At 62.3% G+C, this 54,060-nt stretch carries 62 protein-coding genes and 3 pseudogenes (2 of these 65 only partly in view); 41 read left to right on the top strand and 24 right to left on the bottom strand.

Annotated features, from left to right (window positions below; translation table 11 throughout):
* Positions 1 to 999: the 3' portion of a primase-helicase zinc-binding domain-containing protein gene (locus AC3WQZ_RS05530; protein WP_454749570.1), read on the top strand. Its footprint begins 78 nt before the window's first position; the window shows 999 of its 1,077 coding nt (coding positions 79-1,077); its start codon lies off the left edge, out of view; its stop codon occupies positions 997 to 999.
* Positions 1,000 to 1,102: 103 nt separating this feature from the next.
* Positions 1,103 to 1,312, top strand: a complete 210-nt coding sequence (locus tag AC3WQZ_RS05525; protein WP_454749569.1) for a hypothetical protein — start codon at positions 1,103 to 1,105, stop codon at positions 1,310 to 1,312.
* 369 nt (positions 1,313 to 1,681) lie between these two features.
* Here AC3WQZ_RS05525 and AC3WQZ_RS05520 read toward each other — a convergent pair whose 3' ends face one another.
* From AC3WQZ_RS05520 to AC3WQZ_RS05505, 4 genes and pseudogenes are all read right to left on the bottom strand, one after another.
* Positions 1,682 to 2,704 carry an IS110 family RNA-guided transposase gene (locus AC3WQZ_RS05520; RefSeq protein ID WP_454749568.1) on the bottom strand — a complete coding sequence of 341 codons (1,023 nt, stop codon included), beginning with the start codon at positions 2,702 to 2,704 and terminating at the stop codon, positions 1,682 to 1,684.
* A 143-nt stretch (positions 2,705 to 2,847) separates the two neighbouring features.
* Positions 2,848 to 4,051 (bottom strand): annotated as a pseudogene (locus AC3WQZ_RS05515) (ISL3 family transposase).
* A gap of 1,026 nt (positions 4,052 to 5,077) precedes the next feature.
* Positions 5,078 to 5,560: a hypothetical protein gene (locus AC3WQZ_RS05510; protein WP_454749166.1), complete on the bottom strand. Its 483-nt coding sequence runs from the start codon at positions 5,558 to 5,560 to the stop codon at positions 5,078 to 5,080.
* A gap of 10 nt (positions 5,561 to 5,570) precedes the next feature.
* On the bottom strand, positions 5,571 to 6,572 hold the full coding sequence (locus AC3WQZ_RS05505) for a PRTRC system protein D (protein WP_454749165.1): 1,002 nt from the start codon (positions 6,570 to 6,572) through the stop codon (positions 5,571 to 5,573).
* A gap of 887 nt (positions 6,573 to 7,459) precedes the next feature.
* Here AC3WQZ_RS05505 and AC3WQZ_RS05500 point away from each other — a divergent pair.
* The 3 genes from AC3WQZ_RS05500 (at position 7,460) to AC3WQZ_RS05490 (ending at position 9,811) form a co-directional block, all read left to right on the top strand.
* Complete coding sequence (locus AC3WQZ_RS05500; RefSeq protein ID WP_454749164.1) at positions 7,460 to 8,737, top strand: integrase domain-containing protein; 1,278 nt, start codon at positions 7,460 to 7,462, stop codon at positions 8,735 to 8,737.
* Positions 8,738 to 8,754: 17 nt separating this feature from the next.
* Positions 8,755 to 9,390 (top strand): hypothetical protein, encoded by a 636-nt coding sequence (locus AC3WQZ_RS05495; RefSeq protein WP_454749163.1) that lies wholly within the window; start codon positions 8,755 to 8,757, stop codon positions 9,388 to 9,390.
* 142 nt (positions 9,391 to 9,532) lie between these two features.
* Positions 9,533 to 9,811: an HU family DNA-binding protein gene (locus AC3WQZ_RS05490; protein ID WP_454749162.1), complete on the top strand. Its 279-nt coding sequence runs from the start codon at positions 9,533 to 9,535 to the stop codon at positions 9,809 to 9,811.
* Positions 9,812 to 9,915: 104 nt separating this feature from the next.
* Here the strand turns inward: AC3WQZ_RS05490 and AC3WQZ_RS05485 are convergent, their stop codons facing one another.
* The 9 genes and pseudogenes from AC3WQZ_RS05485 to AC3WQZ_RS05445 all read right to left on the bottom strand — a co-directional run bounded on the left by AC3WQZ_RS05485 (position 9,916) and on the right by AC3WQZ_RS05445 (position 16,548).
* Entirely contained in the window at positions 9,916 to 10,176 is a 261-nt protein-coding gene (locus tag AC3WQZ_RS05485) for a hypothetical protein (protein WP_454749161.1), read from the bottom strand.
* A 4-nt stretch (positions 10,177 to 10,180) separates the two neighbouring features.
* On the bottom strand, positions 10,181 to 10,816 hold the full coding sequence (locus tag AC3WQZ_RS05480) for a DNA/RNA non-specific endonuclease (RefSeq protein ID WP_454749160.1): 636 nt from the start codon (positions 10,814 to 10,816) through the stop codon (positions 10,181 to 10,183).
* A gap of 51 nt (positions 10,817 to 10,867) precedes the next feature.
* On the bottom strand, positions 10,868 to 11,458 hold the full coding sequence (locus AC3WQZ_RS05475) for a hypothetical protein (protein WP_454749159.1): 591 nt from the start codon (positions 11,456 to 11,458) through the stop codon (positions 10,868 to 10,870).
* Positions 11,459 to 11,512: 54 nt separating this feature from the next.
* Positions 11,513 to 11,785, bottom strand: a complete 273-nt coding sequence (locus AC3WQZ_RS05470; protein WP_454749158.1) for a hypothetical protein — start codon at positions 11,783 to 11,785, stop codon at positions 11,513 to 11,515.
* Between the two features lie 182 nt (positions 11,786 to 11,967).
* A pseudogene (locus AC3WQZ_RS05465) lies at positions 11,968 to 12,806 on the bottom strand (DUF5131 family protein).
* Complete coding sequence (locus tag AC3WQZ_RS05460; RefSeq protein ID WP_454749157.1) at positions 12,784 to 13,095, bottom strand: hypothetical protein; 312 nt, start codon at positions 13,093 to 13,095, stop codon at positions 12,784 to 12,786. The pseudogene AC3WQZ_RS05465 and the gene AC3WQZ_RS05460 overlap by 23 nt, the downstream one beginning before the upstream one ends.
* Positions 13,096 to 13,375: 280 nt before the next feature.
* Entirely contained in the window at positions 13,376 to 13,852 is a 477-nt protein-coding gene (locus tag AC3WQZ_RS05455) for a DNA translocase FtsK (protein WP_454749156.1), read from the bottom strand.
* A 74-nt stretch (positions 13,853 to 13,926) separates the two neighbouring features.
* Positions 13,927 to 15,078 (bottom strand): DUF1173 family protein, encoded by a 1,152-nt coding sequence (locus tag AC3WQZ_RS05450; RefSeq protein ID WP_454749155.1) that lies wholly within the window; start codon positions 15,076 to 15,078, stop codon positions 13,927 to 13,929.
* 10 nt (positions 15,079 to 15,088) lie between these two features.
* A pseudogene (locus tag AC3WQZ_RS05445) lies at positions 15,089 to 16,548 on the bottom strand (3'-5' exonuclease).
* Positions 16,549 to 17,014: 466 nt separating this feature from the next.
* Between AC3WQZ_RS05445 and AC3WQZ_RS05440 the strand changes: the two are divergent.
* From AC3WQZ_RS05440 to AC3WQZ_RS05305, 28 genes are all read left to right on the top strand, one after another.
* On the top strand, positions 17,015 to 17,716 hold the full coding sequence (locus tag AC3WQZ_RS05440; protein WP_454749154.1) for a hypothetical protein: 702 nt from the start codon (positions 17,015 to 17,017) through the stop codon (positions 17,714 to 17,716).
* A 118-nt stretch (positions 17,717 to 17,834) separates the two neighbouring features.
* Positions 17,835 to 18,044 carry a hypothetical protein gene (locus AC3WQZ_RS05435; protein ID WP_454749153.1) on the top strand — a complete coding sequence of 70 codons (210 nt, stop codon included), beginning with the start codon at positions 17,835 to 17,837 and terminating at the stop codon, positions 18,042 to 18,044.
* 81 nt (positions 18,045 to 18,125) lie between these two features.
* The gene (locus AC3WQZ_RS05430) at positions 18,126 to 18,485 is read left to right on the top strand and encodes an AbrB/MazE/SpoVT family DNA-binding domain-containing protein (RefSeq protein WP_454749152.1); all 360 of its coding nucleotides are present in this window, start codon (positions 18,126 to 18,128) and stop codon (positions 18,483 to 18,485) included.
* Positions 18,485 to 18,847, top strand: a complete 363-nt coding sequence (locus AC3WQZ_RS05425; RefSeq protein ID WP_454749151.1) for a type II toxin-antitoxin system PemK/MazF family toxin — start codon at positions 18,485 to 18,487, stop codon at positions 18,845 to 18,847. Before AC3WQZ_RS05430 ends, AC3WQZ_RS05425 begins: the two co-directional genes overlap by 1 nt.
* A gap of 86 nt (positions 18,848 to 18,933) precedes the next feature.
* Entirely contained in the window at positions 18,934 to 19,419 is a 486-nt protein-coding gene (locus AC3WQZ_RS05420) for a hypothetical protein (RefSeq protein WP_454749150.1), read from the top strand.
* A 28-nt stretch (positions 19,420 to 19,447) separates the two neighbouring features.
* Complete coding sequence (locus AC3WQZ_RS05415) at positions 19,448 to 20,215, top strand: hypothetical protein (RefSeq protein WP_454749149.1); 768 nt, start codon at positions 19,448 to 19,450, stop codon at positions 20,213 to 20,215.
* A 124-nt stretch (positions 20,216 to 20,339) separates the two neighbouring features.
* Complete coding sequence (locus AC3WQZ_RS05410) at positions 20,340 to 21,152, top strand: DNA methyltransferase family protein (protein ID WP_454749148.1); 813 nt, start codon at positions 20,340 to 20,342, stop codon at positions 21,150 to 21,152.
* 59 nt (positions 21,153 to 21,211) lie between these two features.
* Entirely contained in the window at positions 21,212 to 21,496 is a 285-nt protein-coding gene (locus AC3WQZ_RS05405) for a hypothetical protein (protein WP_454749147.1), read from the top strand.
* 384 nt (positions 21,497 to 21,880) lie between these two features.
* A complete protein-coding gene (locus tag AC3WQZ_RS05400) occupies positions 21,881 to 22,111 on the top strand; it encodes a ParB N-terminal domain-containing protein (protein WP_492300143.1) in 231 nt (76 codons plus the stop codon).
* Entirely contained in the window at positions 22,092 to 22,409 is a 318-nt protein-coding gene (locus tag AC3WQZ_RS05395) for a DUF5983 family protein (RefSeq protein WP_454749257.1), read from the top strand. The genes AC3WQZ_RS05400 and AC3WQZ_RS05395 overlap by 20 nt, the downstream gene beginning before the upstream one ends.
* 386 nt (positions 22,410 to 22,795) lie before the next feature.
* A complete protein-coding gene (locus AC3WQZ_RS05390) occupies positions 22,796 to 24,463 on the top strand; it encodes a PRTRC system ParB family protein (protein ID WP_454751125.1) in 1,668 nt (555 codons plus the stop codon).
* A 62-nt stretch (positions 24,464 to 24,525) separates the two neighbouring features.
* The gene (locus AC3WQZ_RS05385) at positions 24,526 to 24,972 is read left to right on the top strand and encodes a PRTRC system protein E (protein WP_454751124.1); all 447 of its coding nucleotides are present in this window, start codon (positions 24,526 to 24,528) and stop codon (positions 24,970 to 24,972) included.
* Positions 24,973 to 24,983: 11 nt separating this feature from the next.
* The gene (locus tag AC3WQZ_RS05380; RefSeq protein ID WP_316157447.1) at positions 24,984 to 25,208 is read left to right on the top strand and encodes a PRTRC system protein C; all 225 of its coding nucleotides are present in this window, start codon (positions 24,984 to 24,986) and stop codon (positions 25,206 to 25,208) included.
* A 93-nt stretch (positions 25,209 to 25,301) separates the two neighbouring features.
* Positions 25,302 to 26,444, top strand: coding sequence for a PRTRC system protein F (locus tag AC3WQZ_RS05375; RefSeq protein WP_454751123.1), 1,143 nt, complete (start codon positions 25,302 to 25,304; stop codon positions 26,442 to 26,444).
* A gap of 9 nt (positions 26,445 to 26,453) precedes the next feature.
* Positions 26,454 to 27,176 (top strand): PRTRC system protein B, encoded by a 723-nt coding sequence (locus tag AC3WQZ_RS05370; protein ID WP_454751122.1) that lies wholly within the window; start codon positions 26,454 to 26,456, stop codon positions 27,174 to 27,176.
* 2 nt (positions 27,177 to 27,178) lie between these two features.
* Entirely contained in the window at positions 27,179 to 27,820 is a 642-nt protein-coding gene (locus AC3WQZ_RS05365) for a PRTRC system protein A (RefSeq protein ID WP_454751121.1), read from the top strand.
* A complete protein-coding gene (locus AC3WQZ_RS05360) occupies positions 27,817 to 28,617 on the top strand; it encodes a PRTRC system ThiF family protein (protein WP_454751120.1) in 801 nt (266 codons plus the stop codon). The genes AC3WQZ_RS05365 and AC3WQZ_RS05360 overlap by 4 nt, the downstream gene beginning before the upstream one ends.
* Before the next feature lie 166 nt (positions 28,618 to 28,783).
* Positions 28,784 to 29,509, top strand: coding sequence for a hypothetical protein (locus AC3WQZ_RS05355; RefSeq protein WP_454751119.1), 726 nt, complete (start codon positions 28,784 to 28,786; stop codon positions 29,507 to 29,509).
* A 159-nt stretch (positions 29,510 to 29,668) separates the two neighbouring features.
* Entirely contained in the window at positions 29,669 to 30,142 is a 474-nt protein-coding gene (locus tag AC3WQZ_RS05350) for an outer membrane lipoprotein (protein WP_454751118.1), read from the top strand.
* Positions 30,143 to 30,227: 85 nt separating this feature from the next.
* Positions 30,228 to 30,632, top strand: coding sequence for a hypothetical protein (locus AC3WQZ_RS05345; protein WP_454751117.1), 405 nt, complete (start codon positions 30,228 to 30,230; stop codon positions 30,630 to 30,632).
* Between the two features lie 180 nt (positions 30,633 to 30,812).
* The gene (locus tag AC3WQZ_RS05340) at positions 30,813 to 31,193 is read left to right on the top strand and encodes a hypothetical protein (RefSeq protein WP_454751116.1); all 381 of its coding nucleotides are present in this window, start codon (positions 30,813 to 30,815) and stop codon (positions 31,191 to 31,193) included.
* 9 nt (positions 31,194 to 31,202) lie between these two features.
* Positions 31,203 to 31,673, top strand: coding sequence for a hypothetical protein (locus AC3WQZ_RS05335; protein ID WP_454751115.1), 471 nt, complete (start codon positions 31,203 to 31,205; stop codon positions 31,671 to 31,673).
* Between the two features lie 263 nt (positions 31,674 to 31,936).
* Complete coding sequence (locus AC3WQZ_RS05330) at positions 31,937 to 32,329, top strand: hypothetical protein (RefSeq protein ID WP_454751114.1); 393 nt, start codon at positions 31,937 to 31,939, stop codon at positions 32,327 to 32,329.
* A 69-nt stretch (positions 32,330 to 32,398) separates the two neighbouring features.
* On the top strand, positions 32,399 to 33,958 hold the full coding sequence (locus AC3WQZ_RS05325; protein ID WP_454751113.1) for a hypothetical protein: 1,560 nt from the start codon (positions 32,399 to 32,401) through the stop codon (positions 33,956 to 33,958).
* Between the two features lie 268 nt (positions 33,959 to 34,226).
* A complete protein-coding gene (locus AC3WQZ_RS05320) occupies positions 34,227 to 35,252 on the top strand; it encodes an ATP-binding protein (protein WP_454751112.1) in 1,026 nt (341 codons plus the stop codon).
* A gap of 109 nt (positions 35,253 to 35,361) precedes the next feature.
* Positions 35,362 to 36,279, top strand: a complete 918-nt coding sequence (locus tag AC3WQZ_RS05315; protein ID WP_454751111.1) for a hypothetical protein — start codon at positions 35,362 to 35,364, stop codon at positions 36,277 to 36,279.
* Positions 36,280 to 36,286: 7 nt separating this feature from the next.
* The gene (locus AC3WQZ_RS05310) at positions 36,287 to 37,453 is read left to right on the top strand and encodes a vWA domain-containing protein (RefSeq protein ID WP_454751110.1); all 1,167 of its coding nucleotides are present in this window, start codon (positions 36,287 to 36,289) and stop codon (positions 37,451 to 37,453) included.
* A 316-nt stretch (positions 37,454 to 37,769) separates the two neighbouring features.
* The gene (locus AC3WQZ_RS05305) at positions 37,770 to 38,153 is read left to right on the top strand and encodes a hypothetical protein (protein WP_454751109.1); all 384 of its coding nucleotides are present in this window, start codon (positions 37,770 to 37,772) and stop codon (positions 38,151 to 38,153) included.
* Positions 38,154 to 38,262: 109 nt separating this feature from the next.
* Here AC3WQZ_RS05305 and AC3WQZ_RS05300 read toward each other — a convergent pair whose 3' ends face one another.
* From AC3WQZ_RS05300 to AC3WQZ_RS05275, 6 genes are all read right to left on the bottom strand, one after another.
* Positions 38,263 to 38,646: a bactofilin family protein gene (locus AC3WQZ_RS05300; protein WP_492300137.1), complete on the bottom strand. Its 384-nt coding sequence runs from the start codon at positions 38,644 to 38,646 to the stop codon at positions 38,263 to 38,265.
* Between the two features lie 107 nt (positions 38,647 to 38,753).
* Complete coding sequence (locus AC3WQZ_RS05295) at positions 38,754 to 39,053, bottom strand: addiction module antidote protein (RefSeq protein WP_454750063.1); 300 nt, start codon at positions 39,051 to 39,053, stop codon at positions 38,754 to 38,756.
* 3 nt (positions 39,054 to 39,056) lie between these two features.
* Positions 39,057 to 39,356 carry a type II toxin-antitoxin system RelE/ParE family toxin gene (locus AC3WQZ_RS05290; RefSeq protein ID WP_454750064.1) on the bottom strand — a complete coding sequence of 100 codons (300 nt, stop codon included), beginning with the start codon at positions 39,354 to 39,356 and terminating at the stop codon, positions 39,057 to 39,059.
* 188 nt (positions 39,357 to 39,544) lie between these two features.
* On the bottom strand, positions 39,545 to 39,952 hold the full coding sequence (locus tag AC3WQZ_RS05285; protein ID WP_492300135.1) for a bactofilin family protein: 408 nt from the start codon (positions 39,950 to 39,952) through the stop codon (positions 39,545 to 39,547).
* 8 nt (positions 39,953 to 39,960) lie between these two features.
* A complete protein-coding gene (locus tag AC3WQZ_RS05280; RefSeq protein ID WP_454749777.1) occupies positions 39,961 to 40,560 on the bottom strand; it encodes a hypothetical protein in 600 nt (199 codons plus the stop codon).
* A 15-nt stretch (positions 40,561 to 40,575) separates the two neighbouring features.
* Positions 40,576 to 41,181 (bottom strand): hypothetical protein, encoded by a 606-nt coding sequence (locus AC3WQZ_RS05275; protein ID WP_454749778.1) that lies wholly within the window; start codon positions 41,179 to 41,181, stop codon positions 40,576 to 40,578.
* A 492-nt stretch (positions 41,182 to 41,673) separates the two neighbouring features.
* Between AC3WQZ_RS05275 and AC3WQZ_RS05270 the strand changes: the two genes are divergently transcribed.
* From AC3WQZ_RS05270 to AC3WQZ_RS05250, 5 genes are all read left to right on the top strand, one after another.
* Complete coding sequence (locus tag AC3WQZ_RS05270; protein WP_492300133.1) at positions 41,674 to 42,135, top strand: DUF7696 family protein; 462 nt, start codon at positions 41,674 to 41,676, stop codon at positions 42,133 to 42,135.
* Positions 42,084 to 43,376: a recombination directionality factor gene (locus AC3WQZ_RS05265; RefSeq protein ID WP_454749779.1), complete on the top strand. Its 1,293-nt coding sequence runs from the start codon at positions 42,084 to 42,086 to the stop codon at positions 43,374 to 43,376. Before AC3WQZ_RS05270 ends, AC3WQZ_RS05265 begins: the two co-directional genes overlap by 52 nt.
* A 106-nt stretch (positions 43,377 to 43,482) precedes the next feature.
* The gene (locus tag AC3WQZ_RS05260; RefSeq protein WP_454749780.1) at positions 43,483 to 44,895 is read left to right on the top strand and encodes a metallophosphoesterase family protein; all 1,413 of its coding nucleotides are present in this window, start codon (positions 43,483 to 43,485) and stop codon (positions 44,893 to 44,895) included.
* 166 nt (positions 44,896 to 45,061) lie between these two features.
* On the top strand, positions 45,062 to 45,574 hold the full coding sequence (locus AC3WQZ_RS05255; protein WP_454749781.1) for a hypothetical protein: 513 nt from the start codon (positions 45,062 to 45,064) through the stop codon (positions 45,572 to 45,574).
* Positions 45,562 to 47,889, top strand: coding sequence for an SMC family ATPase (locus AC3WQZ_RS05250; protein WP_454749782.1), 2,328 nt, complete (start codon positions 45,562 to 45,564; stop codon positions 47,887 to 47,889). Before AC3WQZ_RS05255 ends, AC3WQZ_RS05250 begins: the two co-directional genes overlap by 13 nt.
* A gap of 380 nt (positions 47,890 to 48,269) precedes the next feature.
* Here AC3WQZ_RS05250 and AC3WQZ_RS05245 read toward each other — a convergent pair whose 3' ends face one another.
* From AC3WQZ_RS05245 to AC3WQZ_RS05230, 4 genes are all read right to left on the bottom strand, one after another.
* The gene (locus AC3WQZ_RS05245; protein WP_454749783.1) at positions 48,270 to 48,719 is read right to left on the bottom strand and encodes an HU family DNA-binding protein; all 450 of its coding nucleotides are present in this window, start codon (positions 48,717 to 48,719) and stop codon (positions 48,270 to 48,272) included.
* 273 nt (positions 48,720 to 48,992) lie between these two features.
* Entirely contained in the window at positions 48,993 to 49,976 is a 984-nt protein-coding gene (locus AC3WQZ_RS05240; protein WP_454749784.1) for a tyrosine-type recombinase/integrase, read from the bottom strand.
* Between the two features lie 51 nt (positions 49,977 to 50,027).
* Complete coding sequence (locus AC3WQZ_RS05235) at positions 50,028 to 50,360, bottom strand: hypothetical protein (protein ID WP_454749785.1); 333 nt, start codon at positions 50,358 to 50,360, stop codon at positions 50,028 to 50,030.
* Positions 50,357 to 51,142, bottom strand: a complete 786-nt coding sequence (locus tag AC3WQZ_RS05230; RefSeq protein ID WP_454749786.1) for a DUF6884 domain-containing protein — start codon at positions 51,140 to 51,142, stop codon at positions 50,357 to 50,359. Before AC3WQZ_RS05230 ends, AC3WQZ_RS05235 begins: the two co-directional genes overlap by 4 nt.
* A gap of 253 nt (positions 51,143 to 51,395) precedes the next feature.
* Here AC3WQZ_RS05230 and AC3WQZ_RS05225 point away from each other — a divergent pair, with 253 nt between their 5' ends.
* The 3 genes from AC3WQZ_RS05225 (at position 51,396) to AC3WQZ_RS05215 (ending at position 53,513) form a co-directional block, all read left to right on the top strand.
* Entirely contained in the window at positions 51,396 to 51,734 is a 339-nt protein-coding gene (locus AC3WQZ_RS05225) for a hypothetical protein (protein ID WP_454749787.1), read from the top strand.
* 203 nt (positions 51,735 to 51,937) lie between these two features.
* Positions 51,938 to 52,882 carry a DUF808 domain-containing protein gene (locus tag AC3WQZ_RS05220; RefSeq protein WP_454749788.1) on the top strand — a complete coding sequence of 315 codons (945 nt, stop codon included), beginning with the start codon at positions 51,938 to 51,940 and terminating at the stop codon, positions 52,880 to 52,882.
* Positions 52,883 to 53,180: 298 nt separating this feature from the next.
* A complete protein-coding gene (locus AC3WQZ_RS05215; RefSeq protein ID WP_454749789.1) occupies positions 53,181 to 53,513 on the top strand; it encodes a helix-turn-helix domain-containing protein in 333 nt (110 codons plus the stop codon).
* On the opposite strand, the gene AC3WQZ_RS05210 is transcribed toward AC3WQZ_RS05215, so the two are convergent.
* On the bottom strand, positions 53,485 to 54,060 hold the end of the coding sequence (locus tag AC3WQZ_RS05210; RefSeq protein WP_492300130.1) for an ATP-binding protein. 1,113 nt of this gene lie beyond the right edge of the window; only the last 576 of its 1,689 coding nucleotides appear in the window; its start codon lies off the right edge, out of view; the stop codon is at positions 53,485 to 53,487. The genes AC3WQZ_RS05215 and AC3WQZ_RS05210 overlap by 29 nt on opposite strands.

Raw genomic sequence — 54,060 nt, 5'->3', positions numbered from 1 at the left:
GAAGTCCTGACGGACAACTTCTGGCGTGGTCGCCCTGGTCCGTGCCCCCTCTGTGGTGGCCATGACCGCTTTACCTATGACAACAAGCGCGGCCGCGGCGATTGGGTCTGCCGTAAGTGCAATGCGGGGAATCCGAAGGCCGGAGACGGCCTCGAGCTCGTGCGTTGCTACACCGGCATGACCTACGCGCAACTGTGGCGCGAGTTGAATGGCGAGCGGGCTGCGCCGATCGAACACCCCTGTACGAGGCCAACTCCAGCTCGACGGGGGAAGGCAGAAAATCCCGCCATCAAGATGCGGCGTATTGCGAAGCAGTGGGAAGCTGCTGCCACGCTGGTGCCTGGCGATCACGCCATGCGCTATCTAGCGGCCCGGGTTCCTGGCCTGCGTGCGCCGCGGCCAACGGCCTTGCGCCTGGCCGTGCAGGACTATTGGTATGACGGCCAGCTTGTCGGCCGCTATCCGACCATCGTTGCGCAGTTCACACTGCCAGATGGGCGCATGGCCACTGTGCATCGCACGTCGCTCGACCCAGTACTGCCCGCCAAGGCGACGGTGGTCACTGCGGACGGGGAGATTCTCCCGGCCAAGCGCAATGATGTGTCTGCGTTGCCGTTGGCCGGTGGTGCAGTGCGCCTGATGCAACCACGCGATGGCGAAGTTGGCGTCGCGGAAGGGCTGGAGAACGCCTATGCGGCGTACATGCTCTTTGGTGTGCCGGCATGGAATTGCCTCAACCGGGTATTGCTGAGTCAGTTTGTGGTGCGGCCCGACCTGGGCATCCACACGGTGCATATCTTCGCGGATTTTGACCGGATCGACCCGAGGACCCGAAAGTCGCCCGGCATGGCCGACGCGCTCGCGTTGGAAAAGCGGTTGCGCGCCGAAGGGCTACGCACCGTCATGCATCGACCGAAGGTCCGCGGCACTGACTTCTGCGATCAATGGCGCACCGAGTACCAGTTGCGCCTGATGTCTCAACAGGCTGTTACCGCCTGATCAGTTCGCCACCAGCCGGTGGCGCCTTACCTAACCTCTGCCCTGTGGGTCCTTCCCACAGGGGAGGATTCCCCCCTTGGCAGGCTCTCCGAGGAGAAAAGCAATGCCGCAAAAGGGTTTCACCGCGATCGTCAACAAGCTGCACATCCATGCCATGCGCACCATGGCAACTACCGAAGTCCATGCCGGGCAATCGGAAGCCCAGTTCTTCGATGTGTACCGCCGCGAGCCTTCTGGAAGCTTAACCTTCTTGGACCGGAGGTTCTCGTTCGATTCCGCTCTTGATTACTGTTTGACGCCGACGCTTCACTGAGAAGCCATCCCAATGCAAAAAGCCCAGCAAATTCTTGCTGGGCTTTTTTTTGGTTCTTATATGAACGCGCCTCGTCTTGCTAGGTGAACGCAAGGGTCAGGCTCGACAGAGGGTTGGTTGCAGACTTATATCCGGCCTCATCGCGCAGGCCATGCCTTCATGCCTGCAGGCCCTGATGGAATTCGCCAAGAGCGCTCTCATCTTCGCCACGTGCTTCGCCACGTGCTCGAAGCACCAGAACCAAAGCAGGCTTGCGCTCTTGCGGTCCAACCTGTCACGCCATCATCTATACGCTTACCATCGCAACTTGCTGACGAGGATTCGTCACGTTAAACCAATAGCCACGTGTCAGAGGAGCCGGCGTACGAGCTACGCCGGCCTCACTGACACGTGGTTCTTTTCGAATGCAGTTCCGTGCACCAGCAGCGCCCAAGCAGTGCGAACCATTTTGTTGGCTATGGCCACGGCGGCGACGTTAGTCGGTCGTCTCTGGCGCAGACGGTCGCACCAGATTCCCTTCTCTTTCGATCGGAATAGCACCGTGCGCGCTCCGTGGATCAATAGGGTGCGCAGGTAGACATCGCCGCGCTTGCTAATGCCTCCGAGCCGAACCTTACCCCCTGTGCCGGTTTGGCGAGGTACCAGGCCGAGGAAGGCGGCCAGCTCTCGTCCTGACTTGAAGGCTTTGGCGTCTCCGACAGTTGCAACCAGCGCAGTGGCCGTGAGCATGCCAATGCCCGGGATGGCGGCGACCGTTTGACAGTCCACCTGGCGCTTCTGGCAATCAGTCAATTGCCGTTCTAGGCCGGCAATCTGCTTGTCCAGGTCATCGATGCGACTGAGTTGGTCGCGCATGGGGTCAAACAGACAGCCGGGCACCACTTGTTCGATCTGATCAAAGTGCTGCCGGATCTCCGCCAAGCCAGCTCTGCGCCCGGTCTTGAAATGTGTGCCGTACTCGTACAGTAAGCCACGCAGTTGATTGATCTGCATGGTTCGCATTTTGACCAATAGTGCGCGCATGCGATGCAGAGACAGGACGGCTTGCTGATCCTCGGTCTTGGGCTCCACCGTTCGCATCGCTGGTTGCTGTGCCGCGGTCCAGATCGCATGCGCGTCAGCAGCGTCCGTCTTGTTGGTCTGGACGAACGGGCGAACGAATTTGGCATGCAGTAACTTGACCTCGTGACCCAGCGACGCGATTCGGCGAGCCCACCAGTGAGCGCTGCCGCAGGCCTCCAGCGCCACCTGACCTGGCTTGCGCTGGCCGAGGAACTCGATGAGTGCCTGTTTCCCAAAGCGCCGGCTCCCGATCTCACCGGTCCCGGCTTCAACCCAGTACAGGTGGAATACCCGCTTTGCGATATCAAGGCCGTATGTCGTAGTATTCATTTTGGGTCCCTCCGTTCCTCTAGTGGTGGCGACACCTACCACTCTGGCACATCGATGCCGTTCGGTCCTGGAGGGGTCCCATCAGATTCATGAGGCCTCAGCCTACTCGCTACGGCTCGGGACGGGGCGCGTTCATACCATCTTCACCGATTTCCGGGGAAGGCCGCCCGGATCTTCAGGAAGAAGTAATGGTCATCGCGGAAGCCATAGGCCATCCGTTTGATGACCTTGATCCGGTTATTGATGCCTTCCACCAGATTGGTCCCCAACGGCCAGCGGCTGTGAGCCAGGATGCCGGGTAAGTATGGCTTGAGGCGTTTGGCGAACTGGCACAGAGGTGCGATGCCGCTGGCCATGGCGCGCTCGTACCACTCTTGCCAGAAGCGCCGGGCGTAGCCGGAATGCCGATATGCCCAGAGCGTCTTGAGGTCGTCCTTGAGCACGTAGACGGTCATCAGCGCTTGGTTGGCAGCCAGTATTTCATCCAGCCGGATCTGATCCGCCTCACGGCTGACGTTCTCCCGATTGCGCAGCAGTAGCCAGCGAGAAGACTTCACCACCTTGCGGGCGGCCTTATCGCCGCGCAGCCGATTAGCCTCATCTACCCTGACCCGGTCGATGACTTCCCGGCCATACTTGGCCACCACATGAAACAGGTCATAGACCACCTCCGCTTGTGGACAATGCATCCGCACTTCCAGGTCGTAGGCGGTATTCATGTCCATCACCGCGGCGCGCAGCCGGGCACAGCCTTCAGGGCCCAGCAGCTTGAAGAAGGGCCGAATTTCCTCTCGCGAGCGCCCGCGTCCGACCCAGAGTACCCGCTTGCTCGACGGCTCGATAATGACCGTGGCATAGCGATGACCCTTCTGGATCGCAAACTCGTCCATCGCGATCACCGTGACCCCACTCAGGTCAACCGGCCCCAGTTCCCGCTCCAGATGGCGCAGATCGATGCGCTTGACCGTGGTCCAGGCCAATCGATAGAAGGCCGCGACATGGCGCAACGACATGACTTTGCACAGTTGCGCAACGCTGGCGGCCAGCCTCGTCGTAACCCACGCATAGGGCGCGAGCCAGTCCAGCCGCTCCAGCTTCGGGCCACATCGCCGGCAAGCCAGACGAAGTCTGGGCACGACCAGCTCCACCGGAATCTCAAACATCGGCAGATCCCGCACGCGCCGCTCTACCCGATCGTGGATACTGCTAACGCCCCGGCCACAACCATCGCAGCAGCGCCTGCGGCGCGCCTTAGGTTCCAGCCGGATAATGCAAAACCGCTGCCCATTACGGGTCTCTTCCCAGCTCGCGCAGGCGATAGCCTTCCCAGCAACCGAGCTGGGCCATACAATCGCGCAGGGCCAACCTCCACCTTCCTGATTCTTGTTGTGTCGCAACTCCAAGATACCAGCGGTGGGCGTGTTGGCCCTTTTTGTTTCTAAACGGTCACGCAGATCGGCGAAGAACCTTTTTTTTTGGTGCGCCAGGCATGGCGCGTTGCGCGAAAGCGCAACTGGTTTGGCTGTGGTGGCCAAGCTGGTGACTTGGAGGTGCAAGTCCTCTACACACCCGGCAAGGGGAAGTGTTAGCTGAAGGCAAGGGTGTCGCGGGTGATCGCGAATCTGAAGGAAGCCGAAGGCAAAATGCTGGCCTGACGAACAGGAAGCGGATCAGGCGGCGTAGCGGGGTAAGGCGGCCAAAATCGTCAAAGCCCAGTACTTGCACGGAACGCTACGAATCCAACAGGCATAAGCAGGAAGGTCGCGCGTCTTACCCTGGGAGGCCTGGTGGTCTGCCATGTGCTACTGCCGTCGAGAGGCGGCAGGATGGGCCAGCAGGAGTCAGCCGAAGCCGTAGTAGCTGCCGAGACCCGGGCAGTGAAGGGCCGAACCTGTCATGAGTGGATAGTCGCGCATGCTCTCTGAGCGGACAGGGCAGATGCCCGAGGCAACTCGGGGTCTGCCACCAAAGGCTGGCGGAGCCGGAAGCTCCAAGAGCGGTGGCGGTGTCTATTGGACGACAGGCGACATGATGAACGAAACGAAACTCGCTGGGGCGGTATGCCCAGTAGGCAGGACCGCGGTATACGGAACCGTACGTACGGTGGTGTGGGAGGACGGCGGGGGCGACCCCGCCTCCTACCCGATTCTCCGGAAATTAGCCGCGCTTTCGGTTCCTGACGCCGTTGTAGATGATCAGGACGGCCTCCAGAAGACACCACCCAATCAGGACAGTGAAGACGAAGCGATTAACGCCTTGGGTCGTGGAGAGGTATTCAAACATGGCTCGGTATCCTCGTGATTTCTCTGAACGCTATTAGGTTGCCATATGAAGAGGTGGAGTCAAGCGCCGCCGCACGCCGCAGATTCTCGCTTAGCCGAATCGCGCCATAGCGTCATTGAGCGCACCGAGATCCAGCCCCGCAAGCGGATCAGGACCGGCCGCGGCAGGCTCAGATTCGGGCGCCGGTGCAGCCCGCGGTCGCTCCTGTGCGTGGGCTGGGGTACCCACCGGCCGATCCGCACCAAGAGGGCTTGCCGCAGCCGGCGACGACGGCAGGATCGCGGCTACCGTCGCGAATGGAGCCGCGGTCTCCCGCTCCCTCGCTCCTGAGGGTTCGGGGTGAGCCAGCAGCGCTGGGGGCGGGACCGGTGCGGCAACGGTCGGCGTCGTTGCAGCAGTGGGAGGACGCAGCAGCGTGTCGGGACCGGCGCTGAGCACAAGCTGCAGCCCCCGTTGCGCGAGCAGCTTAAGCATGAACGCCCGCTCCCGGGCTCCCGGGAACTGCCGCAGGTAAGCGAGCAGATCAGGAGCCGAGTCGGCGGACAGCGTCACGGTCATCTGGAGCTTGTCCATGCGGGCGTCCTCAGGCGGCCTTGGCGACTTGCCGTGCGGACCCGATGGTATAGAAACCGCGGACGTTGGCGAAGCAGGGTGCGTCCATGATGTGGATCACGTTGTGCGGGAAGGCCGCACGGATTGTCGGGGCGTAGAGCTGGGCTCCACCTCCGGTCAAGATGATTGCCCGGATATCCTCGGTGCGGCCGACGCGTGCCTGGATTTCCTTGACCGGCTGGTGGGTGACGGCCATGGCCTCCGCCAGGTAGGGCGAAACGTCCAGATCCTGACCGAAGAACACCATGGGCTTGGCTTCGCGGATGGCCTTGTCGATGCGTTCGATGCTGTCGGTGGGATGCCCACGGTCAGCCGAGATGAGGCTCGCCACCTGTTGGTAGATGCGCGCGGCGCCCCCTGGCACCCCGCCGCTTCGGGTGTCGTCCATGGTGTAGCCACGCGCCACCACCCAATCGGTCGTGAAGTAGCCGACATCGATCACTAGGTATGCGTTCTCAGGGTCGTAGTTCTTCCCGTTCTGCTGGATGTACGAAATCAGCGTGCCCAGCGGCTGCGGCAGCGGGAGAACACTGTTGATGTGAACGTCGCCCCAGCCAAAGTTATGGGTGCCGGTGAAACGGTCCTTGAGATAGGCAGCATACTTCTGCGTATTGTGCACCGGCAGGCCCAGGACGAGCCGATCAACTTCCATGGCATTGGCATAGTGCAGCGAGCCGGCGAGTAAGGCAGCGTAGTTGGGTGTCGTCACATAATCCTCGGACAGGGAACGACCGGTATGGACATGAGCGGCGCTCAGCGAAACATCGGGTCCGACCTCGTATCGCGCACCGCCGACCTCCACATTCACCACGTTGCGAGCGCGGAAGATACCGCCGGTATGCGCGGTGAGAGAGGACGTCGCGGCAATGGGTGCCAGGGAGGGGAACATATTGGTTGCGATGTCCGAGCCAAGCGGGAAGGCGGACTTGGTGTTGCCGTAGCCCACATCGATTGCGACGGTAGCGATTTTCATTTGTGCTCCTTGAAGGATTCATAGAGGTGGATGGCTCCAATGTGCTGAATGTCCTTCGTACTCGGCGCAAGTGGGACTTAGTACCCCACAGTCCCAGTCACTCGGCTCTGGTCAGTGCGAGCAACTGGGACTTGGTCGGGCGTTGTCGGTCTTTCTCCCAGAACGTCGGATTCAATGGCACATCGACATAGCCACTCTACCGCCGGAAAATCGAAGTCAAGTCGCCGAAAGCTCGCGATTTTGCAGTGGCAAACATTGCCGTTATGCGCATGCCTGGTATATGCTTCGAGCGCCTACCGCGTCCCCGACGCATCGACCTCGCCGCCAGCTGCGCGGCGAATCTGTAGCCCAAGACCAGTGTATTGATGCTCTTGGGTGACATCTGTCCAAGCCGCAAAATGATGCGGCATTTTTTTCAATCGGCTCAAGTAGATACTGGCCCACACTGAGGACCCCGGACACCGCGATACCAATTGGCTTTGCGGGTGGTTTTGGGAAATTGGTCAAAATGAGGACATGTGCAAACCGGACACCGGACACTCGCACAGCCTCCATCCATTGCACTTGCCCAGCTGCGAACGCGGGGTAGGCGAACGCTGGAACCCGATACACCGCGGTTCAGATGTCGCTACCTGACGGGCAGGACGTAGGTTGATCCAGTCAACCGGACGCTCCAGATCCATACCGAACGGCGCGCGCGGCCGTCACAGAACAGCGCAACAAGAGTTACGCGGGCGGCGTAGGGCGGTGTTTGCACCGAGCTGCGTTCATGCTGGAGAGCGGTTCCTCCAGCAACCGGGTAGCCCGGCGGGCAGGGTTGCGCGTCAGCGCAGCGGCTCAGCCGGGACAGTCATGCACGTTTCTTCCACGTGAGGGCTGACCAGCCAATGGAATCGCTAACGGATGCGGAAGAGCAGGACCATGGCCGATGGCTAAACGGCACAATGGGCGGGACGCGGGCAATGGGTGTTACGGGGAACACCATTGCGTTCGCAGCCTCGGGAAGGATAGAGAAGTGGAGCAGGCAGATGCGGCAAGACGCGGTATTTGACATACGCGGGCTGTTGACCAAGTACGAACTCCCCACGCGCATGAAAGCGGAATTGGACGCGGTGCTGGCTGACAACCTGAAGAGAATCCTCAGCCAAACGCGGGTCACTCTCAAAAGCGCGTCGCTAAAGACACAAGAGCGACGGATGTACACGGTATGTCGGTCATTCGTGGAGCTGCGCGAGCAAGGGTTCATGATCGAAAGCCCGTATTCGCTTCGCCATAAGCATATCCAGGCGTTGGTTGACAGGTGGGTCGCGGAAGGACAGGCTGGCGGTACGATCGAGAACAAGCTCAGCCACCTCAAGGCGTTTTGCCAATGGCTTGGCAAGCACGACCTCATCCGCTCCCTCGGCGAGTACACAGATAGGGAAGCGCACGGGCTTGTGCGGTCCTATGTCACGAAAACGGACAAGTCATGGGAAGGCAACGGTGTTGATCCGAGGCTGTTGATCGCGGATATCGCCAAGACGGATCCACGCGTAGCGGTTCAGCTGAAGATGCAGGCCGCCTTCGGGTTGCGGATCGAGGAAAGCTGGTCGCTCAAGATTGCCACAGCACTAAAGAATCTGGACACGCTCCGGGTGGTCGACGGGACGAAGGGCGGGCGCAAGCGCGAGGTTCCTGTTCGGCTGCAGCTGAAGGTGCTGGAGGAGGCCGCCAGGCTTGTTGATCCGACTAGCGGGTCAACCACGCCTGCGAGCCACTCGATCAAGCGCTGGCGCAGCCACTACAACGCGGTGCTCCGTAAGCACGGCGTCTTCAAGAAGGGGTTGGGGGTGACGAGTCACGGTCTGCGTCACGGATGGGCACATCAGGTGTACGAAGAGATCTCGGGTTCGCCGGCGCCGGTCAAAGGCGGGACGCCTCATGATCTCGAAGCTCACCGCCAGGCGATTCAGGCCGTGGTGCTCGCTGCAGGGCACAGTAGGGCAAACAAGAGCGGCGCCTATCTTTCGTCGGTATCGACGATGGCCGCCCAGGAAAGGCCCACCGTGACACGGGCGGAAGCCGAGGCGGCGTTGCGTCGGCATAACGGAAACAAGAGTAAGGCCGCAGAGGAATTGGGCATCACTCGCCAAAGCCTCTACCGGCGACTCTATGATGCGCAATAGACTATAGGAGCACTGGCATGCATGAGGACAAGCAATACACACAAGCCGAACTGGCCCAGATCGTCTCGGCTGGCCTCTCTCCCGAATTGGTAAACGGATGGCCGCGGATCATGCTACCGGGGGCTCTGGCCATGGTTGCACGGGCTGCCTTGGCCGAGGATCCGGACGACCCGTATGCGCACGAGGATCTTGACAATGCGTTGCGTCTACGAAGCGGGCTCCGCACGCCATGGGGTTGCATCGTAGTCGAATTCTCGGAGGGAGAATCCGACGCGGACGTACTGATCGAGGTCTCGGGGTACCTCGATCACGACCCGTATCTCGAACTTGAACATATGCGCCGGGACGCTGAGGTGGTCGGACTATACCTGTCGGATGTTGCCTGCCCTATTCTGGCGGACTTGGCTAGTCCATGGCTCGCTGACTGCCAACTGGAGTGGCAGGACAATGGCAAGACCAACCAACTATTTGAGATGCTAGGCTTTGTTCAGGTTGCCGATCCCACGGCGCTTACCGATGCGGGCAAGCAACTTGGCATGTGGCTGGATGGGATAGATATTCCGGAGGTGCTTCGGGTGTGTCAGCGGCCGGAGTTGCTCTCGTCTATCGATGAGCGATCGGGTTTCCCCTTGTCCGTTGCCGTCTGCAACTGATCGTGGGAATGGCTACCGCCCATAGAGGTGAGCATGCTCATGCAGAATTTCCAGAAAGCTCATGTTTTTGTATCATCTTTCCGGGATGGACCTTGGCTCCGGCGTGGTCCAATCTCGGAAATGTCTATGACTGGAGAGAGGAATGACGAAAGCTGAACTGATTGACGCCATCGCCGCGGGCGTGGACGGGCTGACCAAGGCGAAGGCCGAGCAGGCGCTGAATGTGACGCTGAACGCCATCATGGGGGCCGTGGCCACGGGCGATACGCTGAGCCTGATCGGCTTCGGCACGTTCAGCCAGGGCGAGCGCGCCGAACGCGTTGCGCGGAACCCGCGCACCGGCGAGGAGATCAAGGTGGAAGCAGCCAAGACGGTGAAGTTCAAGGCTGGGCAACGGTTTCGGGACGCCGTCAATCAGTAGTCGCCGGTACCCGAAAGGGTGTTTGCTTGCGAAAGGCACGTCTTTTAGCGTGCCTTTCGTGTTTTTGGAAAGAACATGTTCCTTCCTGTGGAACTGAAGCCTGGCTAACGTGCGGAGGCGAGGGCCAGCGACAGCACGTCGCGGACGATGTCGGGGAGGAAATCCTGTGCTGGTGTATCCGCGACGGCCTCGCCCGATGCGAGCCATGCGAACGCAACGCGGCGCGCCGGCTTCTCGCCTGGGTGCGGCGTGGGCGGTGGCAAGTCCATCGGGGACATTCGCATCGACTTGGGCAGAGATGGGAAGGGATCCACGCCGGCAAAGTGAGCCAGGTCTGCGATGCTCACGACGCTGTAGGCCGGCATCGCATCATTGCGCACGATGTAGGCCGCGGCACCGCGGCCCGGCACGTAAATAGCCTTCCAGACGAAATCCGATGCGGATTCGCCCCCGCAGCGCGCCCACGTCGCGGATGAATGCCGGACCGGTGACGACATAAGCCGCGCCGACTTTGCGTACCAGCCGTCGCGTCGAAGTCTCGAGGTGGCTCCACGTCCGGCGATTCGAGAATGGGTGTTGCGGGATCACGTTGGCCAGGCTGAAGCTCTCGGCCTGCGACACCTTGTCGCCAAAGTCGCCGCTGGGCGCCAAGTGGCCACGGTCGAACCCAGCCCCACGCCCATAGTCGGCCAGGCTGGCGCGCTCATTCGCGGGAAGCCGCTCCTCCGCGTAGAAGTCGCTGTCGCGCGGCAGCTCCCGCGCGGCATCCACCGCTTCCCGGGTAAGGTATTCGGCGGACCAGAGCGCCGTTCGGGTCTGAGCGGAGTGCATCACGGCATAGGCGCGATAACACAAGAGCCGCGTCTGGCTGGTCTTGGTGACGGCTGGCGGCCGCCCTTGCGCGAGTACGTGTGCACAGGCCGGAGCCGGTGAGTCCTTGGCGCTGGCCGCAGCAGGGGTAAAGCAGAGGAAAATCGAGAGGGCGGAGGCGAGCGGTCGCAGCATGGGAACGTCCTGGCTTAGTAGAGCTTCCAGCTTGCCGCGGCCTGTGCGAAGTCAAGGGTCGGCGTTATCCGGCAAACTGTCTACCGCCCGCGCGACAAACTCTTCAAGAATGGGGAATGGCCATTCATCGTCTGCCTTCGCTTCCTCGGCGATCGCCGCGGCGAGGGCCGGTACGTGATTGAACCGGACCATGGGGGCGCCGTCTATATAGATGACCTTCGAGCGGCGGACGAGTTTGCGGTACCGGCCGGCGTCCTCCAGCACGCTTTCGGGCGGGGATACGTGCTGGAACTGGAACCCAGGCTGCTCCAACGCCGCCGCCATGGCGGCGAATTTCGGCCCCTTCGTTGCCCAGTCGCCAGTGGTCGACGCGAGCAGGTTCAGGAAATAGGGAATGTCGGAGGAGGTCAGCTCACGCCGCGCGAGCATGGAAATCGTCTGCTGGTCTGCCGGCCGGTGTTCCACCCGAGAGTTCCAGAGCGCGCGCAACTGTGCGAATGCGGTGTCCGTGTCGGTGGATTCCAGGCGGACTGGCGGCGTTGAGATACCGCATTCCTCACAGACGACGACGGCCTGCAGCCGGCCGGCGATGAAGAGGGGGGCGCCATCGCAGTGGGCGCAGTTGAGCAGGCCGGTTGGCATGGCAAGGTCCGGGTGGAAAAGCCGGAATTATGCCTTGCGTCGGCCGGCTGCCCGTCACGAGGGATCGTCGGGCTGTTCGAATACCGGCTCGTTGATAGCCAGGTAGCGCGTAGAGGTGCTGAGCAAGCCGCGGCGGGCCGTGCCCTGGAAGCCTTGTAGCATTTCGCTATGATCGCGAAGCGCCCGGCCGATCTGCCAGAATTCGTTGAGCCAATGGCCGTCAGGCCCCATGGGACCGCCGTGGCGGCCGGTTGCGATGGCGCCGCGGATGGCGAGCACTGTTTCCGGGTCGGGATATTGTCTGTCGTCGTGATCGAACTGCTGCATTGCTGATTTGGTAGTGTGCAAATTAGGGGATATCAGGCCTGCTCGGACAGTGCGCGGCGGCACGCTGCCGATACGTCGGCACTGGTAGTCGGGAATCCTTCGTGGAGCTGGCCATCGAGATGCCGGCCGGCGCCAGTCTTGCCGATTTGGTAGACGGTCTCACCGCTACCGAAGTTGCGGACCTAGGCTGTCATACCCCGATGGTTGATGGGCCCCCAACTGCCGAACTGCTTGAAAATGAACGGAATGCCGGCGGCCGCGCACTGCTCGCGGACGCGCCTGGCCCACGCAGGGTTCATCGGTCGTGCGCCGGGCCCGGTTTCCCCGCCGACGATAACCCAGTCGATCGAGCCCGGATCGTAGTCGTTGCCGGACGTGTGCAGCAATTCGTCCGTGAAGGCGGAGAAGAGGTCGACCGGGCTCAGTAGCGGCTCCAGGGATACGAAGCGGACCTTGGCCGGCACACGCAGCAGTTTCGGGATATCCCGGTCCGCTTCCTTCTGGTTGACCCACGGTGGCGCCGAGCCAGATATCCGCCGGCGCATTACCCGCCAGCCACGTGGCCAGCCATCCCACCGTTGGGTTGCTGTCGGAGTCGGTCCGCGAAACCAGATAGTCAATGCCTGGCCAAGCCGCATCGGCACGTTGCCGATTCGCTTTGTCAGGACAAGCTTGTCGACATTGGGTGTCTGCGCCAGACGTCGAGCATGTCGACGAGCCATTCGATCGGCACCTCATTGTCGAACACGTCTGCCAGGCTCGCGCAAAAGACCCGCTGCCGACGGCCATGGACAGCCGCAAAGGCCGCGTGATTGGCATTCCAGCGAATCGGGTTGCGCCAGTTCGCTATCGACGTGCGCCGGCGCGGCGCGCCAGGGCCCCAGTTGATGGCGGTGCCGCCGCTGAACCGCGCGTTACGCGCCTCGGCGTAGCAGTGGTCACAGCCGGGGCCAACCTTCTGGCAACCTTCCCACGGATTCCAGCTATGGTCTGCCCACTCAATACGGGTATTCTGACTCATGCTGCTCGAACATGTCGATGGTACGCGTGTCCCGTTCGGGCTGGACGTCCGCGGCGAGCAGCAGCCGACCGATGGAGGCCGATCCGTTGCCACCGTAAGGGCTATCGGTCTCGGTCCAGCCATCCTCGAGGTCGGCGGGCGTCCGCACGCGACCGACCATCTCGTAGCGCGGCTCCGCGCAGTCGCCCTCGATGTCCCGGCGCTCGCGTCTAGCGGCCGCAAGCGCGGCCTCGCCGTCATCGGCTTGAATGACCGCGCGGTAGACAAGTTCTATGTTGTAAAGCGGCATCGATGGATCTCCTTACCTGGCAGGCCTTCGTGGATGGTGAAGGCGCTGTTGATCTGCTTGAACTAGATTGGACCTAGCGTAGCGCGCGCGAACGTAAGTCAAGCAAAGAGGCGAGCATGTGGACTTGCACGAAGTGCCGGCTCTCAGTGATGTTTAACGCGGCAGACCCACAGCTGGACGAACGCGGCTTCTTCTTCACCTGCCTTGGGTGTGGCCATAGAAATGCGCTCGCCCGGGTTGGACCAAGGCATAGGAGCGACGATGATCCCCTGTATCTCGCTCAAGTCGTGGATGCCTGAGGCTCACCTTCTCCATCCGGCCTCTCATTGCCCGGCGCCACCCGGCTTGCCCTGAAGCATCGGACTGGGAACTCGAAGAGCGTCGCGCAGGCGCACTGGTCGCCGCAACGAGCCGAAACGGTTGTCTCTTCCGCAAGGCCGTGACGGATGGCTGCTGCCCGAAGGTGGTCAGCATCGAGGCAATCCTTGGTGAGCGCGGCCAGCACTTCCTGGGCAAAGCCGCTAAGGCGCGCAATCTCCTCGCCGATGGGGCCGTGGATGTAGAGGTAAAGGCCGTTCTGCATCTTGCGCACGGCCATCGTTTCGGCGGCCATGCGCGCCAGCAATGCTTCCGCGCTCTGCCAGCCGATGCGCAAATGACGCTGGATCAGCGCGACCGACGCGGCGCGGTGCTGGTGGACGAGTTCCACTGCCCTGTGGAACAGTTCTTCGTCCATCGTTGCAAGGTCAGGCTGCATGGTTCGCCTCCAAAGCCTTCCCAGCAGGGGGCGATAGCCGAACTGAGGCAAGCGGTTGCGCGGTAGCGTCCCATTCAACGAATGGCACGTTGGCGGCGTGGTAGTGTTGGCGCTTTGCCGCCATTCTGGCGTCGTACTCCGAGTTGCCAGCCATCCCAAGGACCTATTACAGCCTCCGGCGACGTGTCGGTCAGCACGAAATCGGGATGTACCGGCGCGTTGCCGATGTGCCGCAGCGGTTTGCGGAAGGCGCGCCGCTGTGCCACCAGGTGGTCCGCCATGGCCACCTCGTGGCCCGAGTCGCAAGGTAGAAATTGCGCGTTAGTCAGCATCGCGGCCGCGTCGACGATGGTGAGGTAGTTCGACCTGGATCGTTCGACCAGCAGGATCGCCACACAACGCTGATCTTGCTGGCCTACCCCGGCGAGCGCCGTGGTATGGGAAAGGAGCAGTCGCTGGTAGAGCGCCGCACCCATGAAGAATCGTTGGAGGCTTTGCCGCAGCACGATCTTGCCTCCAAACTGAGTTGGCTTGTGGGAATCGATCTCGCCGACGAGCAGGCCACGCGGACTGGTCTCGCCCGACGGCGTGAGTCGCCCGATCCATGCGTCGAGCTCAGCCAAAATCTCAGACTTGCGCGCCGAATCCCAGCGTTCCATGACATGGAGGATCTTGCCGGCGGACTGGCCGTTGATCCGGCAATCCGCAAGCTCGGCGGTCAGCTGCGACCAACAGGCGCTCCAGCCCCGGCCGCCGGCGCCCGGCCACTGGTTCAGACCGGCAAGCTCCCAGGCATACTCAAGGAAGGCGAGCAGGCCGGCAGTGCAGCGCTGCGGCTTCTTCGCCTCGCCGTCCGGACTGGATTTGACCGGCTTCGCCGGCGTGCGGCTGCTGACCGAGAGCGTCGCGTCGAGCTTGATGTCAAGCCTGCCGTCACCGACGCGAAAGGCATCCAGATCCGATCCTGCGCCGCCCTTGCTGGCGTTACGTCGCTGGAGCGGGCAGCCGTCCCCGTGCAGCTGCGCCTGGTCCGGCCAGCGGGCGAGCAGGAAGATGTCGCGGTGGCGCCGGATCACGAGCTTTGGGCGTGGCCGGGCTGTGACACAGCCGCATTCGGCAAATCCCTGGGTGGTCTTGGCGCGTTCCAGTTGGCGGGAATGCCGCCCGGGGTTTTCGAGCACGTCTTCCAGCGGCAATTCGTTGCCGCCGATGCGCACGGTGATCATGGGGTTTCTCCTAGACTCCGGCATCCCGGAACATGGTGTAGAGATCGCGGCGGATCTCGCTGATGTCGAGCACTTGTTTGGCACGCGTCATCGCGACGTAGAGCAGACGCATTTCCTCTGGCAGCATGCTCAGATCGCCCTCGTCGTTGGTCTTGAACTTGAAATCTCCGGCGAGATGTACTCGATCCCATTCGAGGTCCTTGGCCCGGTGCACGGTGCTGACGATGTAGTCGGCCTCGGCTTCCGGAGAGACGCGCTGTCAGGATCAGTCGTAGGTAGTCCACGCCCTCGTTGTCGATCAGCTTCACCAGAGGCTGGAGGTCGCGCCCGGCAAACGAGTCAGCGCATTCCTGCACTTCCTCCCACGTCTCGAAGAGTGCGAGGGTGGCGGGATAGCCGATGCGCTGGCCACGCATGAGCTGCTCTGCGCCGTCGGCAAAGGCCTTCAACTCGTCGACGTTGGCGTGCACCGCGACCTTGTCGCCCCGGGCAATGCCGTTGGCGAGATGGGTCAGGACTGTTGCGTTCTTGCAGCACAGGATGGCGTCGAACCGGTCGTGTCCGGGCGTCGAGTCGTGCAGGATGCGGGATTCGATATGGTCTTGGCCTCGCACCGGGACTTCTTCGTCCATCAAGGCAAGCACTCGGCTCGCCAGCTGTGCAATGGCCGGGCCGAATCGGAACGACTCGGTCAGTGCCCGCTCAGGTGCCCGGATGTGTCCGTCGCATTGACCGCCCCGCGCCACTCCCAGATCTGTTGGTACGGATCGCCAACGTAGATCACCTGCGACTGCTGGGCGCGCAGCACCGACAGCATCAGGCCATCGGCGTCCTGGGCCTCATCGAACAGGATAAAATCCGCGCCGATTGTCGGCCGGCTTCTTTCCCAGACCTTGACATATACGTCGTGCGTAATGGATGAAGGGGCGGCGGGATCGCAATACTCCTTCCATAGCCGGCGGACGTACGGAAGCAGGGATTCCCGCAGGTGCTCGGCCTCCTCTTCTTTGATGATGGGTTCGACCGGGATGTGCCAGGCGGCCGGTCCGGCTTGGGCGACCGGCAGAAGCGCGCGGCGCCATCCATGACCATCCGCGCGACCTTGCTGGCGCTGAGTTCCAGGTCCTTGCCAATCGTGGCCGGCATGCGCAGCGGACCCAGCCCGTAGTGCAGAGCGAGCTGGTGGGGCGGCTCGACCGGGTTCTTCAGCTTGCGTGTAATTTCCGGCCGGGTTGCGCCGTAAGCGATGGAGTGGACCGTGCGGCAACGGGTATTCGAGGGAAACTTGCGCGCCGCATCGGTGGCGATGGCCTTGTTGAAGGCGAGATAGAGGCCGCGCGCGCGGCCGCGGGCGTCGGCGGCCAGTCGGAGGGTGGACGTCTTGCCGGCGCCGGCGTATGCCTTGACCTTGAGCGCGCCTCCGCCCTTCACGGCATCAACGACGGCGTCCTGTTCGTCGGTCGGCGTCATCAAATTGCTTCCAGTGCGGTCTTTCGGGTCACCGAATCCCCACGCGCGGCGGCGGATCTCGGCGGTGGCGGCCTCGGCCTGAGCCACCCGGCGTGCCCGGTCACCGCTCAGCTCGTCGACGATGTAGGCGAAATTGGTTGCGCTTGTCGGCCCGGGCCAGGTCAGCCACTTCGCGCGGATCTGCACCTTGACGGCTTCGGGCAACAAAAAGGATCGGGTACGAGCCTTTCTCCACACGCGAGACTCGAACGCACGCTGGCTAGCTTCGAACCTGTCCGCTTGACGTTGCCGGCGATCGATCTCCTCGCCGGCCGTGCGCTGCTCGCTGGCCACGTGGTCCGAGAAAAGCGGGTAACGGTCGCGTTCGCGCTGCTGCTTGCGCGCGAACGCGGCTTGCCGGCGAGCGTTGAAGTCGATCGGGGTATAGCGTTCGAAGCGGGTGAAGCGCATGGCAACGAGGTATCGAATGGTCTATGACCCAAGATACCGGCGCCATCGCGAAGTCAAGGCCGCCGGCCGGCGAGATTCGCCAAACACCATTCTCAACGCGCCCATGGCGGGAGTCGCGCCCGAAAGCTATAGAATTTCGGCCATCATTTCGGGAAATCCCATGTCATCAACCCAGACCCCCGGCGTTCGCGAGGTTTCACTCGGCACGCGCCCCAGGAGCGAGCGCGAGTTTATCCTGCCCGGCGACCCGCAATACGCGGAGATCGCGATGCTTGATGCCTTCACGTTCAAGCGCTATCTCGACCGGACGTTTTGGTACCCGAGGCGGGAAGTGCTGCGCTTCGAGGTTCGGGCGATGCCGTCGCCGACCGGCAGCATTTACGACGTCGTGGCGCTGGTCGCTGCCGGGGAGGGCGAGGCGTGGTTTTCTGAGGCCGCGGTGCCGGCGCGATGGGACTATGTCGCCATCAGCGAAACCAGTCACGGCCTGTCGAAGATGCAGGCCGCAAAGCTGAAGTCGGAAGGCAAGCTGCCCGCCGACTATGTGCCGTTTGGGGACGATGGGCCGGTGCTGGATCATTCCCACCTGGAGAACCCGGAAGAGGTGGATCTGCGCCGGTGGGATGTGGTCAATCGCGTGCGGGAGGCAAGCCGACAGCGACGGACGGCAGGTTGCGCCGCCGCTGGGGCCTTGTCCCCCGGCGGCAATTCGCAGTAAGGTCCGGCCGATTCTCCGCGCTTTCAGCGCATCGACCCTGCCGGCGTACCGGCCATCTTGTTTTTCCACCCATTGGGGCTTTTCCCAATGGGGAAGGCTCCATTTCCGGAGCCTTTCCATGCGTATCTCTTCCCGTATCAGCGCGCTGGCTGTCCTTGCGACCGTCATCAATCTGTTCGCGGCGCTGTACTTCGTTGTGACCACCGGTGACGATCGCCTTGCAGCAATGCAATTGCACATCGTTGCTGAAATCGAGTTCCTGGTTCTGATCAGCTGGCTTCTCGCGAAATTGCTGAATCTCGACCGGATACCTGAGACAGCCGGCTGACCTTCCTGGCCAGCGGCCAACCTACTACCCACCGGGGAATCGTTCCCCGGTGGGACGTTTCCCCGCCTTGCCAGGAAACGTATGATGTCCAATCCCTTCTCCAGCCATCGGCGACAGAGTAGAGACGTGTTGAAACATGGCTCGGACGAGTATAAACTTGTTTCTACATTTCGTCAGGTGGTTTCCATGTCCAAGTCCGCAACGCTCACGATCCAGAAATGGGGCAACAGCCTCGCAGTGCGCATTCCAACGAATGTGGCGCGGGCTGCGCATTTCACGGAGGGTCTTGCCGTTGAAGTGGTTGTGGATGACGTTGGCGTCACTGTAAAGCCCGTCGGCCAGCGCAGCCTGACCCTTGCGGAAAAGCTGGCAATGTTCGATCCCGCGAAGCATGGCGGGGAGGCAATGCCTACATCGCCGGTCGGCGCGGAGGCGATGTAATGGCGCGGAAGCTCTGGATACCAGAGCGCCGTGACATCATCTGGATAGACTGCAATCCGCAGGCAGGGAGGGAGATGAAAGACATGCATCCGTTGCTTGTCCTCTCTCCTCAGGCGTTCAACGAACGAACCGGCATTGTCATCGGACTACCAATGACCACTGCGGCCTACAACGAAACGAATCCATTTGCGATCGGTTTCGAGGGGCCTAAGGGCAAAGTGAGCTATGTGCTGGCCCACCAGCCAAAGTCCTTCGACTGGCGTGCGCGAGGTGCGAAGGCACACCCGTGGAAGCAAGCTCCCTCCGAGGTCTTCGCTGCTGCATGTGAGCAGCTGAACCAGATCATCGCCGTCGCCCACTAAGGCACCGTCCCGATCGCATCGATCGGGCCTCTATCACCCATCGGGGAACGCCCCGGTGGGGGCGTTCCCTTTTACAAGGTAACGCCGTGTTCAAACTCAACACCATCATCATTGAAGTCGGGCCTGTTCCCGCCGAGGAATCGTGCGCCCAGCTCGGCCAAGCCGACTATGAAGTGCGATCGCGCCAGGAGCGCGCTGTCTTCATCCGGCAACTGAGGCGCATCTTTGGCAATCCGGACCCGGTCGCACTCACGTTTGAGCGCCGTGGATACGCGCACGACTTCGGCCGCTATCATGAAGTGGTGGCCATCATGACTGCCGCGGGCGCCGGACTCTTTGACGAGGCCAGGATCCCGGCGCGCTGGGATGCGGTAGCGCTGGCGGAACTCACGTGGCTGCGCCTGCAAGCGCAGTGGCGCGACGAGGTCGCTGCCGGCACCGTCGACATGGCTGACGTACCGCCTGTGTTTCGCAGCAGCACGATTCCGGATTTCCCCGATCATCCTGCCTCGGCTTGGTGGGCGATGGGCTTCTCGCCTTTACCTGCTGGTCCGGCGATCTCCCTGCATTGATCTGGAGGCCGCATGTACAACGAGATTATTGAGCGCTTCGTCAGCTCTGCAGGCGGCGTGCGCTGCCTATCGCTCGGCTGCGAGCTTCGAGCGCGAAAGCCTGGAAGGCGTCCCCGGACACAGCCACGCTGCGGAGATTCGTTCGGAGTATAGAACGGCCAGGGAGCTTGAGCGGTTTTGCTCGTCGCTCGCCGCCAATGTGGTCAACCGCGCTCGCCGCGAGTTCGCACCTGCAGGAACTCGTCTGGACATCGACGACACCAAGGAGCACGAACGCGCGGGGCTGGATATTCGGGAGGCGCTGAGGACCGGCAATATCCCCGACATTGACCGACTGTGGTCATCGCTTCAGCGGCACTATGGCGGTGATAGCGGCAGGGATCTGGCATACCAGCAGGCTGCCCAGCGCATTATCCGAGGCTTCTGGCTCAACCGTCGCAGTGTGGTTCAACGAACCGCGTCTGCCGTGGTTCTGCGCTTGCGCGTGACATCGGAGGGTTGCTTTGGCCGATCAACACGGAAGGTGAGCTACTACAGCTACCAGAATGCTGCGGAATGCCTGGAGGGCCTCGCCGCCTTTGCAGGTAAAGCCGGCCAGCCCGCGTTGGCCAGCGGCCTGCTGCGCATTAACGTCCATAACATCGAATACAGCTACCGTGACAAGCAACACCATCCCGGGCTCGATATCGTTTTCTTCAAAGACGCTTGGGAGTTCAAATTCTCGCACCAGGTTGCTGATGATCTGATGCTGTTCGTCGGCGAGTATGGTGCTGCGTTTATGCAAGAGACGGACTGAGCAGACGGTTCATCCCGATCGACTCTATGCCCCGTCACCGACGGGGAGGATACCCCTATGACAAGTTGGTACGAGCCCTTGCGGGCCGTCGTAAGCCTCGGCTCGCAAGCCGAAAAGATTGCATGTGGGCGAGTTGCATGCGGCCCGCCAGCGCCATCTTTCGCAGTTCTTTACACCGGATGCGATCGCGCGCCTGAAGTGGGATGTGGTAGCAGCCTGGCGGTCGAACCGAAAGGTGTCCGTCCTGGACAATTCCGTCGGTTCCGGCCGTCTGCTGCAGTTTGCAGACCCGGCAAGGTACAGCCTGTTTGGTGTGGACGTGCACGAACCAACGATTGCGGCAGTCCAACAGGCAATCGAGACCGCAGGCTTCGATGGCAGCTTCCGGCACGCGGGGATGGAGGAGATCCACCCACGCAGGTTCGATATTGCGCTGATCAATCCGCCGTTCTCGACTCACCTCGAATCGCCTCACCTACAGCCCTACGACTGCACGACATGGGGCCGGTTTGGGCCCAGCACCAGCGCGTTGAGCCATGAGTACGCGCTGGCCCAGGCGCTCGAGGCTTCACAGGTCGTGGTCGCCTTGCTGCCGACCACGTTTGTCGACAAGTTTGCCAATGGGCGGATCGCACATGGCGAACCATATAGCGATGCCGCGCGCCGCGTGGTTGGAATCTTCGACCTACCCGCGAACGCGTTTCGGGAGGAAGGGGCCGAAGTGCACACCTCCATCGCCGTTTTCGCTCGCTATCGCTTGCGAGGAGCAATTCTGCGCCAGCCGGTGCAGGATCTTTCGACGCCACTGCCGAAGCTCGAGCTGGAGTGGGACGAGCGGCGATACGGCGAACCGAAGCTGGCCCACCAGCTGCTGGACGACCACGGTCCGGCGATCAGGCGGCCTGTAACCTCGCAGAAACGGGTACGCATCCCATGACGGGCGTCGAATCATACTCGGTTTCGAGTGCGGATTCACCGAGGCGATGGTGGTCAACCATGTGTTGGACCGCCGAGTCGTGTCGCTGGAAGGTCAGCGGCTGCGGCTTTCGCTATGCGGGCACCGGCCGGCTGGATCTGGAGGCCTACCTTGTGCAGGAGGATCCGATCGCTGCGCTTGGGCAGCTCGTCAGGCTGGTGAAGCGCGCCAGCGGCGAGCCGCAGTTCGCTCGGGGCTTTCTGGAGCATGCGCCGGCGGCTGTGCCGCAGTGCACCCAGTCGCGCGCGGCCGGGCCTTCGGTCGTACCGGCTCGACCGAGTCAATATGAGGCGAAAGGCGTATGAAATTGGCGAGCTTTTGGGCGACAGCGAAAGCTGTTCGCCCCATATGAGGGTTTCCGCATTCCCCGCTACGGAAAACGCTCTCGGACTTGCTCCCCGCCCTCCTTTCCAGAGGGCATTTTGTTGAAACAACTAGACTAGGAGCCAATCCGTCGACTACGGTCACCAGGTCGGGCGAGCGCCGGGCTATTTGATCCGGAGGGCTGACTTCGGATATCCTCTTACCACTTTCCGCGTCCCAGACGCATCGACCCCGCACCGCAAGGTGCCAGCTTCTGCAGTACGGTGGCCTCCCGCTTAGCCGGGCCAGTCCATCCATTCCATCCCACCGGGAACCACGTTCCCGGTGCGGCAACGGGTTCCCCATTCCTCTTCGGAGAACCCACAATGCTATACCCAACTGCTGTCGCCCTTCGCAAGATCCGTACGGCTCGCAATCCGCGCACGTACTTTGATTCGGTTGAAATGGCTGGAATCACCGAGTCCATCCGGGCTTCCGGTGTCTATCAACCCATCCTACATCGCCCCATCGAGGACGATGAGTTCGATTTCGAGCTCGTCGCTGGGGAGCAGCGCTACCGTGGCGTCGCGGAGGCCAATGGCTTGGCTTTCCGCTGAATTACGATTGGGAATCACAATGAAAAAATTGCCGGTTGACTACTACTTGACGCTTTCCGCCTTCCACCTATCGGAAGAGACTTTTTGCTGCTTTGGTCAAGAGCCCGTTTTGGCTAATAACTTTGCGAGCTATTTTGTGGAGGTCATTAACGTCTACGCACCTTCTGCTAGGCACTATGCAATACCAGAGGACCTGGAGAAGGTAATGCAATACGCGATGTCACTTGGCATCACGTTGCTGCATTTCGATGTGAGGGCCGACGAGATAGAGGTTTTGCCGCGGTATGAGTGGTCGTAGCCGTTTCGCGCCATGGGAAGAATTGAGGTGCCAATGCATGTTCGTGCTGTAAGGCGCAGAAGCCATGTAGGCGCGGCAAGCGGCCGCCAGCTGTCACCAAAACTTTGACGTTTTCCTCAAGGCCGCATTCCATACGAACCTGGTCTGTGTCTGGCTGTCCGCCACGTGGCAGCAACCAAATTGCGGGATCTTGCTACGCAAGCCAATATTGGCTATCCTCACATCACTTTCCGCGTCCCAGACGCATCGACCCCGCACCGCAAGGTGCCAGCTTCTGCAGTACGGTGCCCGCCCGCTTAGCCGGGCCAGTCCATCCATTCCATCCCACCGGGAACCACGTTCCCGGTGCGGCAACGGGTTCCCCATTGCTCTCCGGAGAACCCACAATGCAATATCCATCTGCTGTTGCCCTTCGCAAGATCCGTACTGGCCGCAATCCGCGCATGTACTTCGATCCGGTCGAAATGGCTGAACTCACCGAGTCCATCCGGACTTCCGGTGTCTACCAGCCCATCCTGCTTCGTCCGATCGAAGACGACGAGTTCGAGTTCGAGCTCATCGCAGGCGAGCGTCGCTACCGCGGTGCCGTGGAGGCCCACGGCATCGACTGGGTAATTCCCGCCCTCGTCAAGGTAATGACCGACGACGAGGCCGACCGAGCGGCGCTCATCGAGAACGTCCAGCGCGCGAACATGTCGCCGTCTGAAGAGGCCGTTGCCGCCTCGAAGATCGTCGGCCATTGCAAAGGTGATCGCGAGGAAGCCGCCAGGCTCCTGGGCTGGTCCCGCGCGACGCTGGATAAGCGCCTTGCTCTCATGAATTGCAGCCCGGATGTTCAGGCGGCACTGAATGAGCGCAAGATTCAACTCGGCCACGCCGAGTTGCTCGCCACACTCGCCAAGGACAAGCAGGACAAGCTCCTGCCGGTCATCATCAGCGAGAAAAAGGCGGTGTCGGAGTTGAAGAAAACGATCGAGGCGGCTGCGTGCAGCCTGGAAGTGGCCATCTTCGACAAGACCGACTGCGCCACGTGCCCGCACAACTCCTCGTTGCAAACGGAGATGTTTGGCGAGGCGATCGCGACCGGCAACTGCACCAACAAAGCCTGCTACGCCGAGAAGACCGACCGCAAGCTCGACGGCATCGTCTACGGGCTCAAGGAAGAGTATCCGATCGTGCGCATCATCCGGTCCGGCGACAACCATACCCGCATTCAGCTGAAGGTGGATGGTCCAACCGGGGTCGGTGAGGAGCAGGCCAAAGCTTGCCATGCCTGCCAGAACTTCGGTGCCGCGGTCAGCGGTCTGCCGGATTCCATGGGCAAGGTCTACAGCGGCCAGTGCTTCGACACGGCATGCAACCAGAAGAAGGTGGCTGCCCGAATCAAGGCGGAGCGTGATGCGGCCAAGGCGCCTGCTGCAAAGCAGACCGCTGACAAGCCAGCGGCGGCAACGAAGGGCGAAAAATCGTCCGCTACTGCCGAGAAGCCGGTCACGGTGATTAGCGAGTCGGAGAAGGTGAAGCAGTACCGCACCGAGCTCTGGCGCAAGGCGCTGCGCAAAGAAGTCGCGCAGAGTGCCGAGCAAGCCAACGCCTACCTGCTCGCAATCGCCATGAACGGTCTTTCGCGCAATATTGACGGCGACGTGATGGGCAAGTTCTTCGAAAAGCTCACCGAGCAGAAGTCGTCCTCGACCCTGCAAGGCTGTATCACGGCTGTGCATGGCATGGACGAGGGCCGTCGCCAGCAGTTGACGATCGGCATGACGGTGGCGGCAATTGGCGGCATGGAGGTGAACAACCTCCGGGAACTGTGCCGGTACCACAAGCTCGACCTGCGCAATCACTGGAACCTGCAGAAATCGCAGGACTTCCTGGAGATGCTGACCAAGTCCGAGATGAAGGTCCTGGCTGACGAACTTGGCATCCGCAAGGTGCTGGGAGACGGCTTTGCCAAGCTGTTTGGCAAATCCAAGGCTGAGGTCGTTGCCGGCCTTCTAGCCGTCGACGGCTTCGACTATACCGGCAAGGTGCCGAAGGTTCTCGGCTACTAATCTTCTTTCCAATCGGAGGCACCAAGGCGTCCTCCGCCTCATTCATTTCCCAAGGACTCACTATGTTCACTGAATTGGCTGCGCTCGTTCGCGCGAGCGAAAAGGTCGTCGTCACGCTCACCATGCAAGGCGACACCATGTCTGTCGTTGTCGTGCCCGTTGTCAAGGACGCTGCGGATGCTGCGCTGAGCACGCCCTTGGCGCTGTCGGCGACGCCGGCGGAGCTTGATGAAGGTTTCGCCGCGGCGATTGCTGGTGTCAGCGCTGCGCGTCAGTCGCTGGCTGAGCAGGCCGAGGCAACCAGGTCCATCCTGGAGGCGGCCAAGACCTCGCAGTCGACCAAAGCCACGAAGGCCCTGACCAAGGCGGCGGCGCCGACCGCATCGGAAACGTCCGAGGAGGACGATGACGACGACAAGCCGGAAGGCAGTGCTGGCGCGCAGGAAGCGGCGAAAGCTGACGACGGCGCGGCCAAGACGACCGGCACCGACCTCGCATCGCTGCTGTAAAGGAGACTGGCATGGCACTCGAAGTCAAGAAGCTCACGCGCGAGTTCTCCTATAACGGCATGACGCTGATGGACCCCGGTCCGCAGTTCACGCCCCAGCAGGTGCGCGACGTCTATTCCGCCCAGTACCCCGAGCTGACCACCGCCGCGGTGGATGGCCCGGAGCACAAGGGGGAAGTCGCGCGCTACACCTTCGTCCGCGCTGCCGGCGCGAAGGGCGCCGATGCGCAAATCTGACCTCATGAAGGCACTGTCCACGGGACAGTTTGCCTCCATCACCAGGGAGCCGCTCGAAAGGGCGGTTTTTTTACATTCTGAGGAGACTCAACAATGTTGTTCGATCCTCGGTCGTTTGTTCCTGACGTCCATCCGGGACAGCAACCCGCATGGACGTCACACCGAAAGCATCCCACTGCCGAACGTCGACCTGCCCATGATTTTCTGACGCTGCCGAAGCTTCCAGACTCTGTACCTGCCACTGCGCGTCTCACCTATGGCGATGAGCTGGAGGTTGCGGATCTGGTGCTGGCGCAGTTTGCGGCCGGCACGCTAAGAGCCAGCGATGTGTCGAACCCGACCAGTGCGGGGGATGCTCTCGCACAGGCCATGTTCGCATGGCTGGGGAAGCGAATCCCAACGTGTCAGCGATTGCAGTTCGGCGTGACGCTGATCGATCGCGGCGCTGCCATGGACCAGGTCATGCAGTTCGGCTGGGAAGACGGGCTGGAAGCGCCGCTCTACCTGGCCATCGAACTTCCCGGCGAGGAGGTGTATGCGATCGGGGAAGCGCGGGCGCAAGCCATTCGTGCGGCCCACCCGTCGTTGCTCTTCACGGCAATGAACCTGATCAATGCCGCGTGCGGCAAGTCGCTGTTCGTCCGTACGCCTGACATACTGCTGGACCAGTTCGCCCGCTGGCATTGGGATTACGACGCGACCCTGGCCGACGACGAGAACGCCCGGGAGTTCCTCAAGGAGAACTTCGGCGGCGAGGATGCCGACATCGAGCGCTATCTGCCGTCGGTGGTGCGCGCCGAGCTTGCACCTGACGACACCCTGCCACGGTATGCGCACGTCGACGCGGCTTCCGCGCATCTGCGTGAGCTGGGACCGCGCAACTTGCGTGCCCTGGCGCGCATGCATAGTGGGTGGCTGGGCGAGCTTTGTACGGCGCTCGCCGACCTTCGGCTGTTGCTGGCGAGGGTGGGGGAGCGGTCAGCCATTGCCGGCGCCCAATGCGCAGAGCCGGCCTATTCGGCCGCGACCATCGCCTATCGTCCCAGTGACCATGTGTCGGAGATCCTGGACGACCACTACGAATGCCTGAACAACGCTGGCGACGCCACGATGTTCCAATGCTTCATTCCTCTTGCAGACGACGCCGCGGCGATCCGCCAGCAGTTCTGCGATCTGGCAGACATGCTGCAAATCATCGGCGCGCTTGACGGCGTGCTCACACTCATTTCTTCATAGGAGGGCCTCATGGCCGAGATCCTGACCGCGTCGCGGTCGCATGACGTGGCGCTGCAAGGGGCCATATTGCTTTATGGCCGCGCTGTCGGAGACTTTTCGTATGCCACCGCGCATCGAATCGAACCGGACGGAAACACCGGCCGCCCCGTGATCGGGGCCGGCACGCCGCTCAATCGGCTGGCGCTGATTCAAGCGGTGCGCCAGGTCGCCGAGGCCTCGTTGCCAAAGGGCGAGTTCCTGACGCCCAATGTGCTGTCGATCAGCCCCGCCGCAGTGACGTGGTGGTGTCCGGCAGACCGTCGACGCGTCTTCTTCAACTGCAAAGAGCTTGGCGAGTGCAGCGCCGTGGTGCCGCACCCGCCCCTCGTCTTCCAGGCGTCGCACACGGGGTTCCGTGTCTTCGCACTGCCCGGGCAGGAGCGGCCGGTGCCGGCAACGGTGCTTTACGAGCCGCCTTACTTCAACACGTGGGACAACGGGAAGATCTGCATTGGGAGCGCACATGTGCCCAAGCAGATCGACGTCGCATCTGTTGCAGGATGGGAATCCGGGTTCTTCAACTCGGCATTCACCCATCCCAACCACGGCGGCCAGCGCGTGAAGTACAAGCGCGGCGCCTACGCCTTCTGGAAAGACATGCTCGGCGGGCAGTTTCCGGACTACCCGAGGCAGGTTCTCATCCCCATGAAACGTACGCTGGCCGATCTGATCGCCGGCAAACTGGACCATTGATCATGCATCCTGCTGATGTGACCCTGCAACAATCCTTCCCGTCCATCATGATGCCGCGCCTTTCCAAGCTCGAACCCATGACCCGGGCGGGGGAGCGGCTGCTCATCGCAGCCAACGGTGTTTTCCTCGAGATCACGCGCCCCTGGCTAAGGGTTGTTCGCCGGCTTGGCGGCTTTCAGCATCGCACGGCCATCCCGTATGGCAACGCGGGCGAAGAGACGGATCTCCTGTGCGGCCGCATTCCCGCACAATTGATCGGCAAATTTGCCGAAATGGCGCGCGCCGCCTATCCGAAGGAAACGGGTGCATGGCTGGTGTGGAATACCTCGAACCATGCCTTCAGGCTGGTCCCGGTGCAGATCCTCGAGCATAGTGCTGGTCACCTGAAGTATGACCGGCCAGCGTTGGCAGACGATGACATGCTGGTGGTGGACTGCCATTCGCATGGCAGATCACCTGCATTCTTCTCGCCTATAGACGATGAAGACGATCAGCACGACGTGAAGTTTGCGTTCGTGTTGGGAAACTGCGCCGCGCCGGTGCCGTCCATGGCCCTCCGGCTTTGTGCCAAGGGAATCTTCGAGGACATCGAGACTGTGCCAGCAGAGTGGTATGCGGCTGCATCCTTGGAGGTCGTGGAATGATCGAGCATCGTATTCCCGAGATCATGACCCGACGCGCCTGGAATGTTGTCGTCGTCGGTGCCGGCGGTACTGGCAGCGCCTTGCTACCCAATCTGGCGCGGCTGCATCACGCCATGCTTGAGCTGGGCCACCCCGGTGGCATCGAGTGCACGGTCTACGATGACGATACGGTCAGCGAGACCAATGTCGGCCGCCAGGGCTTCTATCCCGTGGACGTCGGTCAGCCCAAGGCGACTTTGCTGGTCAACCGGCTCAACAATCTGATGGGCACGCGCTGGGAAGCGCGCGTCTGTCGCGTTGGTAGCCGGGATCGCTTTACCTGCGACATGGTGGTCGGCTGCGTCGACACACGGCAGGCTCGTAAGGCCATCCTGGGCGCGATCAGCCGGGGGACCGGTGGCTACTATCTTGACTGCGGCAACGATTCGGACAGTGGCCAGGTCATCCTCGGTCAGGTTCGCGGCAAGGCCGCTGAGCGACTGCCTCACGTGGGCGATCTCTTTCCGGAGCTGTTGGACCCGAAAGGGGACAAGAAGGACACGGCTCCGTCGTGCTCCATGGCCGAAGCACTTAGCAAGCAGTCGCTGGTCATCAACCAGGCGATGGCGGTGCAAGCGTACAACCTGCTGTGGACGCTGTTTCGCACGGGCACCCTGCAGTACTGCGGCGCGTTCGTGAATCTGGCGGTGGGTCGCACGAATACGCTGCCAGTGGATCCCCAGGCTTGGGAACGATTCGGGTATCACCTCCCCGAGCCGAAGCGGCGTGCGAAACCCGTCCCGCGCCAAGCCGGTTGAGCCCTCCGCGTTGTTGGGGATGGCTTTTCCCTTTGGCGAGTTCGGGTTGCATTAATCCGGGGCCCGTTTGACCGTAATATCCGCGCCGCTGGCGCGAACCACCTTCATCAACCCGTTGGGGCACTAGCCCTGCGGGCGTGCTCCATCTCTTACCTTGGAGCACTTCATGAGCAATTCTTCCAACACGCCGCGCGCTTATCATCGCATCTTTGTGACCGGGAGCTGGCTGCCGGACAACACCGCGGTCGGCGCCTACTGGAACGGCACGATGTGGAACGGCTTTCCGGTCCCTGTGTTCACACGCGAAGACGGCGACGGACTGTGTGCGGTCATGCCGAACCTTGTCTACGTGGAGCGCCGGCAGGCGTTCCTCTTCGACGAAAATCAGCACGTTGAATGGTTTCGTCCCTCGATCGCCGTGGTGGACGGCAAGGAACAGCACCTCTACGCAATCGGCGATAGCTGGTGTTGGCAGTTCGCGGAGACTAGGGACGATGCGAGCAACGGGATCTGGCTCTCCGGTAGCTACCTGCAACTCCGTCTGCGACCGGGTGTGCACGCATGGATTCAGGGACTGGCACGGTCGAATGGCCAGGCGGTGGAACACTACGCTGAACTTCTGCTGGCAAGCTTCTGCGAAGAGCGCAGGGACGGGCGGCCCAAGTTCGATCTATCCGGCTTCGAGGCGACAGCGTCGCGCGCGCAGCACGCAACACACATTCCGGATGGCGATGCCGTGCGCGTGCACCGTGGACCGTGGCTCAACGTCGTGGACGCTGTGTTGTCGCTCGTCGCAGCAGAAGACGGCGGCGAGCCATCGAGGCTCTCGCGCGAGATATTTGCAGAGGCCGTGCTGGATGGTCTCGCTCGTGAGCTCGGCGGTGTGGTGTAGCCGGACCTCTCCACATTCTCCGCCGAGCCTGCTACCATTGCGTCACCTACCGCGTCTCAGACGCATCGACCCCTTCCGGTTGTATAGCCGGACATCTCTTCTCTCTCCTACGGGCCTTCCTGCCCGTGGGCATGTTGGCCCTTTTTCCTTGAGGCCATCATGTTCAAGCGATTCTTCCTGCTTTGCCTTTGCTGCGCCATTTTCACCGGCTGCGCTGCACAGCCGACTTCGCCGAACACCTATCGGGGTTCCGAAGCGCTACGCCGTGGTAGCGCCGAAGCTGTCACCGTCGTCCGGGTGCGTCCGGTCACGATCGTTGACAGCGACGGATTGATGTCGGCGAAGACTGGTGTGCCTGGTGTTCTCGGCGCCGTTGTCGGCGCCGTGCTTGGCGCTCGCGTCATTGGCAACGGCAACGGTCGTTACCTGGCTGGCGCCTTATCGGGCACCGTCTCCGCGGTGATCGCGCAAACGGCAGCCAACCATCTGGGCCGCCGCAACGGCGTTGAGGTCATTGTCCGCACGGACAACGGCCGGCAAATCGTCGTCACCCAGGATGCCGATCAGCAGTTCGTCACTGGCGAGCAGCTGTACCTCGTCTCGAGTGCCGGTGGCTATCGCTTGACTCGCTAACAGGCTCCAGTCCGGAGCCTCGTCTCTTTCACCTTCCCCACGCGGGCCTCCCGCGCGGGGGGTCTGTCGCGACCTGGAGTTCACCATGTTCGACGTTGCAGAAGCATCCCCCATCACCATTACCCCAATCGAAACGAAAGGGAAATACATCTTTGAAGTCGCGGATAACATCCGTCGGCAACTGCGCAGTGCTGGGCTCGAGCCGGAATGGCTCAACGCTGCCAACTTCATGGATGACGACAACGAAGCCTTGTACGGTCCGAAGTCGTCCCGTCAGTGGCCCCAGTTCGGTGCACGTGAACGGCTTGCCGTCTCCGTGCATCGCGGCTGGTCGGAGGGGTGGGCGGTCTTCGTTGATCGCGTCGGTTACACCGGCGATGCGTCCAACCTGGTCACCACTGCCCAGAAACTGTTGGTCGGCAAGATGCTGTCCGAGCGCCAAGCCTGGGACACTGTCCGCGCGATCAGCAAGATGTTCGATATTGCCTGATATCCAGGCCTATCCCTTCGCAAGCCCGAGAGGGCTTGCCCAACCCCTCGGGGTTCGGCAAGTCGCTTTCACCCGCGTTATCGACGCATCGACCCACTGTCCGGCAACTCCGGACCAACCCATTGCGGGACACTCATCCCGACAAGGGAGGGGATGTCTCCATCTGATTCGAGGATATCCATGAAGCTTCCCAAGTCTTTTCTTCTTCCCCACGCTCCCGGCACTCCGGCAGCATGCCAGGCGCTGCGTCGCGACGCATGCCGCATGCTGCGCCGCTTTGCCGGTGACATGGCCTTGCGCTCACGCGATTACACGATCCGTGAGCATCGTCAACGCCGGCGCGAGGTGGCCGTGTTCGCGCTTCAGACGGAATCGTTGCTGCTCGAGATCCAGTATCCGCCAGGCGCCGAAGGCATTCGTATGTCCTACCGGACGTGCCGCGGTCGCAATGACCTCAGCGGTGGCCGCAACAACGCCATCCATTTGCCTTCACTCTGCACCGATGAGGGCTATACAAATCTGCTGACCACGCTTCGCGTGGTTGCTGGTCGGCGCAGTTGAGGGATCATCATGACGACGCTTATCAAGGTCTCATTCACATCAACGGCAGGCGAGGAAATCAACGTTCAGGCGCAGTTCGAGCCGATGTCTGAGCTCGTGACGCTGCCCTCACAATTGCTTGAGCATGTACAGCGAGCCAGGGCTGCAGGTGATGGGCATGCCCTCGTTGCCGATGAGGACGGGTATCGCTATCCGCTGCAGCCGGTTGGAGATGGTGCTTACCAGCTTGACCGCTCGCGTCGGCATCGACAAAGGCGACTGGAGCAAGCCTGGAAGGCTGTTACGGCGCCAACCAGGAGTCAGCGGCAGCAGTCTGGCCGCTTTGCACACACGCTGTCAGCCGCTGCGCTCCTCGGCGCCAGCGTCTACGTGGGGTCTAGCAACGTATGGACGCTGATCGCCCTAACCGACGTTCTGAGCCTCGTCGGTGTCGGCGCTGCACTATTTCTCGTAGGCGCAGTTCTTTCCAAAGGAGACTGAGTGATGACTCTCGGCCTTTTTGTATGGATTCTCGGCGGTGCCATCTTGGCCTTCCTGCTCTGGGCAGACCGAAACGGTCGTCGTGTACACAAGGACTAAGCGCAGTTTCGTCCACGCCCAGCCATCTGCGGTCGCAAGTCCGCAAGCGCCGATCCAATCGGCTCACCGCATGAACGCACTCCACATAAGGATTGCGTTTTCATTTCCGGACCCACACGGGCGTCGCCCCGATGGGGCGGCTCCCTCTCACAGGAGTATCCCCAATGAACGACATCGTCTATGGCGCTGGCTCGGCCAGCTATCCTGCCGGCGTGCTGTTGCGCGTCGGCCTCTATGACTCGAACCTGCGTCCGGCACTCCAGCTGGTCTGCGCTGACGATGGCATGCCCTATGCCTCGCTCAGCGTGAACTTGCCTGAGGCGCCATTGCTCGCCGGCGAATTCTGCGTGGCGGCCGACTGGAACCTCCCCGCGGACCTGAAAGCGACGTTGCTTGCCACCGGCAAGTTCGCTGACACTGGCCGCAGTACCGCAGGCTGCGACCAGGGCGGCTCTATCTGGCGCATCACGTGTCCCGAGCTGCTGTCGCAGGTTGCGGCTGCCCGGATTGTCGCCAGCCGGTCCCGTCCGACCTCGCGCATGGCCGCCTTCGCTTAGCGCTACATCCCATTTCCAACCCTTTCGGGGCACGTCCCCGAAGGGGCGCGCTCCGTCCTGGAGCACTTCATGTATGTCATCACACTCGGCCAGCGTGCCGAAACTCGCACGACGCTCGCCGGCGTGCTGCATCTGCTCAACGACGACCGAGGCGAGACGGCCCAGCCGCGCTTCGAAGAGATCGCGGTGCGGCCCGTCGAAGCAGGAGATATTCCTGTTGTACGCTTGCCGCATGGCAGGTTCGGCGTTCGTCCTGGCGGAAGCGCCCGTTCGATTCTCGCGCGGGTCATCGATGAGGTGGATCGCTTCATCGTACGTGTGGGCGGAAAGGTCCTGCGTCCGCAGGAAATGAGTCGTGCATCCTGGGGTGCCATACTGGCGGCGGGCCGCTTGGCCTACTTCCCGGAGGAAGCCATCGACTTGTCACCAGGCGCGGCCGGACCGCTGTTCCAGACGGCGGATCTCTTCGAGGAGTCGGGGCCCTTCGACATTGCGCAATATATGCAGTCCGAATTTGTCCGGCGCTTTGGCTATGGCACCAACGGGCCGTTGTACGACCCAGCTCAGATCCCGAACGCCCGTCATGAAGTGCATGTCGCGTACGCGCTCTTGCGAGGCGAAAAGCTTCGTGATTGTGTGCTGAACACGTACCGCGACAATCCGCGTTTCGGGCGGTCGGACCTGGACTGGCTGGAGCCGCTGATCGCTGTGCCTGCACTGCGTGGCGCGCTGCCGGCCCATCACCTGCAGGCTCTCTGCCGTCTCCTGCGACTCGAGAAGATCGCAATCACGCCGCAGAACGCGCCGAAGCTCCTGGCGATCGTTCGACGCGTCCCTGCCGACGGCACCGATGTGCACGTGGACGACGCCCTGTACGAGGCTGGCGTACTTGCACCACGGCCCACCCCTGTGGCGCGCCCGGCGGAGGGGCAGGCCGCAGCGCCCGTCTCTGCGCTTGCCTCGCGGATTCATCACCTCATCACGCTGCGGCAGTTCCATGCGACGATGGATAAGGCGAAGGCGCAGCGCGAAGCGTTGGAGATCAGCCAGCGGCATTTTGACGACATTGCCAGGCGGGCAGTGCATGCCCGTGTGGCGACCGGCTTCGACTGGCCCAACAAGGTCGCACTGGGGGTCCTTCAACGGGACGTGGCCACGCTTTTGCATATCTTCGACAATCCGAAGGACTGGAATGTCGACTCCAAGCGCGCCTTGCGCGAAGAGCTCGACGTCGACCTGCTGCAATGCACCGCGGCGGTTCGTCGCCAGCGCATCTTTGAGATGTGCGGCTTCTCAGCGGCGGAGCAACAGCGCTGGGAGCAGCAGGCGGCGGCCGCGAAAGCTAGCCGGCTGGCGTTGCAGGATTTCGAGGATGCCCGCAAGCGGGCTGAGGCGTCGAACTGGCGGCTTGAGAGCGGGAAGGTACTCAATGGCCGCGAGTACGTGGACTTCTGCATTGCCGAGGGCTTCTCGGAGATCGTCGATGTGCCGCGCGGTCGCGCGCGCGAATATCGCATCCGCGATCCGCACCGCAGCATGTCCCGACGCCTGCGCGCCAAGGATGGCACGCTGGCCTATGCCAGGGCAAAGCTGGCGCAGGCCGGCACGCCCAGGGCGCTCGCAGCCTGAATGAACTTACCCCTGGCCAACCGGCCGGGGGATTTCCTTGAAACACATAGCAAAGGTGCGAGTTTTCAGCGGCACCGAATGTCACGTCGTAAGTTAGCCTCTCTCCATCGCGAGCTGTGTTCGCACTGATCCGGATCAGTCCAAACACAGTTTCACCCGCGTCCTGGACGCATCGACCCCAACGCCGGCCTGCCGGCCATCTCTTGAACCTCCCCACAGGGACCGCTCCCTGTGGGGGACGGCCTGTGGGATCCCCCTAAGGAATCCCATGGAACTCAATCCCTCCCAACTGCAGAAGCTACTTGCTGCTTGCATTCCGGCCACGCTGCCCGTCCTCGTGACTGGTGCGCCTGGCATCGGCAAGAGCGATATCGTCGCTCAGGCCGCCGCGGACGCTGGCCATGAGCTGCTCATCTCTCATCCTGTGGTCGAAGATCCGACCGATTCGAAGGGCTTGCCCTTCCCGTCGTCCGACGGCGCTCACGCCCGGTTCCTGCCCTTCGGGGATCTGGAGCGCGCGCTGGGTGCTCGGCGTCCGCTGGTCTGGTTTATCGACGACCTGGGCCAGGCCACGCCAGCCGTCCAGGCGGCCAAGATGCAGCTGCTGCTGGCCCGCCGGATCGGCGAGCACGCACTGCCGCCACATGTGACCTTCATTGCTGCAACTAACCGCCGCGTCGACAATGCCGGCGTCTCCAACATCCTCGACCCGCTGAAGTCACGCTTCGCGACGATTGTGGAGCTGATAACGTCGATCGAGGACTGGACGCGCTGGGCGGTGGCAACGAACCAGCCGCCGGAGCTGATCGCGTTCTTGCGGTTTAAGCCCGATCTGCTGCTGTCCGAAGACCGGACTCGCGAGATCGAGAACCTTCCCAGCCCCCGAAGCTGGGGGATGGTCGGCAAGCTGTCGAAGGTGGTGCCTGCCGAACTCGAGCATGTGGCCTTCGCCGGCGCTGTCGGGGAGGGCGCTGCGACGGAGTTTGTCTCGTTCAAGCGCCTCTTTCGCCAGATGCCGTCTCCGGATGGCGTACTTGCGGCGCCCGCCTCCGCACCGATCCCGACCGATGTCGCGGTGCAGTACGGCATTGCCACGGCGCTCGCGCGCCTGGCCAACGCCAACAACTTCGATCGCGTGATGGTCTATGCGAACCGGCTCCACGAAGCGGGGCTCGGCGAGTTCGCCGTGCTCCTTGTGCGAGACGCCGTGGAGCGCGATGCGTCGATCGCCAGCACCCCTGCATTCATCGTGGCGCAGGGCGGCCCGATCGGGACTCACATCCGCGGCCAGTAAAGCCGCCTTTCTGCAACAGCAACACATCTGCCGGCCGGCTCGGGTCTACCCGAGTCGGCCTTTTTCCTTTCCGCTGCCGCTTTGCGGCACATTTCTGTGAGGATTCATCATGAACATTACCAACCTGACGTCCCGCGTCATGCTGTCGACCCTCAACATCTCCGTCTGGCGCGCACGTCGCTTCGATACCCGTGCTACGCAGGAGGTGGAGGCCAAGCACGAAGCCAAGGACATCGGTCGCTTCAACAAGCGGCTGCTGACCGACGGTGCAACGTCCTACAAGGAGGTCTGCGCCATTGGCAATCGTGCGCGCTCGCTGTTCGATAGCCACTCGCTGGACTACGACCAGCTGGGCGTGCGTCTGCTGCCCACGACCGTCTACATGGAGGTCGCGGAGAAGCTGCGCGCGCTGCGCGATGAGTTCGACGGCGCCAAGGCGCAGTTCCTGGCCGACTATCCGCGCCTGAAGGACGAAGCACGGGTCGCGCTCAACGGTCTCTTCGACGAGGCGGATTATCCGACCGAGGCAGAGCTGCGTAAGAAGTTCGGTATCCGCTTCTCCGTGCTGCCTTTCCCCGATGCTAGCCAGTTCGGCATCGATCTGCCGCCCGACGTGCTGCAAGGCCTCCGCGACGAGATGGACGCGCGAGTCATGGGCGCTGTGAAAACGGCCAACAATGACCTGGTGGGCCGTCTGTACGAAGCCGTGCAGCACTTCGCCAACCGCCTGTATGGGGAAGGCAATGTGCGGCTTGACGTGGCCGACAAGTTGCGTGAACTCAGTGCGCTGCTGCCGAGGCTAAACTTCTCTGAAGACCCCGTGCTCGCGGACATCCTCGCCACGACCCAGGACCAGCTTGCTTGCTACACCGGGGCACAGCTCAAGGATGACCCGCTGCTGCGGCTGAACGTGGCTGAGCGCGCGATGGAAATCGAAGCGCAGATGGCCGCATTCATGGGCGGCCCGCCGCCGGCGCTGACGCGCGAGCAGGGCGACATGCCCATGCTGCAATTGCTTGCCGCGTGAGGTTGCCATGCATGCGCGAATCGTGAAGCAGCGCGCGGCGCTGGTGCTATCGCAACCATTCTTCGGTGCGCTGGCCCTGCGCTTGGCCCTCGTTGAGGATCCGGCGTGCGAGAGCTTGTGGGTCGATGGCGTGCGCCTGGGCTACAACCCGGCGTATGTCGAGACGCTCGATGACCTCGAACTGCGGGGCGTGCTCGCGCACGAAGTGCTCCACGTGGCCAATGGCCATTGTTGGCGCATGGGGGCGCGGGATCAGGAGCGGTGGAACCGCGCGTGTGACTATGCGGTGAACCCGCTGGTGCTCAACGCCCAGTTCAAGCTGCCTCAGGGCGTCTTGCTAGACGGGCGATACCTGGGCAAGTCGGCAGAGGAAATCTACGCGATGCTGCGGCAGGAAGAATCGTCGCAGCAGCCGGATGCCGAGGCTGGCAGCGGCTCGGGAACTGAGCCGTCACCGCAAGCCGGTGGTCAGCAGCCAGCACCACCTTCGACAGGCTGTGGCGAGGTGCGGCAATACACGGGCGCCGACCGGCCGACGGTGGAGGGCGAATGGCGCGTAGCCGTGAATCAGGCTGCGAAAGCGGCCAAGATGCGCGGCGCGCTGCCTGGCGACCTTGAGCACCTGGTGGAAGCCGCGCTTCGGCCGTCTGTCGACTGGCGAGCGGTGTTGCACCGCTTCGCCGCCCAGGCGGCCCGGTCGGACTACAGCTGGAAAGTGCCCAACCGTCGCTACGCCCACTTGGGCCTCTATCTGCCGTCGTTGCATTCCGAAGCGGTGGGAGACGCGGTGTTCGTGCGCGACTCCAGCGGCTCGGTCTTCGACGAGACGCAGCGGCAGTTTGCGGCGGAGATTATTGCGGTGCACCAACACCTGCAGCCGGCCCGGCTTATCGTCATCGATTGCGATACGCGGGTCACGCAGGTACAGGTCTTTGAGCGCGACGAGGTGGTTGACCTGCAGCGGCTGAAGGGCGGCGGGGGGACCAGTTTCAAGCCGCCCTTCGCGTGGCTGGAGCATGAGGGTATCGAGCCAGCCTTCCTCGTCTACCTCACCGACCTGTACGGTGCATTCCCTGCCGCGGCGCCTAGCTATCCAGCCCTCTGGGCTTCAGTCACGCCGCTGGATCGCATCGCCGCACCACCTTTCGGTGAATGCCTAGAGGTGATCGTTTGACGCGAGCCCTGGCTACGGCCGGGGCACTTTCTGCGGAACGAAGTCACCACTGATCTGTCCATTCCTGTAACCCCTCAAGCGAGCCACGGACGTGCCGATCGTGGGTACCGAAGTGGTCGTAGCAGGCTCCAGCCCCGGCGCACCCCGGGGCGTTTCTTTTTGGATTCCTATGTCAGCAAGCATTGCTCAATCCGAAGCATGTGGTCGGACTGTCCGCGTAGCCGAAACAACGGCAGGTGTCAGTCGCAGTGAGCGGCTGGGCCGTTGCCAAAGGCAGCACGCGAGTTGCCGGCATGGGACGCCAGAGGAGCGAGCTTTGGAACCCCAGCTTCTTGTGATGGACGTCGACCGCCTGCCGAGACATGGCATCGCGCGCCGTGTCGACGAGTGGTTCTCAGTAGTCCGCAACCGACATTTCTTGCCGTTTGACGACTGGCTTGCAATCGTTGCAATGCCCGTGCAATCTGCAGTGGCGGGCATGCGATTGTCGCAAGGCAATGTCGCGTTTGAACTGCGCCACGGCAAGCAATACGCGATCGAAGACTCGGCGCATGGCGCCAGGACGTTTCAATGCATCATTGACAGCCGCGTGCCGCTTGTGGCCTTCATTGACGAGCCAGGCTACCGGGGACCGTGGATCACGGTCCGAAATCTCTTTACTATCGAAGAGATGGTGAGCATGCGCGAACTGCGCGAATGAAAAAGGAAAGGGCCCAACGCGTCTGCGTGTCGGGCCCTTGTTCTTTACGGGTTTTGGCAGAAAGACGACACTTATGTGCGAGCTTTCCGGAAAATTGCCTTGAGCATGCTCATACTTTTGCCGCCGGCTCGGCCTCCGTCGTCGGCGCGGTGGCTTCGATTGTCGCCCCCAGACCGTCGCCATAGGTGAGGGTGGGAATCCGCGAGATGGTCCCCTCCAAGGCTGCAGAGGTACCAAGCCGGATGGTACCGGCATAGGCAATCCGGCCCTTCACGCGGCCATTGATATGCAAGGAGATCCGGGCCGCCACATCGCCCTCGACGGTGCCATCGATCAGCACGCGATCGCCTTCAACGGTGCCACGAATCAGCCCTTCCGCACCGATATGGAACAAGCCTCGGGACGAACGCAAATCGCCGTCGACCAGGCCAAAACAGCTGACGCCGTGGTCGCAGGCCACGTGCCCGTGGATACTAAGTCCGGCCTGAATCAAACAGGTCTGGATGACTTGACCGACAGCTGGCCGGCCCTTTTTTGCAATCTTTGCAGCGCATAAGACACAAAGAGGGCGACTGTCGCGAGGTCATGCGTAATCGCGCGTCAGGCGTGTGCTTTGGAGCCGTGGAGCTGAAGTCCCAACGCCTTGATCACCTTCAAGATCGTGCCAAAGCTCGGATTGCCTTCCGTCGACAGCGCCTTGTATAGACCTTCGCGCGACATGCCAGCGTCCCGCGCAACTTGCGCCATGCCGCGCGCCCGCGCAATCACGCCAAGCGCATGGGCAATGAAGGTTGGATCGTCGCCGCCTTCTAGCAGGCAGGCTTCGAAATACTCGGCGATGTCGTCTTCCGACTTCAGGTGCTCGGCCGAATCCCACGGCCGGGTTTTGATTTTGTCCATTGCTCACTCCGTATCAAGTTGACCAAGCATCTTGTGTGCGGCCTTGATGTCTGCCTTCTGCGTGGATTTGTCACCGCCACACAGCAGAATCACCACGACGGCGCCGCGCTGCACGTAGTAGACGCGGTAGCCCGGGCCGTGGTCGATCCGCAGCTCAGTGATTGGCGCCCCAGCGGAATTCGTGTCGCCAGGGTTGCCCATCGCCAGACGGTCAATGCGTGCTTGAATGCGGCGCTGGGCCATACGGTCCTTGAGGCTGTCGAACCAGGCGTCGAAGACTTCAGTCGTGCGGATCGTGATCATGGGAGAAGTGTAATCCGTGGTTCACGGGATGTCAACTGTGGTTCACAGTTTGTCAACGGCCCAGCATGACAGAGCAGATCCAATGAAAGGGCCCAACGCGTCTGCGTGTCGGGCCCTTGTTCTTTACGGGTTTTGGCAGAAAGACGACGTTTATGTGCGAGCTTTCCGGAAAATTGCCTTGAGCATGCTCATACTTTTTTCGCCGGCTCGGCCTCCGTCGTCGGCGCGGTGGCTTCGATTGTCGCCTCCAGACCGTAGCCATAGGTGAGGGTGGGAATCCGCGAGATGGTCCCCTCCAAGGCTGCAGAGGTACCAAGCCGGATGGTACCGGCATAGGCAATCCGGCCTTTCACGCGGCCGTTGATATGCAAGGAGATCCGGGCTGCCACATCGCCCTCGACGGTGCCATCGATCAGCACGTAATCGCCTTCCACGGTGCCCCGAATCAGCCCTTCCGCACCGATATGGACCAAGCCTCGGGACGAGCGCAAATCGCCATCGACCAGGCCAAAGCAGCTGACGCCGTGATCGCAGGCCACGTGCCCGTGGATACTGAGTCCCGCCTGAATCAAACTGAAGGTTCTTTGCTGGGTCATGTCGGGAATCAGAACAGTTTGATCTCGTTACCGCGGCTGGCTGCCGGGGTTACCTGCGCGGTTTGTGCGGGGGAGGCCTGTTGCTGCCTGGTGGGCGCCGACGCAGCCACGTTCTGCTTCGGGGCTTGCGGCTTGGGCGCTTGGGGCTTGGCCCGGGTCTCGGCAGCGGTTGCTGAGCTCGCAGCAGGCGCGGCCGCGGAGACCGCCGGCGCGGCAGAGGGCGAGGGGACAGTTGTGGGCTCAGCAGCGGCTGGCTGCGCGACGCTTGGCTGCGACGCGGGCCATTCGTGGCCACCCTCTTCGGCTGGTGCATTGGCCGCTGGCAAAGCAGCAGCCGTCGACGACTCGGGGCGCCTGTGCGCGTCGCCCGCCGCGAGCCAGCGCCCGCCGCCGAAGGCAAGAACGGCAATCAGCACAATGGCAAGGCCCTGCCAATGGATCGGTTTGACACGCGCCCAGACGGACACCGTCTCGTTCCCGGACGGCGTGTGAGGCGGGGGCAGCGCCGACGGGGCGCCACGGCTGGTGGCACCGGACAGGGCCAGTTCGATCGTGACGGGCGGTTCCGCGTAGTGCGCGTGCAGGCGTTCGATTTCCTTGATGTCCATACTGTCTTTCGTGTATCAAGCTTGATCGATCAGCTTTCCGTCGGGGGAGAAGCAGTCGTTGTCGGGCATGCAAAGCCGGTGGATCGCGCGGATTTGTCTCGCGGCGCCAAAGATCGCTTCGTCCTTCTCAGTGTCGGTAATGGACTGGGCCATGTAGGCCCCGAGCGCACGGTGGAAGAGCCTGTCGTGCTGGTTAAGCAGCCGGATTAGCCGTCCGGCTAGCGAGTGTGTCACCACAAGCTGCCGTTGGTCGAACCTAAGGCTGAGATGACGCCTTGGCTGCCGCTCAATCCATTGCAGCCTCGCGTCCATCCATTCCTGCGCCGCTCGGAAGGTCTCGTCCAGGGCGAGGATCTTGCCTTTGCTGGCCACTGAGAATTTTGACGTGATGTAGTTGTAGTCGCTGCGCAGGAAGTTCCGTACGAAGTCGGTGCAGTAGGACACTTCTGTGCCGCTGTCCGTTTGAGGAACGATCTTGGCGACGCGTCCCTCGCTGAGCATCCGGCGGATGGGCTTGGGTCCGGCGTCTGCTGCGGTGGTGTCAGAAGGCGCGTCCCGCGACGATATCAGCGGTATCGGACGCGGCTCGCCATCGGGCAGATGGTGGGAAGGTTCGGCCATGTTTCATGTGGTGGGATCTCTCTCAGCAGGAATTCTGAGACAAAATACTGCACACATGCCCGGAGAAAGCGACACATAACTGGCGAGCTTTCTGACTTTTTTCCAGGTGCCGATGTGCCACAATTCACTCACACCTCGCGTCACTGACGCATCGACCCTGACTCCTGGCGAGTCCATCTTTTGCTTCAAGTCGTGCCATTTGCGCACGCGCCGACCGGTTGGCTACCGGTGTGGATATTCCTTGTGATAAGTGTTTTCGCCGAGCACTTCCCTCATCAGCTCGTAATACGCGTCCTTCGCTGTGCCTCTTCATGAGTGCAAGCTGGACACCGTTCGAGCCTGGGACCATGTGGCGTCTCTCTCCAGGCCCCTCCTAGGCAGAACGGCTGACGTCGAGCCGATCCGTGAACCTGCGGCCGAACCTGTGGGTTCGCGAAATGGGTTGTTGTGCAGCGTGACCATGCTGCACGAGGACGACTTTACGTCCTCAGCATGAGCGGCGCGTACGTAGCGCGCTGCTCCCTGAGTGCCACGCCCCCGGAAGGGGCGTGGCATGCAGGTCTCTTGAACAAAGCTCGCTTTCCGGCGCACCCGGGACGCGGGCTTATTTTGTTTGTGAGAAGCCTGTTTCGGGGAGATGCCATGCACCACGATTCCGAGATTTCCGCCGCCATCGCGGCAACGCTGCTTCGTCGGCGTCCGATGTACAAGGACATGCCGGCAGCCTGGCGAAATCTTTGCGAGGCGGCACACGTCGCCAGTCTTCCGGAAGCCGCTCGCGCGGCCTTCCTTTCCACCGTAACGACCCAGCGCGGGGCAGACACAGCCTTGCGCCTACGGGAGCATGGTGCGTCCATCCGGGCGAACGTCGTTCGTTTTCTCTCAGAAAGGAGAATGAACGCATGCATGCACCCATCACCTACAGCGGCTTCGACGGACCGAGAAGCCTTCTAGAAGAGCGGCCCATGCGGCCGCCCATCATCGGTAAGATCCGGCCGGGCATCAAGGTCCTGACTCGCAAGGCTCGGGAGAATCCCGAAGCCGTGCGAATCCACGACGCGATGCTTGCCCAAGGACATTCATTTGAATCGATCGGCATCCAGATCGAGCGCAAGACCCAATTGCGCAATGCCCTCGTGCCGAAGAACGTGCCATGGTTTACCTGCCGGGGCTCGGACTTCGCGAATCCTGACGTGGCCGATGACATCATGCAGCGCTACGGCGAAGACCGCGGCGATGGCAATGGCCTGAAGCTATGGCGCTTCCCCGTGGTGTTCGCCTTCGACGACTGGCTGCGCAACATGCCAAATGAGCTGGTGACGTACGCGGCCAGCGGCAAGCAGTTCTTTTCGGAGTACGGACCGGACGGCTTGCGCTACTGCAAGACCTACGCGCCGGTGCAACGCGATGCGCGAGCCAATCGTGCGAAGCGCGTGTGGGGTGGTCGACCAGTCGTCCTCCGTCAGGACGAGGCAATTCCGGACGGCCGTTGCGATCCACACAGCTGCCCGCAGTACCAACAAGGCCTCTGCAATCTCTCCGCCTCTTTCTTGTTCGCGGTCCCGAGCACTCGGGGCCTGGGCTTGATCGAATTGCCGACAACGTCGATTTATGTCCTGCAGAAGGCGCACGCGGCGATGCAGACCGTCGCGCTTGCACGCGGGCGTCTGGTCGGGGTCCAGTTCTTCCTGAGCAAGCAAGAGGTCGAGATCAGCCGGATCGAGCCCGAATCCGGCAAGCCGGTGCGGCAGATGCAGTGGCTCATCACTCTTGATGCGGATCTTGATCTGGCCGGGCTGCTCGACGGCTCCGATCGGCCGCAGCTCGCGCATGTCGAGGCCGCGCAACACGCGGTCGCAGCGCTCGATGGCACACCAGACGCGTCACAGCAGCGTGAGTCTTCAGGCGATTTTCCTCCAGAGGCTGAGCGTGCGTTGCCCGATGCGCATGCCCAGCACGCGGCCGATGAAGACCTGGCCGCGGAGTTCAACGAGCTCGCCGGGCGCCTCGGCTTCGGCAACGAGCAGGGTCGCATGGATCTGCGCGTATTTCTGCAGAACAGCTTTGGCGCCGGATGGACGAAGCGGCCCGAAGCGGTTCGGCAGGTGGTGAACGACATGCGCATTGCGTCGGCGAACAACCCGGTCGCATACCGCGAGCAGGTGAAGGCTATCGCCGCCGAGATTTCTCCCTGAGCCTGGCCTGCGTGCCGGCTCGACTTATGGACGCCCGATGGCGTCCATGCTTCTTTTCGCTTCGCTGGTTATTCCGCCGGCACATTCCCTATCCATAGGAGGTTCCATGCTCAACGAAGGCGATAGCCTGCGTCTGGGTCATTTTTCAGACCTGCATTACTCGCCCAGCCATCTGGCCGAGGCAGACCACTGCTTTGGCTTCGCGGTCGACGATGCGATAGCGTCGGCCTGCCACGTCGGGGTCGTGTCGGGAGACGCCACCGATCATCGCCTTGACGCGCACACGCCCGCGCTATCCGCGCTGGCACGCCAGATCCACCGGCTGTCGGCCCACATGCCCGTCCTGCTGCTGCAGGGCACGTACAGTCATGAGCCACCGGGCACGCTGGACCTGTTCCGACTCATCGCTGTGCACTATCCCGTATACGTAGCCGATCGCATCCATCAGGTAGCGCTGTGCGCGGGGCAGTTTGTCCCGTCGGACGGGCCGCTTTTCTCGACCGCTGAAATCGACGTGTTGCTGGCCCAGCACGGCATGCCCGAAGTTGTCTTCACCTGCGTGCCGACCGTCAACAAGGCGGTACTGGCTGCTGCCGCCGGCGTGGGCAATGCGGCGACGGCGGTGGGCGACCATCTTGCCCATTACCTAGCCGCGGCAGGGGCTATCAATCGCCAATGGCGGTCATTTGGCGTGCGTACGGTCGGCGTGTCACACGGCACGGTGAATGGCTGCCAGACCGAGCACGGCGTACCCATGGCCGGCTTCGACCATGAGTTCACCATCGGCGCGCTGTTCGAGGCCGAGTGTGACGCCTTCATGCTTGGCCATATTCACCGCGCTCAGCAATGGGAGCGGGAGGGCAGGGTAGTGGCATATCCCGGCTCAATCGGGCGATTCCACTATGGCGAGATCGGGGAGAAGGGATACCTGCGGTGGCAGGTGAGCCCCGGACATGCCACGGCCTCGTTGGTGGCCACGCCTGCACGCGAGACGGTGTGTGTGGACTTCGACGGCCCGCCGGACATGGCAAGGCTTGCCGACATTGCCATGGAAGCCGCTGACAAGTTCGTGCGCATTCGTTGGACGGTCAACGAGGAGCATCGTCAGTTGGTCGACCGCGACGCGGTTCTTGCGCTGTTCGGCCAAAGCGCCGAGGTCAAGATCGAGGCGCGCGTCTTGCCGGCCGTGCGTAGCCGCGCCGAAGGCATCAGCCGGGCCGCCAGCCTGCCGGAAAAGCTCTTCCGCTGGGGTGAGCTGACCGGCGTTGACACCGACCCGTTGATGGACCGTTTGACCATGCTGGAAACGCTCGATGCGCAGTCGATCGCGGACGGCGTGCTGGCCCAACTGCGCAAGGCGGGTGCGGAAACGCATCCCCGAGCGGAAGGGACACCAAGCGGCGTTGAACGCTCCGAGCCGAGCCCAGACCCCGTGGCGGCTCTCGCCTCGGCGCCGCTGGCCGACCAGTCAGGTATGGGCTGGCTCACCGATGATCTGTTCGCGGGGCAAACCGCCTAACCCTCTGAACGTGCGAGCCATGTTCCGACAGCCGTGGGGGCTGTCGAAACCCGGTTTCACCCCGCGTCATTGACGCATCGATCCAGCAGTATCCATTTCTTCTCTATTTACCCTGACGGGGTGCTTCCCGTCAGGGGCGCGCTCCGTCCAACCCCTGGAGTGCAACATGATTCTCTATCACGCCGGTCCGAAGTGGCTGCATGTTGAGGAAAGTGCCATGACCCGTACGGATCTGGCCAAGCGGTTGTGCGAGAACCACCAGTTCACGCAGTGCATGATGTATGAGCCGTTCGGACGCGGCCGCGGCGCTGTGATTGCCAAGCGCGATCACATACTGGTCATGGCGATCGCCACCGACGGTGGCAACACCTGGTACTCCGTGGCTCCGTCCAAGGAGCTGCAAGACCTTATCTGGTCGTTCTCGAACGGCTTTGCCGGACAGTGGAGCGCATTGGAGCTCAGGGCCATGACTGGCCTGGACGACTGGAAGGCGCTGCTGCAAATCGCTGGAGTTCAGTTTGCAGCGGCGGTGCGTTCGGTCGAACGCGCGATCACTGGCCTGCCGGAGCAGGATGTGCCGGCCGTGGCCGAGATGCCGGTGTTTGATGGCGACGCCATGGAGCTGCCGTCTGACTATCTCCACTCCTTTGGCACGGAGGTCGTCGAATGCGCCCATTGAAACTGACCCTCGCCGGCTTCCACGGTATCCGCGACGGCATGCACCGGGACAGTGTTACGGTGGATCTAACCGATCTGCCGGCGGGACTGGTTGCAATTGTCGGCCCCAACGGCACTGGCAAGACCACGATCATGGACAACCTGCATCCGTATCCGCTCATGCCGAGCCACGCGACGAAGATGTCGGCCGACGCTTTCTCGTACTGGGACCACCTCTGTGCCCCGCGCGCTGAGAAGGACCTCGAATGGGAGCACGGTGGCAAGGTTTACCGGTCGGCATTCGCGTTTCGCAACCCGGGCAAGAGCCGCAAGGCAGAGTATTACTTGTTCCAGAAGGATGCGACCGGCGACTGGAAGCCGATTCAATTGCCGGACGGTACCGTATCCGATGGCAAGGCCGACACGTATGGCCGCTGCCTTGACTCGGTGCTCGGATCGGCCGAAGCCTTCTTCACCAGCGTGTTTTCCGCGCAGAACAGGCGGCCGCTGGCGAGCTACCAGCCCGCCGAGATCAAGAAGCTGCTCGCCGAGCTGCTCGGGATCGATCACCTGCGCGAGCTGTCCGCGAAAGCGGGCGACGTGGCTAAGGCGCTGAGCCGTGCTTTGGATGGGCTACAGCGGGATGTACTTGCGCTGTCCGGAAAGCGCGACACCGTGGCAGCGATGTCTAGGGAGATTCAGGAGATCGACCAGGCCCTTGCTGCTGAGCGGATGCATCGTACGGAGTGGCTCAATCGTGGCAGCAAGCTGGAGCAGGAACGTGCCACGCTGGCTGCCAAGCAGGCGGCATCGGCGGGCACCGAAGCCCGGTTGCGCGAGTTGCATCAGCGCAAGAGGGAGTTGACGGCACGTGGCCAGCAGCTTGCCATTGACGATCGCACGGCGATTGCGAAGGCGACTACGCGGCAGCGGGACCTTGAGCATACCTTGGCGACGAGCCAGGCAACCCTTGCTCAATCCAAGGCGATCATCGCCGCGGGCGCGCAACGTGATGACGTGCAGATGACCCTTGGCCGTCGGCAAGCGGAACTTGCCGAACGGCAGCGGGAGCTGACCGAAGTTGAAGCCCTTGCGACGCGGCATGCGGGGCTGGTAAGTGAGCTGCGCGGGATGGAGCAACGCGGCTCGGTGGCGGCGCAGTTGGCGCGGACCCTCAAGGCCCAGACCGATGTCATGGATACCGTGCCTTGCAGCGGCCACCCAATGCACAGCCAGTGCCCATTGCTTGCGCAAGCCCGCGAGGCCAAAGGCCAATATGAGGCCCAGGCTATCGCGGTGACCAATCTCCGAACGAGCTACAGGGATAAGCAGGAAGCCCTGAGGCCGATGGAAGCGTCTTTACAGCGTCTGCCGGCGGCTCGTGAAGGGGTGGCATCCCTGCAGCGTGACATCGCGCGAGACAATCAGGAGCTTCAGCGCCTGACTGCCCTGGCGGCTCAGAGACCGTTGCTTGTCACCGCCGCCGCTGCGCTTGAGAAGGCACGGGGCGACCTGGCAGCCCTGGCGCAGGAGGAGACTGAACGGAAGGACCGGCTCGTCCGGGATCTCCAGGATGTTGAATCCCAGCTGGCTGCGGTGCAGCGAGAGGTTGACACACTGGCTGCAACCGACGTGACGGGTCTGATTGCGGACCTCGACCGCCACATTGCGGGCGTCCGGGAAGGGGTCAGCGCGGCCGACGGCAAGATCGAAACATTGATCCGCCGTCAAAGTGCGCTGGCCACCGACCGGGACCGCATCGAGCGGGAGCTTAGTGGTCTGCCGGCGCTTGAGTCGCAGGTGCAACGCCTGTCCGACGAAATCGCGCAGTGGAAGCTGCTCGGCAAGGGGCTCGGCAACGACGGCGTGATCGCGTTGTCGATCGATGATGCGGGGCCGGCCATTACCGGCATCGTCAATGACTTGCTGCTCGTCTGCTATGGGCCGCGATTTACAATCGCGATCCAGACGCAGACGACGCTGGCTAGCGGGGAAGCCCGGGAGGGATTCTCGATTGCGGTGCTGGATGCAGATAACGATAGCTCGAAGGAGTTTTCCGTGATCAGCGGCGGCCAGAAGGTGTGGATCAACGAGTGCCTGACGCGCGGTATCGCCCTGTATCGGGCGCAACACGCGCAGCAGTCCTTTCAGACGCTATTCACCGATGAAGCGGACGGCCCGCTGGACCCGGAGCGCAAGCGCGCCTTCATGAAGATGAAGCGTGAAGTGCTGCGGGTTGGCGGATATGAGCGGGAATTCTTCATCTCCCAGACGCCGGAGCTCGTTGAGGAAGCCGATGGCGTGATCGACGTCACGGCGCTTGCTGCCGGGGCGTAATCGCCTTCTCTATTTCATTCCATGGCCGGCTCCGAAAGGGACCGGCTTTTCCCTTTTTTCTGACCAAAAACTGGAGCAACCATGGGTCTGATGGTCGTCATCGCTGTTGAGGGTACCACCTTCGATGGCGCGGACGAACCGGCGAAAGCTGCTGCGCTCATGCACGTGTTGGCCGACAAGGCTGTGGCACGGATTCCGAAACATGAGGCGGGCGAGTCGACGCATTGTGCGCGCGGGCAGCGCTTTTCGAAGATCTACCGGCGGCCGGGCAGGCGGCGTGGCGGCGCATCGTTACTCCTTCCAGGCAATGATCCATGCAAAAAAGCCCCGAAATCGCGAGATTTCGGGGCTTCTTCTTTTGCTCGTCGCAGCGGATGCGATTACATCGCGGCGTCCTTCAGCTTCTTCATCGCGCGAACCTTCACTTTCACGCTGGCCGGCTTCGCCGCAAACCACTGGTCCTGCCCGGTGAACGGATTCTTGCCAAAGCGCTTCTTCGTGGCCGGGACCTGGATGGCCGAGACCTTGAACAGGCCGGGGAAGGTGAACTCGCCGGCGCCCTTCTTGTGAATCGCGCTCACCATGGTGTTTTCCAGGTGAGTCAGGACGGTTTGGACGGTCTTCTTGTCCAGCTCGGTCTGGGCGACCAGGTGGGCGAGGAGGCTCGACTTGTTGAACGTGTCCTTCAGCGGCTTGGCAACCGGTGCGGCTGCGGCAGCCTTCTTAGCAGGAGCGGCTTTCGTGGCGGGGGCGGCCTTCTTAGCCGGAGCAGCCTTCTTCGCTGCGGTCTTCGTTGCAGTCTTTGCTACAGGTTTTGCTTTCGTGGCCATGGTCGTGTCTTGGTAGATTTATGCGCGCCTGACAGCGATTGAGGGCGTGGCGCACCGGCGAAGAATAGCAAAATCGGCCGCGTACGCAAGGGGGTAGGCGCGATTTTGCAGCAGGCGGCTCGCTCAGCCTACCGCTCAGCGAGCGGGAAGCACGGCGAATCCGACTTGCCGCCGCTCGAGGCGACCCACCGACTTCCCGCCCGTCCACCACACGCGACCCTCGCCGTCTCCCGCTCGCGGATCGATCGGGCCGAAGAATCGCTTTATGTTTTTCTATTCATTAGTCCTGGCGCGCGGTGTCTGCGCGAGGGCGCGATCGTCCGACTCCAAAGTCGCGGCGATCCGATCACAGGTTCGATTGCTGGCCAGCCCCAACATCTGGCTGACCTCATCTCGAGAATGGCCCGCCAGTAGTTGCCGGCGGCAGAAAGTATTGCGCAATGTGCGCGGACTTGGCTCAGCGCCGGCGAACCCGATCTCTGCGAGGGCGGTGGCCGCGATGCGGCCGAAGCTCATGTCGGTAATCGGTCTGCCATCCGGGGTGAGCGTGAACAGCAAATCGCCGTCGATGGAGAGCGTCGCGCGCCGCGCGCACCAGGCCCGCAGTATCGGTACCGCGAACCTGCCCAGATGCACCGTCCGCGCATCTCGGAGACCATGTGCGCGCACGATCAGGTAGGGCGGGGCCGCGTCCGGCCACAGATCCGCCATGCGCGCTGCGCGGGCTTCTCCCGCTGTGATTCCGATACCGAGGAACGCGGCGACAATCGAGCGGCTGCGTAATCCAGCCAAGTCATCAGGGATCGACTGAATGTAGGCCTGCAGCCGCGCGTCCTCGGCTTCGGTCAGGAAGAGAGGTGCTGGCTCCTGATCTGGCCAGCGCTCAGCGGAGAGAAAGAAGGCAGCGGGGTTGTCCAGCCGTACGCCGGTGGAGACCAGATGCCGGCACAGCCGGTCCAGCAGCTTCACATACCGCGTGCGAGTGGTTTGGGAGTATGTGCGGCTGTCCGGCGTTTGCCAGAACGCGTCGATATCGGCCGTGCCAAAGGACGCGATGGTTGTGCCCTTGGCCATCAGGTGCCGGCGGAAATTCTCGAACATCGCCTGATGCTGGACGATCGAGCGCGCCGAGAAGGGGCGGCGATCGGCGCCGGCTGCTTCGCGAGCCTGCCAGTCCTGGTATGCCAAGGTTGGATTACTGAGCCAGAGGGAATCCATTTTCGTCATGCCCACTGTTATATACTGAATTTGCCCCATCCCGCACCCTTGCCACCGCTTCGCGGCGGATTTTGCTCGCAGGGGAGGGTGTCAGAACCGCGGTCGGCCATAGCGGTTGCGGCGCGCGGCGAGTCTGGCGCGGGTGCAGGCGTAGCGAGGGTAGGAGGCGTCCAGCATGTCCGCGATCCGCTCCAGGCGGTCCTCCTGCGTGAAACAGCACGCGAGCAGGCATTCCTCGGCGCAGTAGCGCATGACCTTCTGTAGCAATGCATACCGCTTTTCGGGAGGGAACTGCAGATTGCCGACTTTCGCCCACGCTTTCAGCCCTGCATGGGCCAGCGCGACGAGTTTGTCCGGCGTAGCTGGCCCGGTTTGGCACAGATCAACCGCTTCCCGATGCAGCTGCCGATAGAAATCACTCATGCCGGCTCCCCCATGAAAGGCTGGAGATCTGCGACGCTGACCCAGCGGCGGTAGATTTTCGCGCGGCCACGCACAATCTCTTCCACCTCGACATCGGCTGTCGGGCCTCTCGACCCGTTGAAGACCGAGAGTACGAAAGCTTGGCGGGCGGGGAGGGCTGGCGCAGCCCGGTAGCGCAGGGTGGCGATTGCGCCGGCCTGGATTCGTCCATAGGCGCGAAAGATGGGTGTGTCGTTGGCATGCTGGCCGCTCTGGTTGCGGAACGCAGGCTTCAGCCCGTCGAGAAAGGCGCCGAGCTGCGATCGCTGCATGCCGATGCCACCGCTGGTTTCCTGCAGGACAGGCAGGGCAGGGCCGTATCGGCGCGCCAGCGCGGCGCGCATGACGCGCCGGTACTCGGCGCCGCCGGCCAGCATCACCGATCCGACACGCATTGGCCAGGCGGCGGGCCGCAGATAGCTCGACAAGTCCGCCATCATCTGGTCGGCCCGTTGCTGGGTCATTCGCTGGTCGTAGGGTGCGATTTTAGTGTCGGGTTGCAGGAAGCCGTGTCGGGCGGACAGAATCAGGACGCGGGGCGCCGCATCGCTGCGCAGGTGCGCCCGGTATGATTGGTACATGACGCCCCGATAGAGATCGATGGCACGTGCGCTCCGATCGAGCTTCGCACCGGAACAGGCCAACAAGAGTAGGGGCGGTTCGGCCTCGTTGCAGAGCCTTTGCGCGATGGGAAACAGGGAAAGTTGCGTAGTGGAGAGCATAGGCACAGTGTCGCGTTGCATGCTTTTCACTCTACAGACTCACCGCCATAGTCAAGGCAACCGCGCGCCCAAGTAGCACTGGACCGCGCGGAAGGCCATCCATGAGTTTCCTCAAGTGTTTGGGCTTGTTTTTTTGGGTTTCCCTGATAATCGCTTTCGCAAAATCATCGGCGATAGAATGTCCCGTCGGACTCGTATAGGTGATACCTGGCCGTTAGATGATCCGAGCAGGAGCCCTGGCGCAATGCATACCCACCAACGACTGGAGAACTCCATGGCCATCACCCTGCCCGACACGGGCCTGACCGTCGACCAGTTGCGCGATATCCTCCAGAGCCTAAGCGAAGCTGGTCACGGCAACCTGCCGGTGCATGCCCTGGCCGAAGGCCTGACAGGACCGGTGCGCAGCGCCGATGTCGTGCCTGGCTGGAACCCGGCTGTTGGCACGGTGACGCTGCTCAGCGTCGATGCCAATGCCGCCACGGAACTGCTCGCGATCGCACGCGAGGTCGACCGTATGTTCACCAGCAAAGGCTGGCTCGACACGGGACACGACCCGGAAAGCCGATTGCTGGTGATGGCGCGCAAGGCCGTGGTTAAGTATGGTGCCTGATGCGCGCGATGGCGCTGCCTTTGAACCCCGCTCATGGAAAATCCCGTCGTTCATGTCCGAGCAACGGGTGAGGGGACCAAGATGTGCCATTCGACCGGTGACCAGTACGGAGGCTGCTTGGCTAGATGAATGACATCGAGGAACATGACCAATGACACATTGCCTGCATGAGCGAGGCCTCTGCTGCGAGCGGAGGTCCTGACATGGCCGGTTCGAGCTTGCTGGTACTGATCGACGACATCGCGACTATCCTGGATGATGTCGCGGCCATGAGCAAAGTGGCAGCGAAGAAGGCCGCTGGCGTGCTGGGCGACGACCTGGCGCTGAATGCGCAGCAGGTCAGCGGCGTCAAGGCGGACCGCGAACTGCCGGTCGTATGGGCCGTTGCGCTCGGGTCGCTTCGCAACAAGGTGATCCTGGTCCCGGCGGCGCTGGCCATCAGCGCCTGGGCGCCCTGGGCCGTCGTGCCGCTGCTGATGGTGGGCGGCGCGTTTCTTTGCTACGAAGGCTTTGAAAAACTGGCACACCGGTTCCTGCACAGCGCTGCGGAGGACGCGGCACATCACGCCCGTGAAATCCAGGCGATGTCGGACCCCGTCATCGACGTGGTGGCGTTCGAGAAAGAGAAGATCAAGGGTGCGGTCCGCACGGACTTCATACTCTCGGCTGAAATCATCGTCATCTCGCTGGGCACCGTCGCCGACGCCCCTTTCGGGCAGCGGCTCGCGGTCTTGTGCGCGATCGCGATCATCATGACGGTCGGCGTCTATGGCCTGGTGGGCGGCATCGTGAAGCTTGATGACGCGGGCCTGTATCTGAGCCGGCGGTCGTCGGCCGGATTCCGCTGGCTGGGCCGGGGTTTGCTGCGGCTGGCACCCTGGCTGATGAAAGCCTTGTCGCTCGCCGGGACGGCGGCGATGTTCCTGGTGGGCGGCGGCATCCTGATGCACGGCATCCCGGCGATGCACCACGTGTTGGACGCGGCGGCACAGGCAGCGGCAGGCATGCCCGCGATCGGCGGTGTGCTGTCCGTGCTGGCTCCGTTGGCGCTCGACGGTATCGCCGGGATCGTCGCCGGTGCGCTGGTGCTGGCGGCGGTGACCGTGGTGAAGGCCGGGATGCGAGCGTTGCGGCCATCGGCACGCTAGGCGGGGAACGCCGGATGCTCCTGCCGTTCGGCGGGGTCATATGCGCTCAACCGTCACTGCGGTTTGGTTCCCGGCACACGCAACTCGAGGTGTCGTGGTGGTTGGCCAATGGGGGTGCGTGACGGTAGGTCAAGGTCTCGCTGGTTATCGCGCTGGGCATGCACTCGTTGGCCGATATTCAGCACGGGTCCCAACCGCATCAGACAAATGCAGCACACGTCCCGCCAAAACGGAATCTTCACGCCCGCGGAGAGAGTACTGGCTCCTCGATTATAATTTCACGATCACGAAACAATCAATGAGCCGCCTGTCGGACCCAATGCCACGACCACTCCCTGATTCGACGCTTCCATCGCGCGCAACCATCCGTACCATTCAGCAACTGGGCGACCGCATCCGAGCCACTCGGGCAGGTGGCGGGATGCCCATTGACCAAGCGGCGAGGAGTTGCGGTGTCTCGGTCGGCATGCTGTCCAAGTTAGAGAATGGCAAGGGCGTCAATCTCGAGCACGTCCTGCGTGTGTTGGACGGACTGGGTTTGACAATGCTGGTCGTGCCCAAGGCGCATGCACCTTTGCTCGAGCGGGCTGCGGCCCATGCGGTCAAAGGCGGTGAGGTGGCTTGGGAATAGCATGCGGACTCATGTCGGCGGTGCGCACTGACCGCGAAGACGTTAGCATCCTGACGTACGCTGGCAAGTCCAGGCACTGGTAGCCAGCGGCCGTCAACGCCCGAGCCTCTTCGTCAGAAAAGACTGGCGAGAACAGCGCCTTGGTCAACGTCCACCCTTTCACCCGGCGCCCCTCCTTTGTCGACATGAATCGCTCAATGTGTCGCTCAAATTCGGAAAGCGAGGACCGGATGTGCTTGCTCGCACTGCGCTTGCACGAGCCGAAGCGGATATGCCGCGCGTCCTCGTCGAGTGCGACGATGTCGATCTCGATCGCGTTCTGTTCGTCTCGGGGCCGATTCCAGTAGCCCAGTTCGATGGAGGTCAGCGAGAAATCGCCCACGCCCTTTCGCGAACACTCTACGTGCAACTGACGAATCAGCTTCTCGAACGCGTATCCCTCGTGCCCGTGCAGCCGAGGGAGAGTCAGATCGATCGCCTTCGATAGCGGCCGCATGCGGGAAGCGTCTCGCGCCGGCTTCACGACCGACAGCCACGCCTGCAGAAA

It is taken from the genome of Cupriavidus sp. FW305-26, assembly GCF_058787975.1.
Note: the sequence above shows the minus strand (reverse complement) of the source record. Positions and strands in the feature narration are given on the sequence as shown.

Bases quoted from the DNA above. Each gene is read 5' to 3' on its own strand.
- AC3WQZ_RS05525 (WP_454749569.1), top strand. From the start codon at position 1,103: ATGCCGCAAAAGGGTTTCACCGCGATCGTCAACAAGCTGCACATCCAT.
- AC3WQZ_RS05520 (WP_454749568.1), bottom strand. From the start codon at position 2,704: ATGAATACTACGACATACGGCCTTGATATCGCAAAGCGGGTATTCCAC.
- AC3WQZ_RS05510 (WP_454749166.1), bottom strand. From the start codon at position 5,560: ATGGACAAGCTCCAGATGACCGTGACGCTGTCCGCCGACTCGGCTCCT.
- AC3WQZ_RS05505 (WP_454749165.1), bottom strand. From the start codon at position 6,572: ATGAAAATCGCTACCGTCGCAATCGATGTGGGCTACGGCAACACCAAG.
- AC3WQZ_RS05500 (WP_454749164.1), top strand. From the start codon at position 7,460: ATGGAATCGCTAACGGATGCGGAAGAGCAGGACCATGGCCGATGGCTA.
- AC3WQZ_RS05495 (WP_454749163.1), top strand. From the start codon at position 8,755: ATGCATGAGGACAAGCAATACACACAAGCCGAACTGGCCCAGATCGTC.
- AC3WQZ_RS05490 (WP_454749162.1), top strand. From the start codon at position 9,533: ATGACGAAAGCTGAACTGATTGACGCCATCGCCGCGGGCGTGGACGGG.
- AC3WQZ_RS05485 (WP_454749161.1), bottom strand. From the start codon at position 10,176: ATGCCGGCCTACAGCGTCGTGAGCATCGCAGACCTGGCTCACTTTGCC.
- AC3WQZ_RS05480 (WP_454749160.1), bottom strand. From the start codon at position 10,816: ATGCTGCGACCGCTCGCCTCCGCCCTCTCGATTTTCCTCTGCTTTACC.
- AC3WQZ_RS05475 (WP_454749159.1), bottom strand. From the start codon at position 11,458: ATGCCAACCGGCCTGCTCAACTGCGCCCACTGCGATGGCGCCCCCCTC.
- AC3WQZ_RS05470 (WP_454749158.1), bottom strand. From the start codon at position 11,785: ATGCAGCAGTTCGATCACGACGACAGACAATATCCCGACCCGGAAACA.
- AC3WQZ_RS05460 (WP_454749157.1), bottom strand. From the start codon at position 13,095: ATGCCGCTTTACAACATAGAACTTGTCTACCGCGCGGTCATTCAAGCC.
- AC3WQZ_RS05455 (WP_454749156.1), bottom strand. From the start codon at position 13,852: ATGCAGCCTGACCTTGCAACGATGGACGAAGAACTGTTCCACAGGGCA.
- AC3WQZ_RS05450 (WP_454749155.1), bottom strand. From the start codon at position 15,078: ATGATCACCGTGCGCATCGGCGGCAACGAATTGCCGCTGGAAGACGTG.
- AC3WQZ_RS05440 (WP_454749154.1), top strand. From the start codon at position 17,015: ATGGTCTATGACCCAAGATACCGGCGCCATCGCGAAGTCAAGGCCGCC.
- AC3WQZ_RS05435 (WP_454749153.1), top strand. From the start codon at position 17,835: ATGCGTATCTCTTCCCGTATCAGCGCGCTGGCTGTCCTTGCGACCGTC.
- AC3WQZ_RS05430 (WP_454749152.1), top strand. From the start codon at position 18,126: ATGATGTCCAATCCCTTCTCCAGCCATCGGCGACAGAGTAGAGACGTG.
- AC3WQZ_RS05425 (WP_454749151.1), top strand. From the start codon at position 18,485: ATGGCGCGGAAGCTCTGGATACCAGAGCGCCGTGACATCATCTGGATA.
- AC3WQZ_RS05405 (WP_454749147.1), top strand. From the start codon at position 21,212: ATGTGTTGGACCGCCGAGTCGTGTCGCTGGAAGGTCAGCGGCTGCGGC.
- AC3WQZ_RS05400 (WP_492300143.1), top strand. From the start codon at position 21,881: ATGCTATACCCAACTGCTGTCGCCCTTCGCAAGATCCGTACGGCTCGC.
- AC3WQZ_RS05395 (WP_454749257.1), top strand. From the start codon at position 22,092: ATGGCTTGGCTTTCCGCTGAATTACGATTGGGAATCACAATGAAAAAA.
- AC3WQZ_RS05390 (WP_454751125.1), top strand. From the start codon at position 22,796: ATGCAATATCCATCTGCTGTTGCCCTTCGCAAGATCCGTACTGGCCGC.
- AC3WQZ_RS05385 (WP_454751124.1), top strand. From the start codon at position 24,526: ATGTTCACTGAATTGGCTGCGCTCGTTCGCGCGAGCGAAAAGGTCGTC.
- AC3WQZ_RS05380 (WP_316157447.1), top strand. From the start codon at position 24,984: ATGGCACTCGAAGTCAAGAAGCTCACGCGCGAGTTCTCCTATAACGGC.
- AC3WQZ_RS05375 (WP_454751123.1), top strand. From the start codon at position 25,302: ATGTTGTTCGATCCTCGGTCGTTTGTTCCTGACGTCCATCCGGGACAG.
- AC3WQZ_RS05370 (WP_454751122.1), top strand. From the start codon at position 26,454: ATGGCCGAGATCCTGACCGCGTCGCGGTCGCATGACGTGGCGCTGCAA.
- AC3WQZ_RS05365 (WP_454751121.1), top strand. From the start codon at position 27,179: ATGCATCCTGCTGATGTGACCCTGCAACAATCCTTCCCGTCCATCATG.
- AC3WQZ_RS05360 (WP_454751120.1), top strand. From the start codon at position 27,817: ATGATCGAGCATCGTATTCCCGAGATCATGACCCGACGCGCCTGGAAT.
- AC3WQZ_RS05355 (WP_454751119.1), top strand. From the start codon at position 28,784: ATGAGCAATTCTTCCAACACGCCGCGCGCTTATCATCGCATCTTTGTG.
- AC3WQZ_RS05350 (WP_454751118.1), top strand. From the start codon at position 29,669: ATGTTCAAGCGATTCTTCCTGCTTTGCCTTTGCTGCGCCATTTTCACC.
- AC3WQZ_RS05345 (WP_454751117.1), top strand. From the start codon at position 30,228: ATGTTCGACGTTGCAGAAGCATCCCCCATCACCATTACCCCAATCGAA.
- AC3WQZ_RS05340 (WP_454751116.1), top strand. From the start codon at position 30,813: ATGAAGCTTCCCAAGTCTTTTCTTCTTCCCCACGCTCCCGGCACTCCG.
- AC3WQZ_RS05335 (WP_454751115.1), top strand. From the start codon at position 31,203: ATGACGACGCTTATCAAGGTCTCATTCACATCAACGGCAGGCGAGGAA.
- AC3WQZ_RS05330 (WP_454751114.1), top strand. From the start codon at position 31,937: ATGAACGACATCGTCTATGGCGCTGGCTCGGCCAGCTATCCTGCCGGC.
- AC3WQZ_RS05325 (WP_454751113.1), top strand. From the start codon at position 32,399: ATGTATGTCATCACACTCGGCCAGCGTGCCGAAACTCGCACGACGCTC.
- AC3WQZ_RS05320 (WP_454751112.1), top strand. From the start codon at position 34,227: ATGGAACTCAATCCCTCCCAACTGCAGAAGCTACTTGCTGCTTGCATT.
- AC3WQZ_RS05315 (WP_454751111.1), top strand. From the start codon at position 35,362: ATGAACATTACCAACCTGACGTCCCGCGTCATGCTGTCGACCCTCAAC.
- AC3WQZ_RS05310 (WP_454751110.1), top strand. From the start codon at position 36,287: ATGCATGCGCGAATCGTGAAGCAGCGCGCGGCGCTGGTGCTATCGCAA.
- AC3WQZ_RS05295 (WP_454750063.1), bottom strand. From the start codon at position 39,053: ATGGACAAAATCAAAACCCGGCCGTGGGATTCGGCCGAGCACCTGAAG.
- AC3WQZ_RS05290 (WP_454750064.1), bottom strand. From the start codon at position 39,356: ATGATCACGATCCGCACGACTGAAGTCTTCGACGCCTGGTTCGACAGC.
- AC3WQZ_RS05285 (WP_492300135.1), bottom strand. From the start codon at position 39,952: ATGACCCAGCAAAGAACCTTCAGTTTGATTCAGGCGGGACTCAGTATC.
- AC3WQZ_RS05280 (WP_454749777.1), bottom strand. From the start codon at position 40,560: ATGGACATCAAGGAAATCGAACGCCTGCACGCGCACTACGCGGAACCG.
- AC3WQZ_RS05275 (WP_454749778.1), bottom strand. From the start codon at position 41,181: ATGGCCGAACCTTCCCACCATCTGCCCGATGGCGAGCCGCGTCCGATA.
- AC3WQZ_RS05270 (WP_492300133.1), top strand. From the start codon at position 41,674: ATGAGCGGCGCGTACGTAGCGCGCTGCTCCCTGAGTGCCACGCCCCCG.
- AC3WQZ_RS05265 (WP_454749779.1), top strand. From the start codon at position 42,084: ATGCATGCACCCATCACCTACAGCGGCTTCGACGGACCGAGAAGCCTT.
- AC3WQZ_RS05260 (WP_454749780.1), top strand. From the start codon at position 43,483: ATGCTCAACGAAGGCGATAGCCTGCGTCTGGGTCATTTTTCAGACCTG.
- AC3WQZ_RS05255 (WP_454749781.1), top strand. From the start codon at position 45,062: ATGATTCTCTATCACGCCGGTCCGAAGTGGCTGCATGTTGAGGAAAGT.
- AC3WQZ_RS05250 (WP_454749782.1), top strand. From the start codon at position 45,562: ATGCGCCCATTGAAACTGACCCTCGCCGGCTTCCACGGTATCCGCGAC.
- AC3WQZ_RS05245 (WP_454749783.1), bottom strand. From the start codon at position 48,719: ATGGCCACGAAAGCAAAACCTGTAGCAAAGACTGCAACGAAGACCGCA.
- AC3WQZ_RS05240 (WP_454749784.1), bottom strand. From the start codon at position 49,976: ATGGGGCAAATTCAGTATATAACAGTGGGCATGACGAAAATGGATTCC.
- AC3WQZ_RS05235 (WP_454749785.1), bottom strand. From the start codon at position 50,360: ATGAGTGATTTCTATCGGCAGCTGCATCGGGAAGCGGTTGATCTGTGC.
- AC3WQZ_RS05230 (WP_454749786.1), bottom strand. From the start codon at position 51,142: ATGCAACGCGACACTGTGCCTATGCTCTCCACTACGCAACTTTCCCTG.
- AC3WQZ_RS05225 (WP_454749787.1), top strand. From the start codon at position 51,396: ATGGCCATCACCCTGCCCGACACGGGCCTGACCGTCGACCAGTTGCGC.
- AC3WQZ_RS05220 (WP_454749788.1), top strand. From the start codon at position 51,938: ATGGCCGGTTCGAGCTTGCTGGTACTGATCGACGACATCGCGACTATC.
- AC3WQZ_RS05215 (WP_454749789.1), top strand. From the start codon at position 53,181: ATGAGCCGCCTGTCGGACCCAATGCCACGACCACTCCCTGATTCGACG.